Raw genomic sequence first — 57,671 nt, 5'->3', positions numbered from 1 at the left:
GGCCGCGAGCTCGTGGGTGACCTTCCAGTGTGTGGTCGCGCGCTTGCCGTCGAGCAGGCCGGCGGCGGCGAGGAGGAACGCTCCCGTGCAGATCGACGCGACGCGCCCGGCCCCGGCGGCCGGCACCCGCACCGCTTCCGCGAGGTCCCGGGGGATGGGTGTGCTCGGGTAGCGGTCGGCGCCGGGCACGAGGTAGGTGCCCGGCGCGGCCCCGGCGGACACGGCGCCGTCGACGGTGATCCGGAAGCCGAGGTTCGACCGGACGTCTCCGCCGGTCGGGGACAGCAGCAAAATCCGGTAGGCGGCGCCGAACCGGTTCGCCTCCTTGAACACCTCGGCCGGACCCGCGACGTCCAGCAGGGTCACTCCGTCGTAGACGAAGAAGGCGACGTCGTGGGGCACGGGCACTGCTCATTGGTAGCACGCCGTCACCGGGAACGCAGCTGGTCCGGATCCGAGGGGTTCCTGGCCGGACGAAGGCGGCACTGGGCGGGTTCCCGACGGCAGCATGGAAGACGGACACCCAGTCCGGCCACCACGAACGGAAAGCGGAAGTCATGTCAGAGTTCATCGCGGGGGTGGAGGTTCCCGGGACGGCGGCCGTCGCCGAAGCGACCCGGCTCCTCCAGGAGACGACCAGCCCCCTCATCTACCACCATTCCCGCCGGGTCTACTTCTTCAGCCGGCTCCACGCGCACCGCCTCGGCGTGGAACCGGATCCCGAACTGCTGTACCTGGTCGCGATGTTCCACGACGCCGGTCTCCTGACCCCCTTCTCCGACGTGGAGCAGCGGTTCGAGGTCGACGGCGCCGACCACGGCCGCAAGTTCCTGCTCGAGCACGGGTTCTCGAAGGCGGCCGCCGAGACCGTGTGGACGGCGATCGCGCTGCACACGACACCGGGAATTCCGGGCCGGATGGGCCCGGAGATCGCCACCACCCATTTCGGCGTGCTGACCGACGTCCTCGGTTTCGGCCTGGACCGGCTGGACTCCGCGCAGGTGGAAGAAGTCCTCGCCGTGCACCCGCGGGGGGATTTCAAGAACGAGTTCCTGCACGCCTACTTCGACGGGCTGAAGAACCGCCCGGAGACCACCAACGGGACCGTGAACTCCGACGTCCTCGAGCACTTCGTGCCCGGTTTCCGGCGCACCACCACGGTCGAGCGCATCGTCGGCTCGGCCTGGCCGAGCTGACGGCGCCCCGATGGACCAGCGGTTCGGCCGCGGTGCCGCCTTCGGCCTGCTCGTCGTGGTCACCGTGCTGCTGATGGCGTCGACGAGCGCGCCTTCGCCGATCTACCCGCTGTACCTGCGACGGTGGGGCTTCTCCGTGACGATGCTGACCGTGGTCTTCGCGGTCTACGTCGCCGGGCTGGTCGCCGCCCTGCTGACGGCGGGATCGCTGAGCGACCACCTCGGGCGCCGGCCGGTGCTGGCCGGTTCCCTGCTGGTGGCCGCGGCCGGCACGGCGGTCTTCTGGACGGCCGGCGGGGTCGGCTCGCTCGTGCTCGCCCGGGTCGTGCAGGGCCTCGCCACCGGGACGGCGACCGGCGCCCTGGCCGCCGGGCTGGTCGAGCTCTCCCCGGCGGACCGTCCGCACCGGGGACCGATGGCGACCGCCGTGGGCACGAGCTTCGGGCTGGCCGCCGGGGGCGGGGTGACCGGGGTGCTCGGCCAGGCCGGCCCGCGTCCCGACGCGGTGGTCTTCCCGGTGCTCACGGGCGCTTTTGTGGTGCTGGCCGCGCTGGTCCTGGTGATCCCGGAGACGGTGGTCCGGCGCGCCGTAACGCCGGCGGCGCTGCGCCCGAGGATCCGGGTTTCCCGCGAGACGCGGCCGGAGTTCTTCGCCGCCGTGCCCGCCATCGTCGCGGGGTGGTCGGTCACCGGCTTGTTCCTCGCCCTCGCACCGTCGCTGGTGCGTGACGTCCTGCACGTGCGGTTCGCCGCCGCCGGCGGCCTCTTCATCGCGGTCCTGTTCCTCGCCAACAGCGCGGGCGGGCTGTGGGCGGCGCGGCACCCGGCTCGCGTCGCCACCCTGCGCGGAGCGGCCCTGCTGACCCTCGGCGCGGCCGTGCTGGCCGCTGCCCTGGTGTTCGGCGCTCCGGCTGCCTTTCTCGGCGGATCGATCATCGCCGGGCTGGGTGTCGGCCTGACGTTCACCGGAACGCTGCGCGGCATCAGCGGCGCCACCACGGCGAGGACCCGGTCGGAAGTCTTCTCCGCCGCCTACGTCGTCAGCTACGCGGCGCTGAGCCTCCCGTCGCTCGCCGCCGGGCTGGCGGCTCCGTCGTGGGGGCTGGAAACCACGAGTTACGTCTACCTCGCCTTCGTCGGAGTGCTGTCGCTGAGCGCGGCCCTCCACGCGTCCCGGCGAACCACATCCGGAAAGGAACTGCCATGCGAGCCATCACCATCCAGGACCGCGCCGCCGGTATCGGCGGACTCACCCTGACCGACCTGCCCTACCCGCACGCCGCCGAGAACGACGTCATCGTGCGGGTCCACGCCGCCGGCTTCACCCCCGGGGAGCTCGACTGGCCCGCCACCTGGACCGACCGCACCGGCCGCGACCGCACGCCCAGCGTGCCCGGGCACGAGCTGTCCGGTGTGGTGGTCGAGCTCGGCTACGGCACCACGGGCCTCACCGTGGGCCAGCGGGTGTTCGGCCTCTCCGACTGGGCCCGCAACGGCTCGCTGGCCGAATACACCGCCGTGGAGGCGCGCAACCTCGCCCCGCTCGCGGCCGACATCGACCACACCGTCGCCGCCGCGCTGCCGATCTCCGGGCTGACGGCGTGGCAGGGACTGTTCGACCACGCGGGGCTCACCACCGGCCAGACCGTGCTGATCCACGGCGCCGCCGGTGGTGTCGGGTCGATCGCCGTCCAGCTCGCCCGGGAGGCCGGTGCCCAGGTCATCGGCACCGGCCGGGCCGGGGACCGCGACGTCGTGCTGGACCTCGGCGCGCAGTCGTTCCTGGACCTGGCCGCCGACCCGTGGGACGGCATCGGCGAGGTCGACGTGGTCCTCGACGTCGTCGGTGGTGACGTCCTCGAGCGGTCCACCGCGCTGGTGCGGCCGGGCGGCACCCTCGTGACGATCGCGGCGCCGCCTGCGGTGCAGCCGGCGAACGGGCGCGCCGTCTTCTTCGTGGTCGAACCCGACCGTGCGCGGCTGGCGGACCTGGCCCGGCGGGTGCGGGACGGCCGGCTGAAGCCCCTCGTGGGCGCGGTGCGCCCGCTCGCCGAGACGGCCGAGGCATTCACCCGTCGCCGGCGCGTCCCCGGCAAGACGATCATCCAGGTGCACGGCGCCGAGTGATGTTGAAACGTGACAATCCAGATCGGTCAAGAGAGGAGGCGGATCGACTCCGGGTTTTCCCACTTCGTTGACTTCGCCTTCCGTCGCATAGTAGCGTCACCGCGCTGAGGTTATGAAACCTTTCAATCCGGAGGTCGCGATGGTGCGGCACGCCGCGGGCGGGGCAGCCACCGAAGTCCGCCTGAGCGCGACGGGAGTGGTGGCGTGAAGGTCGCCGTGCTGGTCACCTGCATCAACGACGCGCTGTTCCCCGACACCGGCAAGTCGGTGTTCCGGCTGCTGCGCCGGCTCGGTGTCGAAGCGGACTTCCCGGCCGGGCAGACCTGCTGCGCGCAGCCGATGGTCAACACCGGCTACCTCGACGAAGCCGTGCCCGTGGTGCGGTCGTTCGTGGCCGCCTTCGAGGGGTACGACGCGATCGTCACGCCGTCCGGCTCGTGCGCGGGCTCCGTCCGTCACCAGCACTCCATCGTCGCGCGCCGGGCCGGGGATCCCCGGCTGGCCGAGGGCGCGCCGAAGGTCTACGAGCTGAGCGAGTTCCTCGTCGACGTGCTCGGCGTGACCGATGTGGACGCCTACTTCCCGCACCGCGCCACCTACCACCCGACCTGCCACTCCCTGCGGATGCTCGGGGTCGGCGACAAGCCGCTGCGGCTGCTGCGCAACGTCCGCGGGCTGGACCTCGTCGAGCTGCCCGCCGCCGAGGAGTGCTGCGGATTCGGCGGCACCTTCGCGGTGAAGAACGCCGAGACGTCGACGGCCATGGGTGCGGACAAGGCCCGGCACGTGCGTGACACCGGCGCCGAAGTGCTGGTGGCGGGGGACAACTCGTGCCTGCTGCACATCGGCGGCCTGCTCTCGCGGGAACGCAGCGGTGTGCGCGTGATGCACCTGGCCGACGTCCTCGCCTCGACCGAGGAGGACGCGTGACCGCCACGTTCGTCGGCATGCCCGCTTTTCCCGAGGCGGCCGGGAAAGCGCTTGCCGACACCCAGCTGCGCCGCAACCTCGCGCACGCCACCGGCACGATCCGCGCCAAGCGCGCGGCCGTCGTCGGCGAGGTCGACGAGTGGGAGGAGCTGCGGCTGGCCGGCGCGGCGATCAAGGACAACACCCTGCGCAGGCTCGACGAGCACCTGCTGCAGCTGGAGGAGTCGCTGCAGGCGCGCGGTGCGACCGTGCACTGGGCGCGCGACGCGGCGGAGGCGTGCGAGATCGTCGCGAAGATCGCGCACGCACACGGTGTTGACGAGGTCGTCAAGGTCAAGTCGATGGCCACGCAGGAGATCGGGCTCAACGAGGCACTCGCCGCGCACGGCGTCACGGCGTGGGAGACCGACCTCGCGGAGCTGATCGTGCAGCTCGGTGACGACCTGCCGAGCCACATCCTGGTGCCCGCGATCCACCGCAACCGCGCCGAAATCCGCGAGATCTTCCGCCGGAGCATGGGGGACGCGGGGCGTCCTGCGCCGCCGGGGCTGTCGGACGAGCCCGCCGAGCTGGCCGCCGCCGCGCGGCTGCACCTGCGCGAGAAGTTCCTGCGGGCGCGGATGGCCGTGTCCGGCGCGAACTTCGCCGTCGCCGACAGCGGCACGCTGGTGGTCGTCGAGTCCGAGGGCAACGGCCGGATGTGCCTGACGCTGCCGGAGGTGCTGGTCTCCGTCGTCGGCATCGAGAAGATCGTGCCGACGTGGTCCGATTTGGACGTCTTCCTGCAGCTGCTGCCGCGCTCCAGCACGGGGGAGCGGATGAACCCGTACACCTCGACGTGGTCCGGGGTCACCCCCGGCGACGGGCCGCAGGAGCTGCACGTGGTGCTGCTGGACAACGGCCGCACCCGCGCGCTGGCCGACGAGGTCGGGCGCCAGGCGCTGCGCTGCATCCGCTGCTCGGCGTGCCTCAACGTCTGCCCGGTGTACGAGCGGACCGGCGGCCACGCCTACGGCTCCGTCTACCCGGGACCGATCGGCGCGATCCTGAACCCGCTGCTGAAAGGCGTCGGTGTGGACGAGCAGACCGACTCGCTGCCGTACGCCTCCAGCCTGTGCGGCGCGTGTTTCGACGCCTGCCCGGTGCGCATCGACATCCCCGAGGTCCTCGTCCACCTGCGCGCCAAGGTGGTCGACGCGCACCGCGCAGGTGCGCCGAAACCCGAAGCGGTGGCGATGAAGTCCGCGGCTTGGCTGCTGTCGGACGCGCGACGTCTCGGGCTGGCCGAACGCGGCTTGGGGGCCGCCCATTCCGTCCTGACCCGCTTCGGCCGCCGGGTGCTGCCGGGTGGCCGCCGAGCACTGGGCCGGCTGCCCTGGCCGGGTTCATTGTGGACGAACGCCCGTGACCTGCCCGCGCCGCCGCGCGAGTCGTTCCGGGCGTGGTGGCGCAAGGGAGGCCGGCCGTGAGCGCGCGGGACGAGATCCTGGCCGCGGTGCGGGGAGCGCTGCGGGAAGCGGACCGGACGGAGGCGCCGGTGCCGCGGGGCTACCGGTCCGTCGCACCGCCGGACATCGTGGACCTGTTCGCCGAGCGGGTGGTCGACTACCGCGCGGCGCTGACGCGCTGCACGGCGGCCGAGCTTCCCGAAGTCATCCGGGAAGCCCTTGGCCCCGCGAGGAAAGTCCTGGTGCCGGAAGGCTTCCCGATCGAGGTTGAAGGAGCAGCCGACGCCGCCGATCTGGACTCCTTCGACGCGGTGGTCACCACGGCGGCGCTGGGCATCGCGACCACCGGCACGCTGGTGCTGGACCACGGCCCCGGCCAGGGGCGGCGCGCGCTGAGCCTGGTGCCGGACGTGCACGTCTGCGTGCTGCGGGAGGACCGGATCGTGCCGGGTGTGCCGCAGGCCGTGGCGGCGCTCGACCCGGCGCGGCCACAGACCTGGATCAGCGGTCCGAGCGCGACCAGCGACATCGAGCTGACCCGGGTGGAGGGCGTGCACGGGCCCAGAACCCTGCACGTCATCGTCGTCGCGGCATGAGGAGGGGCGGTGGGACCGGTGAACGCTCCGCTCGACCGCGAGGACCTCGACCTGCTCGCGCTGCTCGCCGAAGGGCTGTCGGTGGAGACCATCGCGCGGCGGCTGGACCTGTCCGACCGCACGGTCCGCCGTCGCCTGCGGTCCATTTGCGACCGGCTCGGTCTGGTGGCCCCCATTCAGGCCGTGGTGTGGGCCGCCCGCCGCGGGCTGGTCTGAGGCCACCGATGTCCGGTTCCGGACACTTTTCTTGTCCCCCAAGTGAAACCGACGTACCGTCGGCCGAGAATTGAAACGATTCATCGTCGAATCCAGGCCGTCCCCACCGGCCGCCCCAGGAGCTGCTGTGCGCCACAGACCCCGCTGTCTCGTCGCCCTCGTCTCACTGTTCCTCGCCGGCACCGCCGTCCCCGCCGCGGCTGAGACCGGAAGTCACCTCTTCGGCGCCACCGACCTCCGCGCGAACCACCTCGACCGTCCACTCGGGACGGACGACACCACGCCGGAGCTGAGCTGGCAGACCGTCGCCCGGGACCAGACGGCGTACGAAGTCCAGGCCGCCACCTCGGAAGCGCGGCTGGCTCGCCCGGACCTCTGGGACACCGGCCGCGTCCCCGGCGTCACGACCGAGCTCGACTACGCCGGCCGCGCGATCGGCAGTCGTCAGCGCGTGTACTGGCGGGTCCGCGTCTGGTCCGGCCGGACACCGTCGGCGTGGAGCCCGCCCACCTGGTTCGAAACCGGCCTCACGCAGCAAACGGACTGGTCCGCCGGCTGGGTGGCGAACCGCCAGTGGCAGCTCGGCGCCAAGCCCGCCCAGCCCGTGGTCGTCACGCTCCCGAAGCAGTCCGCGCAGTACGTGAAGCTCGACGTCACCAAGCTCGGCCTGCCGCTGGCCGAACAGCCCCTCGACAGCCAGAACCGCATGGTCACCACCGGCGACACCCGCCGCTTCCCCGACCTGACCCACCGGCTGCAGCTGGCCGAGCTGCAGGTGCGCGACTCGGTCGACCCGGGCGTGAACTTCGCCGGCGGACGCCAGAAGTTCGTCACCGCCTCGGAGACCCAGACCGTCCGCAAGGAGTGGGAGCCCGGCCTGATCGCCGACGGCCTGACCACGTCCAACCCCGAGGACGCGGGCAACGCCGGTTACCAGAGCGCCGCGCACACCAGCGCCGACGCCGACGTCTGGCTCACCGTCGACCTCGGCGCCGCGCACACCTTCGACCAGGTCGTGCTCTACCCGCGCACCGACACCCTGACCGCCGACGGCAAAACCGCGAACTTCCCGGTCGACTACACCGTGCAGACCGCCACCGACGCCGCCGGGCCGTTCACCGTCGCCAAGACCGTCACGAACCAGCCGGCCCCCGCGACCTGGCTGCCGCCCGCATTGCCGGTGTTCGCGAAGGACTTCTCCGTGCGCGGCCGCGTCGCCGGCGCCCGGCTGTACGTCAGCGGCCTCGGCGTTTACGTGCCCAGCCTCAACGGCGCTCGAGTGGGTGACGCTGTGCTGGAGCCCGGCAACAGCGACTACGCCGACCGCGTCACCTACGCCGCTTACGACGTGACGAACCAGGTGCGCAGCGGGGCGAACACGATCGGCATCACGGTCGGCAACGGCACCGCGGACGCCCTGCACACCTCCGGCCGCTACCGGAAGTTCGCGCGCACGGCAAGTGAGCCGCAAGTTGTCGCGCAGCTGGAGTTAACGCTAACAGACGGGTCCGTGCAGCGGATCGGCACCGATTCCAGCTGGCGCACGACGCTCGGCGCCACCACCGTGTCCCAGTGGTACGGCGGTGAGGACTACGACGCCCGCCGTGAGATCCCCGGCTGGGACCGGCCCGGCGCCGACCGCCGGACCTGGTCGCCGGTGGTGCCCGCGACGAGCACGGCGAAGCTGACCGCCCGCCAGACCGAACCCGTCCGGGTGGTGGAACAGCTGGCGGGCAAGGAGATCTCGCGGCCCGCGCCCGGCATCCGCGTCTACGACGTCGGCCGGAACATCGCCGGGCTCCCGCAGGTGACGCTCACCGCGCCGGCGGGCACGGCGCTCCGCGTGTACCCGGCGGAAGCGTTGCGGGACGGGCACGTGGACCAATCCATCAGCAACGTCGGCACGCCGATCTGGGACAGCTTCACCGGCAAGGGCGGCAAGCAGACCTGGCACCCCGACTTCACCTACCACGGCTTCCGCTACCTCGAGGTGGTCGGCGTGCCGGACAACGCCCAGCTGTCGGTCACCGGCCTGCGCACGATGGCGGACAACGCTTCCGCCGGCGACTTCGGCTCCTCGGACGCGACCCTCGACGGCATCCACCGGCTGACCCGGGCCGCCGTCGAGAACAACATGCAGAGCATCCTCACCGATTGCCCGAGCCGCGAGAAGCTCGGCTGGCTGGAGCAGGACCACCTCGCGTTCGACACGATCGCCCGCAACTACGACGTCGAGGCCTACCTCGGCAAGATCGTCCAGGACATGGCCGACGGCCAGGAGGCGAGCGGCCTGGTGCCCAGCACCGTGCCGGACTACGTGACCCTCGCCGGCTCATACCGCGACGACCCGAACTGGGGAGGCGCGGTGGTCCAGGTGCCGCTCAAGGCGTACCAGACCTACGGTGACCAGGAGCTGCTCAGCCGGTACTACCCGGCGATGCAGCGTTACCTCGGCTACCTGACGGGCCAGACGACGCGGTGGGTCGACGGCGTTTACGACTACGGCCTCGGCGACTGGATCACCACCGAGTCGCCGGTGATGCCGCGGGCGATCGTCAGCTCGTTCGGCGTCTGGGCGGTCGCCGACGGCCTCGCGAAGGTGGCGACGGCCCTCGGCCAGGACGCCACGCCTTACCGGGCCCAGGCCGACGCGCTGGCCAAGGCCGTCTGGACGAAGTACTTCAACCCCGCCAACGGGTTGTTCGGTGGCGGCGGTCAAGGCGCGACAGCTCTGGCCCTCGACATGGGCGCGGTGCCGGCCGAGCTGCGGGCCGGGCAGACCCAGCACCTGGTGGACATCATCGAGGCGGCGGGCTGGCACCTGGTGATGGGGGAGATCTCGTTCCCCTCGGTGCTGCGGGTGCTGTCGAACGCGGGCCGCGACGACGTCGTCTACCGGATCGCCACCCAGACCACCAGCCCCAGCCTGGGCCACCAGGTGCAGGCCGGGCTGACCGCGCTCGGCGAGACCTGGGACGGCGGCAGCGGCCAGTCGCAGGACCACTTCATACTCGGCGCGGTGGACGGCTGGCTGACCACCCGGCTGACCGGCATCGGGCAGGCCGCGGGCTCGGTGGGCTTCCGCAACCTGGTGATCGACCCGGCGGTGGTCGGCGACCTGAAGTCCGCGTCCGGCAGCTACGAAAGCCCGTACGGCCGGATCAGCACGTCGTGGACGAAGTCCGATCGTGAGTACCGGCTGTCCGTCACCGTCCCGCCCGGCAGCACGGCCGACGTGCACCTGCCGCAGGGCGACGCCGTCTTCCGCGTCGGCTCGGGCACGCACACCTTCCGGCAACCCATTCCGCGCGGCTGAAGGGGAATCCCATGCGCAGAACACTGACGTCCCTGGTGATCGCGGCGGCCACGGCGCTGAGCGTGGCCACTCCGGCCACCGCCGAGCACAACCGTGGCCCGGCCGCGACGACCAACCTCGCCCGCTTCGACCCGGCCGCCTTCGCGAACCCGCCGAAGGACAGCAGCCCGGCGATCTACTGGTACTGGAACAACACCATCACCAGCGAGATCACCGACAAGCAGATGGCCGAGATGCGCGCCAAGGGCGTGTACGAGGCGGTCATCTTCCCGCTCGGCGGCGACTCGATGAAACCGGTGTTCCTCAGCGAGGACTGGTTCACGCTCGTCGGGCACGTGCTGCGCGAGGCGCAGCGCACCGGTATGAAGATGTGGTTGTTCAACGACAACAACTTCCCGAGCGGCCGCGGTGCGAACTACGTCGTCAACGGCGGCACCCTCGGCACCCGTACCATCCCGGCTCGCCCGGACCTGCGGCTGAAGGGTCTGCTGCGCTCGACGCGGATCGTCGACGGGCCGTCGACGTTGCCGCTCGCCGAGACGTCGGGGCTCAGCGTGGACACCGGAAAGCTGGTGGTCGATCCGGCCACTCGGCCGGGCATGGCGCCGCTCACGCCGGGGGCCGGCTGGACCGACTACACCGTGAGTGGCAAGGTCACGCTGACCGCAGGCGGCGTCCAGCTGGCGGTGCGCTCGGACGGCACCCACGGTTACCTCGTGGACGTCGACGCCAAGGGCGCGGCCAGTGTGTACAAAGTGGACGGTGCGAACCGGACGCGGCTGACCACGGGCGTCAACACCCCGGGCTTCACCCCGACCCACGTGCAGACGATCAACGTCACGGTCTCCGGCACCACGATCACCCCGAAGATCAACAACACCGTGCAGCCCGCCGCGACCGATGCGAGCTTCCCGACGGGTGCGGCAGCGGTGTCGGCCGAGGGCACGCAGCGCTCGCTGTGGGACGACCTGACCGTCACCGCACCGGATGCCACCAAGCTGTGGACGTCGACCTTCGACAACGCCAACGCACTTGCGGACTTCCCGCAGAACCGGGTGAACCTCGCCGGCGTCACGGCTGCGGCAGCCCGACCGGTCGGCACGAACGCCGCGGTGGAACTGAAGGGCAGCACCTGGCAGGTGCCCGCGGGCCGGTGGCAGGTCGACGTCTACTCGCAGGTCCTGCTGCAGGACGACTCCAGCGGCTACACCCGCGGTTACCTCGACCTGCTCGACCCGAACGCAACGGACGCCTTCCTCAGCATCGCGCCCGAGGAGTACGCGCGCCGCTTCCCGTGGGCGATGGGCACGGTGGTACCGGGGTTCTGGGACGACGAGCCGTTCATCGCCTCCGCGCAGCCGCACCCGTTCAAGCGCCTGCCGTCGTCTCCCGGGCTCGCCGACGCCGTCCGTGCGGCCGGCGGCACTCCCGGCGTCGCCTACACCGCGGCGGCGGACGGCCTCGACACCGTCGCCGACCAGGCCGCCGGGACGTACTGGCGAGCCGTGGACAACCTGTTTTCCACCAGCTACTACAAGCGCGAAGCCGACTGGATGGCCAAGCACGGCCTGAAGCTGATCTCCAACCCGCTGCTCGACGAGCAGAGCCCGCAGCAGCGGATGAACTCGACCGGCGACCTGTCGAAGGACAACCAGTGGGCGCAGGTGCCCGGCAGTGACATGATCACCACCGACTACACCGCCGGCCAGCAGACCACCCTCGGTCGCAACGCTGCCTCCGCCGCGCACCAGAGCGGGGCGCCGCGGACACTGATGGAGACCTTCGGCAACGCGGGCTGGCAGGTGGCGCCGGACTACATGCACGCCACCGTCGGCGCGCTGGCCACCCGCGGTGTCAACCTCACCTTCCTGCACGCGATGTACACCGATGAGACGTCGGTGACGTTCGCGCCGCCGTTCGGGCCGCGCAGCACGTTCTGGGAGGACATGCCGGACGTCGACGCGTGGATCGGCCGGGTGATGGAGCTGGGCCGCGGGGAGAACCTCGCGAAGACCGCCCTGGTCCAGCCGCAGCGGGCCGCTGAGCAGACCCGGGTGGCCGACGCGTCGCACCAGCTCGACAAGGACTTCTCCGACACGGCGTACGCGCTGGAACGCGGCCAGGTCGACTTCGACCTGTTGAGCGACTCGTCGCTGTCCGGTGACCCGGCGGCGCGCTTCCAGGCCGTCTCGCGCGGCGGGATCTTGCAGGTCGGCCAGGCGGACTACCAGCTCGCGGTGCTGCCGCGCACGCCGGTGCTCGACCTCGCGACCGTGCGGTCGCTGGCGAAGTTCGTCCAGACCGGTGGACACGTCATCGCCGTCGGCGCACTGCCGACGCGGGAGGCGACCGGTCGCGACGCCGACCTGGCGCGAGAGCTGCGTTCGCTCTTCGGTGGTGCGGGCGCTTCGTGGGCCCGGCGTGGCGCCGGTGCGGTCGCTTTGGTGACCGACGTGAACACGATCGCGGGGCTGGCGCAGAACGCCGGGTACGGTGCGGCTCGGCTGCAGCCCGCGGCGGACGCGGTCCGGGTGCAGCGCACCGGCCGTGGTGCCGACACCGCGTTCCTGCTGAACAACGAAAGGGACGCGGTGGTCACCACCACGGTGACCTTCCCGGTCGACGGCACCCCCGAGATCTGGGACCCGCGCACCGGCACGGCCAAGGTCGCCACGGCATACACGAGCGGACGCAGCACCACCGGCGTTCCGGTCACGCTCCAGCCGTACGAGACCCTGGGTGTGGTGTTCCGCAAGGGCGTCCGCGACACCGCGCACCTGACCGACGGCACGCTGCCCGCGACCTCGGTCTCCGCTGCCGGGCGGGACATGCTGGCCGCGGTGACCGCGACGGCGCCCGGCAGCTACCCCCTCACCGGGCAGGCGAACGGCCGCACCTACCGGGGCACCGTTCGTGTCACCGATCCCTTGGCGCCGATCGCGCTGAACGGACCCTGGACGGTGCGGCTGGAGCAGGACGGCGCCGTCGCCACCGAACGCCCGCTCGGCTCGTGGACCACCTTCGCACCGACGTTCTCCGGCAGCGCCGTCTACACCACGACGGTGACACTCACGCCGGCCGACCTCGCGAAACGCAAGCTCGTGCTCGACCTCGGTGAGGTGCACGACCTCGCCACGGCAACGGTGAACGGCACCGAACTGCCCGTCGCGCTCTGGCATCCGTACACAGTGGACGCCACGAAGGCCCTGCACGCCGGTGTCAACACGATCAGCGTGCGTGTCACCAACACCCTGGCCAACTCGCGCAACAAGATCCTGGCGTCCGGCCTCGTCGGCCCGGTCGTGCTGCGCCCGCAGGCCGCCATTACCGCCCGGCTGGAGGCCACCCGATGACAGTCAGCAGACGCACGGTTCTCACGGTTGGCGCCGCCCTCGGCGTGGGCGCCACCCTCTCGTGGGCCCCGCCTGCCCTCGCCACGTCCGGGAAGCCGTTCCTGAAGCAGTTCGCGAAGCCGGACGCCTCGACGGCCGCCAAGTTCCGCTGGTGGTGGCCGCACGGCTTGGTCGACCTCGGCGAGATCGCCCGTGAGGTGGACCAGATCGCCGACGCCGGCTTCGGCGGTGTGGAGATCCAGGACGTCCACCACAGCGTCCAGACCGTGATGGATCCGGAGCACCACGGTTGGGGCACACCCGCGTGGCTCGCGGCGGTGGAAACGGCGTTGCGCCGGGCGAAGGCGCGCGGCCTGACCGTCGACCTCGCGATGGGCCCGTGCTGGCCGACCGCGGTCCCGACGATCACGCCCGACGATGTTGCGGCGAGCAAGGAGCTGGCCCACGGCGTTGTCACGGTCAACGGCAGTTACACCGGGCCGCCGCCGGCCGCGGTGGTGCCCGCCGAGGAGGGCGTGGGCAAGCAGGAGCTGATCGCGGTCCAGGCCGCGTTGGTGGTCGGTTCGCCCACCGCGGCCACGGTCACGCTGGACCCGGCGTCGGTGCGCACAGTGGACGTCCACAACGGACAGATCGACTGGACCGCGCCTTCGGGGACCTGGATGCTGTTCGCGTACTGGGCTCGCGGCTCGGCGCAGCAGCCGGAGGCGGGTCCGCACACGACGCCGCTCGCCTACGTCGTCGACCACTTCAGCGCGGCGGGCACTCGCGTCGTCCTGGACGAGTGGAACTCGACGATCCTCACCCGCGCGATCCGGAGCCTGCTCAAGGACGTCGGCGGTGACCTGTTCGAGGACTCCCTGGAGATCGAGACCGACGCGACCATCTGGACGCCGTCCTTCCTCGCCGAGTTCCGGCGGCGAGCGGGCTACGACCTGCTGCCGTACCTGCCGGTCGTGGTGCAACGCAAGGGCAAGTACCTGTTCGCGTTCGACTCCGACACCTCGAACCACGTGCGCGACGACTACAACCAGGTGCTTTCGGACCTCTACCACGAGAACCACCTGATCCCGGTCCGGGACTTCGCGCACCGGCTCGGCATGACGCTGCGCGTCCAGCCGTACGGCCTGCAGACCGACGCCATCCGCAGCGCGGCGCTGCTGGACGTGCCGGAGAGCGAGTCGCTCGGGTTCAAGAACCTCGACGACTACCGGGTCCTGGCCTCCGGCCGCGACATGGGCGGGCGGAAGCTGCTGTCGTGCGAGTCGGCGGCGTACGCGAACGGCGCGTACAACACCACCTGGGACAAGGTGCTGCAGACGATGGGCAGCGTGTTCGCGGGCGGTGTCAACCAGGCCGTGCTGCACGGGTTCGCCTACGCGATGGCGCCCGGCGCGCAGTGGCCCGGGTTCGCGGCTTTCTCGCCCTACAACGGCAACGGCATCGGGTACGCCGAGGCGTGGGGCCCACGCCAGCCGACGTGGGGGCACGTGCCGGACATCGCCGGCTGGTTCGCCCGGACGCAGCTGGTGCTGCGGACCGGGAAGCCGCAGGTCGACATTGCGTTCTTCCGCCAGAAAGGCTGGACGTCCACCGGCATCGGCGCGCCGTGGGCGACCAACGACGGCATCCCGGCCGGGTGGACGCACGGCTTCCTGAGCGAGGCCGTGCTGGATCTGCCCAGCGCGGTCGTCCGGCGTGGTCGGCTGGCGCCGGACGGCCCGGCGTACAAGGCGATGATCCTCGGTGGTGACCAGTTCCACGGCAGCGAGCACACGCTGTCCGTGCCCGCGGCTCAGCGTTTGGTGGACTTCGCGCGCGCGGGCCTGCCGACGATCGTCATCGGCACCTGGACCTCCGATGTCCACGCCGAGGGCATTGCGCAGCCGGGGGAGAACGACCGGCTTCGTGCTCTGATCGCGGAGCTGCTCGCGCAGTCTTCTGTCCGTGTTGTCGCCGACGCCACCGGCATTCCGGCCGCGCTCGCCGAGCTGGGTGTCACGCGCGACGTGGAGCACGACCCGTCGACCGTGATGAGCGTCCACCGCATCGACGGCGACACCGACTATTACTACCTCTGCAACGCCCGGCACGCGGAGAACCGCAAGATCACCGCCGTCACCCAGGATGTGTGGCTCACCGCCCAGAACCGTGATGCCCAGCCTTTTGTGCTCAATGCGTGGACCGGCGAAACCGAACGGCTCGGCGTGTTCACCCGCTCCGGTGCCAAGATCCGGGTGTCCGTGTCGCTGAACCCGGGGCAGTCGGTGATCATCGCGCTCGGCCGCGGTGACCGTGACCCGAGTGCGACTTCGACGGACGCGCCCGAGGTGCGTCACCTCGACGGCAAACTCGTGGTGCGTTCCTCGGTCGCGGGCACGTACTCGACGACGTTGTCGAACGGGCGGATCGCGCGAACTTCGATCGCGGCGCCGCCCGCGCCGATCGCTTTGTCCACTTGGGACCTGGAGGTCGAGGACTGGCAGCCGGGCGCAACACCGACGTCCACGATCAAGCCGAAGCGGCACTTCTCGTTGACCGCGCTCGCGGCGTGGCCGTCGATTCCCGGGTTGGAGGACGTCTCGGGGGTCGGCCACTACCGGACGATCGTCGACCTCGGCCGGTGGGATCGCGGGTTGGGCGCGTACCTGGATCTCGGGGAGGTGTTCGACACCTACCGGGTGCGGGTGAACGGCGCGGCGCTGCCGCCGTCGGACGTGCTGGACACGGTTGTCGACGTCGGGCCGTGGTTGCGGTCCGGGCGCAACACCCTCGAAGTGGAGATCGCCACCACGCTCAACAACCGGCTCCGCGTGAGCCGTCCCGAAGTGTTCGCGATCGCGGCGCGGCAGGCCTACGGGCTGGTCGGCCCGGTGCGCCTGCTGCCGTACCGCCAGGAGGAGATCCGATGAACGTCACCCGGCGCACCGCGCTCAGTCTCGGGGCCGCGCTCGGCCTGGCTGCGGTGGTCCCTTGGGAGGCTTCGGCTGCTACGACGACGCCGGTGCGGCCCATCGCGCTCGGCGGCGTCCGGCTGCTGGAGAGCCGGTACCTGGCGAACATGCGCCGGACCGTGGCGTACCTGAAGTTCGTCGACCTGGACCGGCTGCTGCACACGTTCCGGCTGACCGCCGGCCTGCCGACGTCGGCCGAGCCGTGCGGTGGCTGGGAGGCCCCCGACATCCAGCTGCGCGGGCACACCACCGGCCACCTGCTGTCCGGCCTGGCCCTGGCGGCCGCGAACGCGGGCGATGCCGAGCTGGCCGCGAAGGGCGCCCGGCTGGTGGCCGAGCTGGCGAAGTGCCAGGCGCCGTCCGGCTACCTGTCCGCGTTCCCGGAGTCGGACTTCGTCAACCTCGAAGCCGGGAAGTCGGTATGGGCGCCGTACTACACGATCCACAAGATCCTCGCCGGTCTCCTGGACCAGCACCGGCTGCTGGGCACCGCGGGTGCGCTCGACGTCGCTCGTGGCATCGCCCGCTGGATCGACGGGCGCACGGCACCGCTGTCGCACGACGCCATGCAGAAGGTCCTGCACACCGAGTTCGGCGGGATGAACGAAGCCCTGGCGAACCTCTACGCGATCACCAAGGACCCGCTGCACCTCACGTTGGCCCGCCGCTTCGACCACGACGAGATCTTCACCCCGCTCGCCGCCCGCCAGGACACCCTCGCCGGACGGCACGCCAACACCGACATCGCGAAGATCGTCGGGGCCGCGGCGGAGTACGACGTCACGGGTGAGCAGCGCTACCGCACGATCTCGACGTACTTCTGGGACCAGGTTGTGCACCACCACAGCTACGTCATCGGCGGCAACGCCAACGCGGAGTTCTTCGGCCCGCCGGACCAGATCGTCAGCCAGCTCGGCGAGAACACCTGCGAGAACTGCAACAGCTACAACATGCTCAAGCTCGGCCGCCTGCTGTTCCTGCAGGACCCGAGCCGCACCGAGTACCTCGACCACTACGAGTGGACGCTGCTCAACCAGCTGCTCGGCGAGCAGGACCCGGACTCGGCGCACGGGTTCGTCACCTACTACACCGGCCTGACGCCGGGCACCGAGCGCAAGCCCAAGGAGGGGGTGACCTCCGACCCCGGCACGTACAGCAGCGACTACGGCAACTTCACCTGCGACCACGGGACCGGCCTGGAAACGCACGTCAAGTACGCCGAGAACATCTACTTCACCTCCGGCGACACGCTGTACGTCAACCTGTTCATTCCGTCCACAGTGGACTTCCACGGCGCACGGGTGCGGCTGGAGACCGAGTACCCGTATGACGAGACGGTCCGGCTGCGCGTCGACGGCTCCGGCGAGTTCGCACTGCGCGTCCGGATCCCGTCGTGGGTTTCCCATCCCCGCCTGTCCGTCAACCGCGAGCCGGTGGCCGCGACGGCGGGACGGTTCGCGACGATCCGGCGGCGGTGGCGCAAGGGTGACGTTGTCGAGCTGCACCTGCCGATGACCGCGAAGTGGCTGCCCGCACCGGACAACCCCGCGGTGCGCGCACTCACCTACGGCCCGCTGGTGCTGGCCGCCCGGCACGGCTCGGACGTCCCGCCGGTCATCCCGACGGTGGACCCGCGCACGCTGCGGCGTGAGCCCGGCCGGGCGGAGTTCAGCGTGCGGGCGGGTTCCGAGCGAGTGCGGCTCAGCCCGTTCCTCGACGTGCAGCACGAGCACTACAGCGTCTACTTCGCCGCACCCCCGGACCGCCCGGCGCCGAAGACCGTGGCGGTGTACCCGCTCGGCGCGAGCCTGGCGGAGTCGGCCCATCGCTGGCCGGACGCGGTCCTCGCCGGCGGCGCGACCCCGGGGAAGCGGGGCATCGAGCTGGACGGTGTCACCGGGCACGTGCGGCTGGCCCCGGGCCTGCCGGCGAACCTGACCGAGCTGACGGTGTCGATGTGGGTGCGCCCGGACACGATCGTCAACTCGGCGCGGGTGTTCGACCTCGGGTTCAACCCGCAGTCGTACCTGTTCCTGACCCCGCGCACGGGTCTGGGTGTCGCCCGCTGCGCGATGAAGCTCGGCGGGATGGCGACGGAGGACTTCGTGGACGCCGCCATCCCGCTCCCGGCGGGTGTGTGGACCCATGTCGCGGTCACCGCGGGAGCCGGGTTGCGGGTGTACTTCGACGGTGAGCTCAGCGGCGTGAACCCGGCGCCGTTGATGAGCCCGCTCCTGCTGGGCGCAACCCAGCTGAACTACCTGGGCCGCTCGCAGAACGTGAAGCACCCGTACTTGAAGGGCGCGGTTGCGGACTTCCGGCTGTACGGCCGGGCCCTGGGCGACGCGGAGGTGCGCGCACTGGCGGCGGGGCCGCGGTGAGGGTGGCCGGCTCGCCACCGTATTTCTCGCAGTGGGAATCCCCGGACCTGGTCGGCGCCATCATCCGCGGTGAGGTGCGAGCGGAGGACGATCCCCGGTGGCGTGAGTCCGGCGCCGAGTCACGCGCCGAGTACGCGTTCTGGAGCTGGCGGGCCTGTGGAATGGCTTGCCTCCGCACGGTCCTCGCCGCCCGCCGGGGTACGTCCGCCACCACGATGGGGCTGGGCAAGGAAGTCCTGGCGGCGGGCGGACACCGCTGGCGGCCGGACGGTCTCGACGGCCTGATCTACGCACCGTTCGCCGGCTACCTCCGCGAACGCTGGGACATCGCGGCCGAAGTACGCGCGGACCTGCGCATCGACGAGGTCTGCGACCTCGTCTCCCGAGGCGACTGGGTCATGGCGTCGGTGAACCCGAAGATCCGGCGCCCGGCCGACCACCCGGAGCGCCGGGGCGGGCACCTCGTGCTGGTCCACGGCCTGGCGGGGGACGAACTGGTGCTGCACAACCCTTCGGGCGACGGCGAAGAGAGCCAGGCCGGCGCTCGCGTCGGCAAGAAGGACTTCGCCCGCTTCTACGCCGATCGGGGCGTGGTCTTCCCGCACGGCGAGCAGCGGCTCAGCTCTTGACGGCGTCGTGCTCCAGCAGGCTGTGCGCGCAGTCCAGGACGGTCGTCCGCGCCGGGCGTGGGGACCAGCCGAGCACCTTGCGCGCCTTCTCGGTGCGGTGGCGGTTGCGGCGGCCCAAGCCGGGGAGGATTTCGCGCAGGGAACGGTCGAACAGTGCCGCCGCGCGGACCGCGATGTCCGGTAGCTGCCGGGTCGGGACCTTGCGGCCCGCGTCGCCGAGGCCTTCGCGCAACGTGACGGCGATGTCGTGCATCCAGAGGAACTCGCCGGTCGCGAGGAACCGCTGGCCGGCCGCCTCGGGCGCGGTCATCGCGCGGAGGTGGACGTCGGCCAGGTCGCGGACGTCGACCACCTCGAGGCCGATGCGCGGGGTGCCGGGCACGGCGCCGGTGACGAGCCGGGTGATGATCTGCACCGAGCCGAGGTTGTCCGTGGTCAGGACCGGGCCGAACACCGCGCCGGGCAGGACCGTGGTGAGGGTCATCGGGCCGTCGTAGGTCGCCATGAAGTCCCAGGCGGCGCGCTCGGCGGCGGCCTTCGAGCGGCGGTACGCGGGCAGGCCGGGGGCGGCCGGGTCCGTCCACAGTGTCTCGTCGGTGACACCGTCGGTGGTGTAGGACGCGGGGCTCGCGGCGTTGGCCGCGGAGGTCGTCACGACACGCCGGACCCCGGCCGCGGCGGCGGCCCGCAGGACCCGCAGGGTGCCGTCGCGGGCCGGGACGAGCGGGTCCTTGCCACCCAGCGGCGAGGCGACGTGCAGGACGTACGTGCACCCCGCGACGGCTTCCGCCCAGCCGGCGTCGGACGTCAGGTCCGCCACCGCGAACTCCAAGCTGTCGGCTCGCGGCGACACGGAGGCCACGGCCTGCCGCACGCCGTCGGCCCGGCTCCGGTCGCGCACCGTGGTGCGCACGGTGTACCCCTCGTCCAGCAACCTCGTGATGCACCAGCCGGCCACGTACCCCGTGCCGCCGGTGACCAGGACCGTGTCCGGCATACCGTCACCTCATTCGTTAGCCGGTCGGCTAATGAAACCACGGTAGCATGTCTCCATGGCAACCCGGGCGGCCCAAGCCGAGAAGACGAGGCAGACGGTGCTCGACACCGCCCGGAAGCTGTTCGTAGAGCACGGTTTCGACGCCACGTCGCTGCAGCAGATCGCCGATGCGATGGGCGTCACGAAGGCGAACGTCTACTACTACTTCCGCACCAAGATCGCGATCCTCGAAGCGCTGCTGGAGCCGACGGTCGCGGCGCTCACCGCGCGTCTCGACGACGCCGAGCGCATCACCGACCGGGAGGAGCGGATCGACCACCTGATCACGACGTGGGTCGACCAGGTGGTGGTCGCCTACCGCACGATCGCGCCGATGAGCCGGCACGACCCCATCGCCCGCCGGCACGAGAAGATCGCCCGCGAGCTGGACGAGCTCGCCCAGCGCGGCCTGCACCTGATGTTCGGCCCGGCGCCGACGGTCGACGAGCGGGCCGCCTACTGGCTGATCAGCGACCTGGGTGTGGTGAACCGGCGGCTCGACCACCTCGGCGACGACGAGCTGCGCGCGACGCTCGTCCGCCTCTGCCGGGGCGTGGTCAGGGAAGCCGGCAGGGCCCGAAGTACAAGCACTCGATGACCGCCCTCGGGTCGAGCGCCCGCGCCCGAGGCTCCAGGGTGTCCAGCAGGGGAGCGATCCGGTCGAAGTCGACCTTCCCGGCCGCGGTGAACGGGAAGAACTGCTCCCCGGTGTCGTGCTCCGGGCAGCCGCTGCCGCGCAGGTTGCCCGCCGCCACCAGGCAGAACACCTCGTCACCTTCGCCATCGAACGTGAAGTAGCTCTGCAGCCGGACCGGCGTCGTGTCGGAGACCGCGTTCATCCGCTGCCCGCCGAAACTGCCGGGGTAGTGCCAGCCGGCGCGCGGATCGTCGGCGAACCACGTCTCGGCGGGATCGTCGGCGCCGTCGAGGAGCCAGCCGCGCGCGGTGAGGAACTCGTGCACACTCCGCTGGCGGGCGAGCGGCAGGTCGGTCGACGACGTGGTCATCGGGGTCCCTTCGAGCGAGGCGGTCGGCCCACCCAGTGTCGCCCCCGCCCGGTCCCCACGATCGGGTGACCTTCGGCGGAGAACCGAGACGCGCACCGGCGCCGAGTCTCGGAACCCGGACGTAGCGTCGGACCATGCGGATGCAGCTGGAACCGGCCACGCCGTCCGCCGGCCGCCGCGCGTGGACGGTCGGCGTGATGTGCACCGCCGTCGGCCTTGTGATCGCCATGGTGACGATCGTGAACGCGGCGCTGCCCGCGCTCGCCGCCGACACCGGGGCCAGCCAGGCCGAGCAGACCTGGATCGTCGACGTCTACACGCTTGTGCTGGCCGCCCTGGTGCTGCCGGCCGGCGCGCTCGGTGACCGGCACGGCCGCCGCGGGGTGCTGGTCGCCGGGCTGGTGGTGTTCGCCTTCGGGTGCGCCGCGCCCGTGTTCTTCGGGACGTCGACGTGGCTGATCGTCGCGCGGGCGGTCACCGGGCTCGGTGCGGCGATGATCATGCCGGCGACACTGTCGATCATCAACGCGAGCTTCCCGCCGGAGCGGCGCGGCCGGGCCATCGGGATCTGGGCGGCCGTGGCCGGCATCGGCGGGCTGGGTGGGCTCGTGCTCGCCGGTGTGCTCCTGGAGCACTTCTCGTGGCATTCAGTGTTCCTCGCGCCGGCGGTGCTGTCGGTGGTCCTCGTGGCCGCGAGCCTGACCGTGCCGACCTCCCGCGACCGCCACCCGCACGCGTTCGACACCGCCGGCGCGATGCTCAGCGCCCTCGCGATCGGCGCGGTGGTGTTCGGCATCCTGCGGGTCGCCGACCTCGGCTGGGGCCACGGCCTGGTGCTGGGGTCCATCGCGGCGGGCCTGGTGCTGGGCGGGTTGTTCGTGGTGTTCGAACTGCGCTCCGCCGCCCCGCTGCTGGACGTGCGGCTCTTCGGCAACGCGGCGTTCGCGACCGGCTCGGTGTCGGTGACCGTGCAGTTCACCGCGGCGTTCGGCATGTTCTTCGCGCTGGCGCAGTACCTGCAGCTGGTCCAGGGTTACTCGGCGCTCGATTCAGGGCTGGCGCTGTGGCCCGTGGCCGTGACGCTGTTCCCGTTGTCGCTGGTGTCGTCGCCGCTGGTCCGCCGGTTCGGGCTGCGGGTGGTGACCTGCGGCGGGCTCGCGGTCGTCGTCGCCGGGATGGTGCTGATCGGCCGGCTCGGCGCGGACAGCGGGTACCTCGCACTTGCGGTCGCCGTGTGCGTGCTGGGCGCCGGGATCGGCGTGACGGCCCCGGCCGCGACGAGCGCGATCCTGGACAACGTGGCGCCGTCGCAGTACGGCGTGGCTTCGGCGGTCAACGACGCAACGCGCGAAGTCGGTGCGGCACTGGGCATCGCGCTCGTCGGCAGTGTGCTTTCGGCCGCCTACACCGGTTCCGTCGCCTCGGCCACGGTGCTGCTCGCGCCGGCCGCGCGCGAGGCCGCCGACGGCTCGCTCGCGGGTGCGCTCGCCGTGGCCGCCGGTTCGGGCCCGGCGGGTGCTCAGCTGGCGGCGGCCGCACGAGACGCCTTCACCCGCGGCATGGGGATCAGCATGCTGGCACTGGCCGCGGTCGTGGTGGCCGGCACCCTCGCCGCCGCCGCGCTGGGCCGCCGGAAACGCCGTCCCTGACTGACAAATAGTTGTCTGGACCAAAAACCGGTGATCTGTTGACTTCCGGCCGGATCCGGAGTCACCCTGAAAACCGTCCCCCGCCGGGCCCGGGCGGTCCCCTCTCCACCGAGGAGATCTTCCATGCCCAGAAAAGGTTTTGCGGTTGTGCTCGCCATTCTGCTCGGTCTTGCCGGCAGCGCGACACCCGCCGACGCCGAGCCGGCGGCCGCACTCGCCACCATCTGCAACAAGTACTGCGACGGCGCGGATCCGGCCGGTTCGCCGGGTGACCGCCGCCCGGTCTCGGCGACGGTGTTCGGCCGGTCGATCGGGCTGCACTTCGACGACAGCGACGCGATGGGCTGGGCGTCGATCGAGACCGGCAGCCCGGGGGACGAGGTGTGGCTCGACCGCTCCTTCGACGGCGGCCGGTCGTGGGCTTCGGGCAGCCGGCTCGGGGCCACGAAGATCCCGGCGGGCAACGGTGGCTGGCGCACCCTGATGTACAACGTGGACGACTGGAACAACACCGGTGTCGGTGCGCTGCGGGCGTGCGGGAAAGCCGGTGACCGCGCGGACATCGCGTGCACGGCGTGGGCGCGCACGACGTGGAACGCGGGGGAGCGGCGGACGGCCGCGGCCACCGCGCAGATGATGTTCTACAACAACACGACCGGCCTGTTCGACACCACCGGCTGGTGGAACTCGGCCAACGCGCTCACGGCGGTGATCCGCAACGTCCAGGTCACCGGGATGCCCAGCTACCGCTACGCCATCGCGCGCACCTACGACAAGAACATCAACGGCGCGCTGGGCCAGTTCCGCAACGACTACATCGACGACACCGGCTGGTGGGGGCTCGCCTGGGTGCTGGCCTACGACGTCACCGGCGACAGCCGGTACCTGAACACCGCCCGCGCCGACGCCGACCACATGGCGGCCTACTGGGACGGCACGTGCGGCGGCGGGGTCTGGTGGAGCACCGCGCGGACGTACAAGAACGCCATCGCCAACTCCCTCTACATCCAGCTCAACGCGGCGCTGCACAACCGGATCGGCGGCGACAGCGTTTACCTCAACCGCGCGAAGAGCGGGTGGACCTGGTTCCAGGGCACCGGGATGGTGAACGGCTCGTCGCTCGTCAACGACGGCGTCAACCTCGGCACCTGCCGCAACAACGGGGACACCGTCTGGTCGTACAACCAGGGGGTGCTGATCAACGCGCTGACCGAGCTGAACCGGGCAACCGGCGACGCCGGCCTCCTGACCACTGCCCGGCGGCTCGGCGACGCCAACGTCACGTCGTCGTCGCTCAACACCGGCGACGGCATCCTGCGCGACCCGTGCGAGAGCGGCGACTGCGGCGGCGACGGCCCGTCCTTCAAGGGCGCCGACGTCCGCGGGCTGGCCGCGCTCAACGCGGCACTGGCCGACCATCCGTACACGACGTACCTGCGCAGGCAGGCGGACCGGGCGTACTCGGCCGACCGGAATGCCCTTGACCAGTACGGCCTTCGGTGGTCCGGGCCGCTGGACAAGATCGACGCCGCTCGTCAGCAGAGCGCGCTGGACATGGTGAACGCGGCTTCCTAGGGATGTGCCGGTGCGGCCCCCGAGCCGGGGCCGCACCGGCCTTCGCCAACACTCCGGGCACCCGGCGGAAGCCTCGTTCGGGCGTAGTGGCCCGCTCCCGCAAGCGCTACGGTGAGCTGTTCGGGCAACGCTCTCCGTGACAGGCTGTGGAGTGGGGATGGCGGGTCGGCGTCCGGGCCGGACGTGGTCCGCCTTTGCGGTGCGCGAGTTCCGCGTGGTGTGGCTGGCGGGCCTGCTTTCGGTGGCCGGGGACCAGCTGGCGCGCGTCGCGCTGGCGATCCTGGTGTACCAGCGCACGGGTTCGGCGGCGCTCAGCGCGGCGACGTACGCGTTGTCGATGCTGCCCGCGCTCGTGTCCGGGGCACTGCTGTCGTGGCTGGCCGACCGGTACCCGCGCCGGCAGGTGATGGTCGTGTGCGACGCGGCCCGGGCCGTGCTCGTGGCCGTGATGGCGCTGCCCGCGACGCCGCTGCCGGTGATGGCCGCGCTGCTGGTGCTCGTGCAGCTGATCGAGGCGCCGTTCTCCGCAGCGCAGGGCGCGGTCCTGCCGGACATGCTGGGCGCCCGATACGAAGCGGGCCAAGCGGTGCAGCAGGTCACCGGGCAGCTGTGCCTCGTAGTGGGATTCGCCGCGGCCGCGGTGGTGGTCGCCGGGGTCGGGGCGCACCCGGCGTTGGCGATCGACGCGGCCACTTTCGCCGTCTCCGCCGTGCTGATCCGGGCGGGCTTGAGTAGTTATCCGCCGTTCCACGCCGAAGTCGCAGCGGCGTCTTGGTGGCGACGCTCGTGGCGTCAGATCGCGGCGGGCGCGGTGGTCGTGCGCCGCGATCGCACCCTCTGGACGCTGGTGTGGCTCGGCTGGCTGGCGCTGTTCACCGTGGTCCCGGAAGGGCTTGCCGTGCCGTTCGCCCGGCAGGTGGGTGTCGGCGGCGCGTGGATCGGCGTGCTCCTCGCGGCCGAACCGGCCGGCGCGGTCGCCGGGGCACTGCTGTTGCGGCTGGTCGCCCGGCCGGTGCGGATGCGCGCGCTGGGCGTGCTCGCGGTCGGGACGTCGGCGCCGTTGATGGCCTACTGGGCCCGGCCCGCTCTGGGCACGGCGCTGGTCCTGCTGTTCGTGTCCGGGGTGTGCTCGGCCTACCAGGTCACCGCGGGGGCGACCTTCGTCCAGCTCTCCCCGCCCCGGGTGCGGGGGCGGACGCTCGGGTTCGCGCGGACCGGGATGATCGCCGGCCAGGGGCTCGGGATCGTTTTTGGTGGCGTGCTCGCGCAACTGGTCGGCCCGGCGACGGCGATCGCCTGGGCGGGAACCGCGGGAGCGCTCGTTGCGCTCGCCGCGGCCGTCGTCTGGTCGCGCCGCCGTCCCGACACGATCTCCGCCGGTCTTCCCGCCGAAGTCTGACTCCTGGTTTCACCAGCCCTTGTCGCTCATCGCGGGCTCCTTTCGTGCGGTTCGTCCGGTGGCGGACACCAAAAATGGTCTCAGCCGTCCGGTCGAGTGGCAGCGCGGGGAAAGGGCTGACATCCGGCGGGCACCCGGCTACCGTTGGCGAGCACGTGGTCACGGCGCAGAGCGGGGGGCACTGCGATGGGCGGACGTGAGACCACCGGCGGGGGCTGGGCGCCACCGCGGTGGAAACTCTGGCAGTTACCCGGACGCGTGCGAGCGTTCGTCCTCGGTGTCGACCTGGCGGCGCTGGTCGTGCTGGTGTTCGCGGTCCGGGCCGGGCCGGACGCCCGGGAATGGGCGGCGGCGGGCTGGCTCGCCGCCGCGGCGATCCTGCACCTGCACGCGTCCCACGCCATCGAACGCCGTCGCCGCGACCGGTCGGGTTCGCCGTACGTGGACCTCTGCAGCGTCTGGATCTTCGCCGGCGTGGTCGTGCTGCCGCTGGTGCTCGAACTGGCGCTGGTGGCCGTGATCTACGGGCACCGGTGGGTGCTGGTCAACCGGTTCGACCCGTTCCGGCCGCCGCACCGCACGGTGTTCACCGCCGCGACGCTCGCGCTGGCCGCGTCGGCGGCGTTCGCGGTGCTGCAGCTGACCGGCGCCCACCTGAGCTCCGGCGCGCGGCCGGGCTGGGCCGACCTGGCGGCCGTGGTCGCGGCCGCCGGGGTGCAGTGGGCGGTCAACACCGCACTCGTCGGCACGGTCATCGCCTGGACCGTTCCCATCGAGCACCGGCGGCAGGTGCTGGGCAGCGCGTCGGACAACCTGCTGGAGGTCAGCCAGCTGGCGCTCGGCGTGTTCATGGCGCTCGCGCTGCTGTGGTGGCCGCCCGTCGCGCTGCTGATGATCATCCCGACGTTCGCGCTGCACCAGTGTGTCCAGCTCGACCAGTTCAAGATCGCCGCCCGCACCGACCAGCGCACCGGGCTGCTCAACGCGATCGCGTGGCACGACCAGGCCGAGCACGCGCTCGACCGCGCCCGCGCCACCGGCGGCCGGGTCGGGGTGCTGATGATCGACCTCGACTGGTTCAAGCGCATCAACGACACCCACGGCCACCTCGTCGGCGACGACGTCCTCGCGGAGGTGGCGGCGGTGCTCGCGAAGACGGTCCGCCGCGGTGACGCCGTCGGCCGTTACGGCGGTGAGGAGTTCGCGGTCCTGCTCCCGGGGGTCGACCAGGACGAAACCCGCACCATCGCCGAGCGCATCCGCGGCCGCATCCGGGCCCTGCGCATCACGGCCCCGTCGGGCGAGCTGGTGGAGCTGTCGGCGACCATCGGCGCGGCGCTGTACCCGGCGCTGCCGGAGTCCGGTTTGGACGATCTGATCCGGGCCGCGGACAACGCGCTCTACGCGGGCAAGGAAGCGGGCCGGGACCTCGTGGTGCTGGCGGCGCGGTGAGTCACGCTTTTGGTGCGGTGGCAGCGATGTGCGGGTCGTCGGCGGGCAGCCACGCTTCGCCGGAGTCGAGGTCGAGCCGCCCGACGTCGCGGGTGAGCACCTCGATCGTCGCCCGGACGGCGGTGCGCGTCTCGTCGCGGCGCGCCACCAGCGACCACGTCCAGAACGGCGCCGGATCCACCACCGGCCGGCGCGCCAGGTCCGGCGGTGTCGGGGCCGTCTGGCCCTTCGGGTTGTTGAGCACCGGGCGCCGCAGCTTCCGGATGTAGTCGAAGAACGCCGGGCCGGTGGCGGTGCCTTCCGGGGCCTGGACGACCGTCGCGCCGGTGGCCGCGGCGAACTCCTCCGCGTAGACGTTCCAGGACGCCCAGCTCGTCGTGTCGGGGTCCACGAGCACCACGACGTCCTTCGCCGCCACCTCGGCGGCGGTGCCGGCGCCGATCGCGTACAGCCGGTCCGCGCCGATCAGCCGGCCGGTCAGGTCGTGCTCGGCCAGGTCCGCCGCACGCACCCAGCAGATCGCCAGGTCGATGCTGCCGTCGGCGACCCGGCGTGCCTGGGCGTGCGACGGCAGCACCCACGGGTCGACGTGCAGCTGCGCCACCCCGGCCACCCGGTCGAGCAGGTCGGCGGGGCGCCAGCTGACGTAACCGAGCCGCACCGGCTCGCTCGCGGCCAGCCCCGCCGCCGACCGGCGCAGCTCGTCCGCCTGCTCGAGGAGGGCGCGGATCCGGGGCAGCAGTGCCTCGCCGCACTCGGTGAGCGTGACCGAACGGCGGTCGCGGTCGAAGAGGCGGACACCCAGGTCGCGTTCCAGCGCCTTGATCTGCTGGGACAGCGAAGGCCCGGCGATGCGCAGCCGCTCGGCGGCCCGGCCGAAGTGCAGTTCTGTGGCGACGGACACGAAGTACCGAAGCTGGCGTAGCTCCATACCCGGAGCTTAGTGCGCTGGGAGGGCGGGCCTCCCAGCTGAGAGCGAACCGGTCGTGGCGGCGGCCCGCGCCCCGGCACACCATCGGCTCAGGAAGAGCAAAACCCCTCAAGGAGGTCCACAGTCATGAGCACTCAGAAGGTCGCGGTGGTCACCGGCGCTTCGCAGGGCATCGGCGCTGCGCTGGTCGAATCGTATCGCAAGCTCGGGTACGCCGTGGTCGCGAACTCGCGGTCCATCACCCCGTCCGGTGACGCCGGGATCCTGACCGTCGCGGGCGACATCGCCGACCCCGCGGTCGGCGCCCGGGTGATCGAGCGGGCGCTGGCCACCTTCGGCCGCGTCGACACGCTCGTCAACAACGCCGGCCTCTTCGTCGCGAAGCCGTTCACGGAGTACACCGCCGCCGACTTCGAGCTGGTGACCGGCGTGAACCTGCGCGGCTTCTTCGAGATCACCCAGCACGCGCTGGCGGCGATGCTCAAGACCGGCGGCGGCCACATCGTCAACGTCACGACCAGCCTGACCGACCACGCGAACAGCGCCGTGCCGTCGGCGCTGGCGTCACTGACCAAGGGCGGCCTGAACGCGGTCACGAAGTCGCTCGCGATCGAGTACGCCACGCGGGGCGTCCGCGTGAACGCCGTGTCACCCGGGATCATCCGCACCCCGATGCACCCGGCCGAAACCCACAACGCGCTCGCGAGCCTGCACCCGGTCGGGCGGATGGGCGACATCGCCGACATCGTCGACGCGGTCGCCTACCTGGAAGGCGCACCGTTCGTCACGGGGGAGATCCTGCACGTCGACGGCGGCCAGAGTGCCGGGCACTGAAACCCTTCCACAGCAAAGGAAAACCGGCATGAGCACCGAAATCCTCACGGCCGTGCTGGACGGCTGGAAGTCGGCGGTCGACGCGCACGACCCCGGGCGCGTCGCGACGTACTTCACCGAGGACGCGATCTTCCAGGGCCTGCACCCGTACAGCGTCGGCCGCGAAGGTGTGGCGGAGTACTACGACTCCCAGCCTCCGGGCATGACCGCGGACTACACGATCGTGGAAACCCGCCGCCCCGCCGAGGACGTCGTCTTCGGTTACGCGAGCGTCGTCTTCGGCTTCACGGACCGGCCGGCGATCACGGTCCACCTGGGTGTCCTCCTCCGCCGCACCGGCGACGGCTGGCTCATCGGCCACTACCAGGTCTCCCGGCTCTGAGGGGCGGGGTTTCCCGGGCGCGGTTACAGTCCCGGCCATGGGTCTGAGCATCCGCAACCAGCTCGCCGGGACGGTCTCCGCCGTCACGCCGGGCGAGGTGATGGCGACGGTCAAGACACGCCTGTCCGGCGGGCAGGAGGTGACGGCCGCCGTCACCCGGGAAGCCGTCGAGGACCTCGGTCTCGCCGAAGGATCGGCCGTGCGCGTGCTGGTCAAGTCGACCGAGGTCTCGCTGGCGACGGGCCCGGTGCGCGGCATCAGCATCCGCAACCAGCTGCCGGGCGAGGTCACCGCCGTCGCGACCGGCGGGGCGATGGCGACGGTGAAGGTGGCCGTCGAGGGCGGCGAGCTGACCGCTTCGATCACCCGGGAAGCCGTCACCGAGCTGGGTCTCGAGGCCGGCTCGAAGGTGGTCGCGCTGGTCAAGTCGACGGAGATCTCCCTGGCAACCGCCTGATCGCGGGGTGGATGCGCGTCGCGGCTGATCGACGTCGGTGAGCTGCGGGACCGTTCGCAGGTCCGGCTCGACGTCGACCACGTGACCTGCCGCAAGCGGGAGCGGCACGAGGTGCTGGGTGTGCACCGGTACGACGTGCTGCGGGAAGGTCCGCTCCCGCTGGACCTCGAAGCACAAGATGTCCGGTCTGACCGTGGTCGTCCTGGCGGTGTCCGAAGACGGGTTCCAGGTGGTGCTGTCCCTGGCGGAGATCGACCCGGAGTTCGGCCACTGCGCGGCCCTGCCGGCGACCCGGTACAACCGCGAGGTCCTGTCGAGGCCGACGCTCGTCATGCCCGGTGACCTGAGGGCGAGCCGCTATGTCCGCGGGCCGGCCGGGCGCTGAGTGTTGCGGCCACCCCGCCCGGCCCCCATACTGGTGCAGCAATGCAACCAGTTGTGAGGTGGAAGCGGTGCGGAAGGATTCGCGATCGGCTTGCCCGATCAACCTGTCGCTGGAGATCTTCGGTGACCGGTGGACCCTGCTCGTGCTGCGGGACGTCGTGTTCGGCGGGGCGCGGCACTTCCGCGAGCTGCTCGGCGGGGAAGAGCGGATCTCGTCGAACATCCTCGCCGACCGGCTCGGCGTGCTCGTCGAGCACGAGCTGCTCACCAGGGCGGGCGATCCTTCGCACAAGCAGAAGGTCACCTACAGCCTCACTGAGCGGGCCATCGAGCTGGTGCCGGTCCTGGCGCAGCTCAGCGCCTGGGGCGTCCGGCACCTGCCGGTGGCCGACGCGTACGCCGCGCGCGCCGAAGTGCTGACCGCCGGTGGCCCGCCGCTGTGGGAAGCCTTCATGGACGAACTGCGCGAAACCCACCTCGGACCCGCGGCTCGCCGCGGGAAGGCGCCGGACGGCCCGACCGTCGCGGCACGCCTGGACGCGGCCTATGCCGCGGCCGTAGAAAACCGACGATCGGAGTGATCATGCAGACCCGGCTCGACGAACGGTTCAGCGATCCCGGCACCGAAGCCACCGGCTGGTCCGAAACGGTGAAGGTGCTCGAAACGGCGCAGATCAGCTGGCTCACGACGGTGCGCGCCGACGGCCGGCCGCACGTCACGCCGCTGGTCGCGGTGTGGCTCGACGGCGCCGTCCACTTCAGCACCGGCGCCACCGAGCAGAAGTACCTCAACCTCACCGCCAACCCGGCCGTCGTGCTGACGACCGGGTGCAACACCTGGGACGACGGGCTCGACGTCGTGGTGGAAGGTGTGGCGCGCCGCGTCACCGACCGGCCGGTCCTCGAACGGCTCGCCGATGCCTGGCTGTCCAAATGGGACGGCAGCTGGCGCTACGACGTGACCGGCGAGGGGTTCAGCCAGGCCGGTCACGACTCCGCGGTGTTCGCGGTCGTGCCGGAGAAAGTCCTGGCCTTCGGGCGGAACCGGACGAACGGGACGTCCGGGGACTCGATGCTGTCGACCGTCGAGTTCACCCACACCAGCCACCGGCCGTAGCGCCCTACCTTCAGGCGTTTACCAGGGTTTCGCCCGGCGTTAGCCTCGGGCCCGGCAACGGTTCTCGATCAGCGACCCATACTGGCCCGGCTTCCCACCACGACACCCCCGGAGTCCCCATGACGGACGTCAACCGCCGACGTTTCCTGCAGCTGGCCGGCGGCACCGCTGCCCTTTCCGCGCTGTCCACCAGCATCGCCCGCGCGGCGGAGATCCCCGCTCTCCGCCGCACCGGGACGCTGCGGGACATCGAGCACGTCGTGGTCCTCATGCAGGAGAACCGGTCGTTCGACCACTACTTCGGCACGCTGCGCGGGGTGCGCGGCTTCGGTGACCCGCGGCCGGCGGCTCTGGCCTCCGGCAAGCCCGTCTGGGCGCAGTCGGACGGGACGCGCGACATCCTGCCCTTCCGTCCCGAAGCGGACAACCTGGGCCTGCAGTTCATCCAGGACCTCCCGCACGGCTGGAACGACACGCACGCGGCGTGGAACCAGGGCCGGTACGACAAGTGGGTGCCCGCTAAGGGCTCGACCACCATGGCGTACCTGACCCGCGAAGACATCCCGTTCCACTACGCGCTGGCCGACACGTTCACCATCTGCGACGCCTACCACTGCTCGTTCATGGGTTCGACCGACCCGAACCGCTACTACATGTGGACCGGCTACACGGGCAACGACGGCTCCGGCGGGGGACCGGTCCTCGGCAACGACGAGAAGGGCTACTCCTGGACGACCTACCCCGAGCGGCTCGAGCAGGCCGGGGTGTCGTGGAAGGTCTACCAGGACGTCGGTGACGGCCTCGACGCCGCCGGGGGCTGGGGCTGGATCGACGACGCCTACCGCGGCAACTACGGCGACAACTCGCTGCTGTACTTCAACTCCTACCGCAACGCCAAGCCGGGCGACCCGCTGTACGACAAGGCCCGCACCGGCACGAACGCGAAGGCCGGCGACGGCTACTTCGACCACCTCCGCGCCGACGTCAAGGCCGGGAAGCTGCCGCAGGTGTCGTGGATCGCGGCGCCGGAGGCGTTCTGCGAGCACCCGAACTGGCCGGTGAACTACGGCGCCTGGTACATCGCACAGGTGCTCGACGCGCTGACGGCGAACCCGGAGGTGTGGAGCAAGACCGCGCTGTTCATCACCTACGACGAGAACGACGGCTTCTTCGACCACGTGCTCCCGCCGTACGCCTCGGCCGGTCAGTCCACTGTGGACACCACCGGGGAGATCTACACCGGCTCGGCGCAGCAGCCCGGCCCGTACGGGCTCGGCCAGCGTGTCCCGATGCTGGTGGTCTCGCCGTGGAGCAAGGGCGGCTGGGTGTGCTCGGAGACCTTCGACCACACCTCGATCATCCGGTTCGTCGAGCGGCGCTTCGGGGTGCACGAGCCGAACATCTCGGCGTGGCGGCGGTCGGTGTGCGGTGACCTGACCTCGGCGTTCGACTTCGCGCACACCGACACGAAGGTCCCCGCCCTGCCGGACACCGCCGGGTACGCCCCGCCGGACCGCGTGCGGCACCCGGACTACGTGCCGCAGGTTCCGGCCCACGGCGTGCTGCCGAAGCAGGAGCGCGGGCTGCGGCCGGCGCGGGCGCTGCCGTACGACCTGGCGGCCGACGCCCGGGTGGCCGGCGGGAACCTGACGGTGACGTTCGCCAACCACGGCCGCGCGGGCGCGACCTTCAACCTCACCTCACCCTCGGCTGACCCGCGGACCTACACCGCGGGCGCCGGGCGCTCGCTGTCCGCCACGCTGCCCGCCGCCGGTGGTTACGACTGCACCGCGCACGGGCCGAACGGCTTCGTACGGCAGTTCCGCGGCACCACGGCCGGGCCCGAGGTGGGCGTGCGCTGCGACGGCGACGACCTCACGCTGGTGCTGACCAACGGCGGCACCACCCCGGTGCGGCTGACGCTGAAGGACGCCTACGGCCGGCGTTCGGCGACCCGGCTGCTGCGGCCGGGGGCGCGGGTCGTCGAGCACGTGGACACCCGGCGCAGCAACCACTGGTACGACGTCTCGGTGGTGTCGGACCACGACCCGAAGTTCCTGCGCCGGCTGGCCGGGCACGTGGAGACGGGCCGGCCGAGCACCAGCGACCCCGCCACCCTCACCGACTGACCGTTTTTCACGCTCGCGGCGCCGGCCCCTCCGGGGGACCGGCGCCGCAGTGCGTCGGCGACCTCTTGCCGATCATATCGGAAACCATATACGATCCGGGCCACGATCCACGGGCACAAAGGAGTGGTCATGGCGCGCCTGTTCGGAAGCATCAACCGTGAGCACCGCCGCGTGGTGCTCGCCGCGATGGCCGGGACGACGATCGAGTGGTACGACTTCTTCGTCTACGCGATCTCTGCGGGGCTGGTCTTCGCGACGCAGTACTTTTCCGCGCTGGGCAAGGACGCGCTCATCCTGTCGTTCGCCACGGTCGGGATCAGCTTCTTCTTCCGGCCGATCGGCGCGGTGATCGCCGGCCACCTCGGCGACCGGCTCGGCCGGCGCGCGATGCTCATCGCGACACTGCTGCTGATGGGCGTCTCCACGGTGCTGATCGGCCTGGTGCCCGGCACCGCGAGCATCGGCGTGGCGGCGCCGATCCTGCTGGTGGTGCTGCGGATCGTGCAGGGCTTGTCCGCGGGCGGCGAATGGGGCGGCGCGGCGCTGCTGGCCGTCGAACACGCTCCGGCCGGCCGCCGCGGGCTGTACGGCGCGTTCCCGCAGATCGGCGTCCCGCTGGGGTTGCTGCTGGCCAACGGCGCCCTCGCGCTGGCCGCGGCGGTCACCACCCCGGCGCAGTTCCTCGCGTGGGGCTGGCGGATCCCGTTCCTGCTGAGCTTTGTGCTCATCGTCGTCGGCTTCGCGATCCGCAGCCGCGTCGCGGAGAGCCCGGTGTTCGAGGAGGTCCGCCGGACCCGCAGCCGGTCGAGCCTGCCGCTGGTCCCGCTGGTCCGCCACCACGGGCCGCTGGTCCTGCTGGGCGCGGTGCTGTTCGCGGCGAACAACGCGGTCGGCTACATGACGACCGGCGGGTACGTGCAGTCGTACGCGGTGAAGACGCTGCACCTGGACCGGTCCACGGTGCTGGCTGCGGTCATGGTGTCGGCGGTGGCGTGGCTGGTGAGCACCCTGATCGGCGGCCACCTCGCCGACCGGATCGGGCGGATCGTGGTGTACCGCATCGGTTTTGCCGTCCAGCTGGTGTGGATGGTCCCGTTCTTCGCGCTGCTCGACACCGCGAACGTGGGCCTGCTGGTGCTCGCGCTGGTGCTGTTCTCCGTCGGCCTCGGGTTCACCTACGGCCCCCAGGCGGCGCTGTACGCGGAGATGTACCCGACGCACGTCCGCTACAGCGGCGCGGCGATCTCGTACGCGATCGGCGCCGTCCTGGGTGGCGCGTTCGCCCCGACGATCGCCGAAGCCCTGCAGTCGAGCACCGGCACCGTTTATTCGGTGTGCGCGTACCTGGCGGGCATGACCGTGCTCGGGCTCGTCGCGAGCTTCTTCATCCGCGACCGGCGGGATGTTCCGCTGAGCGACACGGAACCGGCGGGCGGCCCGGTCGTGGCCGGCGACGCCGTGCCGTGACCCCGCCGCCGGCCCGCTTGCCTGTCATAGGGTGGTGAGCGGCGGCTGCGGGGAGGAGCGGTGCGGTGCTGCGTGTGCTGGGGGAGGTCGGCGCGTCCGCCGACGGCGCGGCCGTGGATCTCGGGCATCCCAAGCAGCGCTGCGTGCTGGCCGCGCTGGTCGTCGACCGGGACCGGGCGGTGCCGGTCGACCTGCTCGTCGAACGGGTCTGGGGTGCCGCCGCGCCGCGCCGCGGGCGGGAGACCGTGCACAGCTACGTTTCGCGGCTGCGGCGGGCGTTGGCCGTGACCGGAGAGGTGACGATCACCCGGCGGGCCGGCGGTTACGTCCTGGAGACCGGTGCGGCCGAGGTCGACCTGCACCTCTTCGAGGACCTGCGGGCAAAGGCCAATGCCGACTCCAGCGACGAGCGTGCCGCGTCCCGGCTGACCGAGGCGCTGTCGCTGTGGCGCGGGCCGGCGCTGGCCGGTCTCGCCGGCGAATGGGCGGAGTCCGAACGCGAACGCCTCGGCGGCGAGCGGCTGGCGGCCCGGCTCGAGCTGGTCGAGGTGCGGCTCCGGTTGGGGGAGGGCGCACGGCTGGTCACGGAGCTCGCGACGCTGGCCGCCGCGCACCCCTACGACGAGCGGATCGCCCGCCAGTACCTGACGGCCCTGCACCGGGCCGGCCGGACGGCCGACGCGCTCGAGCACTACCGGCGGGTCCGCACCCGCCTCGCCGACGACCTGGGTGTGGATCCCGCCGCGCCGCTGGAAGAACTGCACCGGCAGCTCCTCGGCACGCACCGGCCGGCGGCGGCTCCCGCGCCGCTCGTGCCGCGGCAGCTCCCGCCGGCGATCCGCGACTTCACCGGCCGCGAAGATCACCTCGCCGAGCTCGATGCGCTGCTGCCGCCCGAGGACGGCCAGGCCGCCGGGCAGGCGGTGGTGATCTCCGCGCTCGACGGCTCGGCGGGCATCGGCAAGACGACGCTCGCCGTGCACTGGGCGCACCGCGTCCAGCACCGGTTCCCCGACGGCACGCTGCACACCAACCTCCGGGGTTACGGTCCCGGCCGCCCCGCGTCGCCGGACGAAGCCCTCGACGACTTCCTGGTCACGCTCGGCGTGCCCGCGGCGGCCGTCCCGGCGGGCACCGGCGCGCGGTCCGGGCTGCTGCGCACGCTGCTCGCCGGCCGGCGGATGCTGCTGGTGCTCGACAACGCCAACAGCGCCGAGCAGGTGCGGCCGCTGCTGCCGGGCTCGCCGGGCAGCATGGTCCTGGTCACCAGCCGCGACAGCCTCACCGGTCTCGTGATCACCGAAGCCGCCCACCGGCTCACCCTCGACGTGCTCTCCTTCGACGAAGCACTGCACCTGGTCGACGGCATCGTCGGCGCCGGCCGGGCCGCGGCGGAGCCCGAGGCCCTGCGGGAACTGGTCGGGCTGTGCGCCCGGCTGCCGCTGGCGCTGCGGATCGCGGCCGGCCGGGTGGCCGCGCACCGGCACGTGTCCGTCGCCGACGTCGTGGCCGAACTCGCCGGCGACGACCGCTCCCGGCTCGACGCGCTGGCGTGGGGACAGGATCCGTACGCCGCCGTCCGCACCGTGCTGGACTGGTCCTACGAACGACTGCCCGCGCCGCAGGCGCTGCTGTTCCGGCGGCTCGGCCTGCACCCCGGCCCCGACGTCTCCCTGCCCGCGGCCGCGGCCCTCGTGGGCCTGCCGCCGCGGGAGACCCGTGAGCTGCTCGCCGCCCTGGTGCACGCCAACCTCATCACGCTCGTCGCGCGGGACCGCTACCGCTTCCACGACCTCCTGCGTGCGTACGCGGCCGAGCAGGCGCGCGAACTGGACGGCCCGGACGACCGGCGCCACGCCGTCGACGCGGTGCTGACCTGGTACGGCCACACCGCCCACCGCGCCGACCGGTTGCTCTACCCGGCCAGCACCCGGCTCGTGACCGCCCCGCCCGAACCTCCGCACGAGCACACTCTCGCCGACCGCGACGACGCCTGGTCCTGGTTCGCCGCGGAGCGCGCGAACCTCGTCGCCGCCCTGCACCACGCCGTCGACGCGGAACTGGACCGGCACGCCGTGGGGCTGGTCGACGCCTTCGGGTTCCTCATCCTGATGGGCGGCTGGGAAGAGCGGATCGCGACCGCGGACGCGGGCCTGGTCGCGGCGCGGCGGGCCGGGGACCACGCGCACGAGGCGAACGTCCTGCTCGCCCGCGGTGAAGCCCTGCTCCACCTCAACCGGCCCGAGGCCGAAGCCGACCTGGCCCGCGCCGCCGAGCTGGCCCGGGAAGCCGGCCACCCGCCCATCCGCATCGCCGCCCTCAACGACCTCGGCCGGCTGATGCTCGGCCAAGGACGGCACACGGAAGCGTTGCAGCGCCTCGAAAGCGCCCTCACGCTGAGCCGGGGCGTCGACACCGGCCGCTGGGAAGCGGTCGTCGACGGCGTGCTCGCTTCGGTGCATGCCGACCTCGGCAACCACGACAAGGCGATCGAGCACAGCGAACGCAGCGCGAGCCTGCGCCGCCGGATCGGCGACTCCGACGGTGAAGCGTGCGCGCTCACGGCACTCGCCAAGGCGTGGCAGGGCCTGGGCGACCACGACCGGGCCATGGCCCACTGCCGCCGGGCGATCAGCCTGGGCCGGGCTTCGCTCGGCAGCCAGGACGAGACACTGGCGCCGCCCCTGGCGGTTCTGGCGGGCTCGCTGCACCACGTGGGCCGGGCGGACGAAGCGCTCGCGTGCTGGCGGGAAGCGGCCGCGATCTACGCCGAGCGCGGCTTGGACAGCGACGTCACGGCGATCCACGAGCGCATGCGGACCGCCGCCTCCACGGGCTCGGCGCGCTGAACCCGCGGACGGACCGCCGTCCCGGTGCGGCCGGGACGGCGGCCCGCGTGGTCAGCGCGCGACGACCGTGTAGCCGTAGGCCAGCAGGTTGCCGGTGTGGCTGCTGAACTTGTCCGACCGCGCGCGGAAGGTGTAGCTGCCGCTGACACCGTTCACCTTCGGCGTCCAGCACCGGGTCTGCCCCGGCGCGACACGGCCGTTGCCGCCGGCGGTGTCGCACGTGACATCGCTGACCCAGGATCCGTCCCGGTAGGTCTGCAGGTAGACCTGCGCGTACTCGCTGACCGTCATCGGGCTGCTGTAGATCACGAAGCCCCAGTAGTTGTACGCGCTGTCGCGGCACAGTTCGACGGTCGCGACCCGGGTCCCGCCGGTCAGCGCCGTCACCGGCGCGGTCTTCACGATGGTTCCGTAACCGCTCTTGTGCTGGCAGTCCGGGGCGGCCTGCGCCTGCGCCGAAGCGGGCACGGCCACGCCCAGCACGGCCGCGGCCGCCACCCCCAGCGTCGCGATGACTCTCCTGATCATGAACCCCTCCACATCTCCGTGCGGCGATCGCCGCGCCGGCCCACCATGCGGAGTCCGTCGTGCGGTTTCCTTGAGGAAAACCGCAAGGCGCTGGTCGCCGGCGGCTACCAGTCGAGGTCGACCGCCAGGAACGGCTCGGTCTCCGGAGCCGCCTTCCGGGCCCGCAACATCCGTTCCGCCGGGGCGCCGACCGCCACGCGCAGCGGCGGCGCCGGATTCTCGATCGTGTCGGCCACCGAGGCAGCGACCTCCTCCGGGGTGACGGCTTCCCCGCGCAGAGCACCGAGTTGCCGGTACAACGGCGCGTACGGGCCGTCGTCCGCCAGGAACGTCGGGGCGCGCTCGGCGCCGCCCGACGACACGGCGCCCGGCTGCACGATGCTCACCTTGACACCGAAGTGGCCCGTTTCGATGGCGAGTGTCTCGGCCAGCGCCTCGAGCGCCCATTTGCTGGCGCCGTACGGGCCGATCATCGGCAGCACGAGCCGGCCCTGGACGCTGGACACGAACACGAGGTGACCCGAGCCGCGCGCCCGCATCGCGGGGAGCACCCCCTGCGCCACCCGCAGCGCGCCCACGGTGTTGAGCCGGAAGAGCCGTTCGACCTCCGCCAACGGAACGCTTTCCAGTGGCGCGCGGACGGTCTCGCCGGCGTTGCTGACCAGGACGTCGATGTCCCCCGCGGCGTGGATGGCCTGCCGGACACTGTTGTCGTCGGTGACGTCGAGGCGCAGGCGCTGGTCGACCGGAAGATCGTCCAGGGCTTCGGGACGGCGCGCGGTGGCGACCACCCGGTGGCCCCGGCCGGCGAGCTCGACGGCGATGGCGCGGCCGATGCCCTTGGACGCGCCGGTGATGAGCACGGATGACATGGGTGTTCTCCTCACGGGGCAGGGACGAAGTTGGGGCCGCTCGTCTCGAAGTCGGCCTTGCGCTCGACGACGAACCGCTCGACGGACAGTGGTGCCCGGCCGCCGACCTGCTCGACGACGTCGTTCGTGCCGGCGAACACGCCGTTCCGGTAGTCGACGGCGACGTTGCTCAGGTGCTGCACGGGGTGCGCGGCCATCCCGCGCCGCCTCATCGCCGAGGCGAACTCCTCAACGCTGATCGGCTCGTAGTGCACCGGGATGCCGAGCACACCGGAGATCGTGCGGGCGATGTCGTGGTGGTCCAGCTCGACCGGGCCGTGCAGCGAATAGCCGGCGCGGTCGTGCGGCTCGGGGTCGGCGAGCACCGCGGCGATCACGCGGGCCTGGTCGGTCGCGGCGATCGGCGCGTGCCGGCCCTCGCCGAACGGGAGCCGGAGGAAGCCTTCGCCGCCGCGCCGTTCCCACCACGTCGTGAGCCACTCGGCGAAGAACGTGGGACGCAGGTGTGTGGTGCGCAGGCCGGTCCGGTCCAGCAGGCGTTCGGCGAGCCAGTGCTGCCGCGCGGCGAGGCTGCCGGCCGCCCGGCGGGCGGAGATCTGCGACATGTCCACAACGGACCGGACGCCCGCTTCCGTGGCCGCCTGGGCGAAGTTGACGGTCGCCTCGAGCAGCCCGTCGCGGATCGGGTAGCACAGGTAGGCGCCGCTGACGCCCTGCACGGCCGCGGTCACGTCGTCGAGGTCCAGCAAATCGGCTTGGACCACTTCGGCCCCGGCCGCGGCGAGCGCGCGCGACCGTTCGTCGTCCCGGTGCACCATGGCCCGGACGCGGTGCCCGCCCGCCAGCAGCAGCTCGGCCGTGGCGCGCCCGGTCTTGCCGGTGGCGCCGGTGATCAGGAAGAGCCGGTCGTCTGTCATCGAGAAACCCCTCGCCGGTTAGTTCGGTCATTGAACTACCGCACCGTAGCACGGGGCAGTTCAATGAGTGAACTAGCAGGAGTACGCTGGGGGCATGGTTCTCCCCAGCACCTACGCGGACCGCAACTGCTCACTGGCGCGCTCCCTCGAGATCGTCGGGGAGCGGTGGACGCTGCTCATCGTGCGCGACGCGTTCTTCGGCGTCCGCCGGTTCGGGGACTTCGCCGACCGGCTCGGGATCCCGCGCGCGGTCCTGACCACCCGGCTGAAGTCGCTGGTGCAGGAGGGCGTGCTGACCCGTGAGGACACCGGCGGGGGTGCCGTCGAGTACCACCTCACCGGCAAGGGCCTCGAACTCTGGCCGATCCTGCGCGCGATGATGGCCTGGGGTGACGACTTCTATTCGCCGGCGGGCGCGAAGCGCGTCTTCCGCCATGACGAGGACGGCGGTCTGCTCGACCGCGACGGCCGGTGCGAAGAGTGCGGCGCGGTGGTCCCGGTGCCCGCGATCCGCCTGGAGCGCGGCCCCGGCTTCGAGCCGGCGGGCGCCGGCCCCACGCCGCGACGGCTGCTCGAGCCGGTCGGGAAGGCGTCCGACGGCTGAGCCGCCCGCCGCGGAAACCGCGGTGAAACCGTCCTGAAGCCCGTCCCTCGCATCCTTTCCTCGTCGCGGCCGTCCGGGCCGTGGTGACCAAAGGAGGCGCATGGACAGCGCTGCATCCGCGATCGCGGTGACCGGGCTGCGCAAGGCGTTCGGCGACCGGGTCGTGCTCGACGATTTCACCGTGGACGTGCCCGCCGGGACGACCTTCGCCCTGCTGGGGCCGAACGGGGCCGGCAAGACCACCGCGGTGCGGATCCTCTCCACGCTGATCCGCGCGGACGGCGGGCAGGCCCGGATCGCGGGGCACGACCTGGCCACGGACCCGGACGCGGTGCGGGCCGCGATCGGGGTCACCGGCCAGTTCTCGGCCGTGGACGACCTGCTGACCGGCACCGAGAACCTGGTCCTGATGGCCGACCTGCACCACCTCGGCCGGGCCGAGGGCCGGCGGCGGGCCACCGAACTGCTCGACCGGTTCGACCTCGCCGAGGCGTCCGCGCGGCTCGCGTCGACCTACTCCGGGGGCATGCGCCGCCGCCTCGACCTGGCGATGACGCTGGTGGGCGAACCGCGCGTGATCTTCCTCGACGAGCCGACCGCCGGGCTCGACCCGCGCAGCCGCCACACGCTGTGGGAGATCATCCGGGACCTGGTCGCCGGCGGTGTCACGATCTTCCTGACCACCCAGTACCTGGCCGAGGCCGACGAGCTGGCCGACCGGATCGCGGTCCTCGACCGCGGCGAGATCGTCGCGATGGGGACCGCGAAGGAGCTGAAGCGCAGCGTCCCCGGCGGCCACGTGCGCCTCCAGTTCCGCGACGCCGCCGAGCTCGACGCGGCGGCTCGCGCGTTCGGAGAAGGGCGACGGGACGACGAAGCCGTCACCCTCGAAGTGCCCGGCGACGGCGGCGTCCGCGCTCTGCGGTCGGTGCTGGACCGCCTGGACCGTGCCGGGATCGAGGCCGGCGAGCTGACCGTGCACACTCCCGACCTCGACGACGTCTTCTTCGCCCTCACCGGCCACCCGACCACCCCGAAGGAGCCGGTCCGATGAGCGACACGACGACCATGGTGCGGCGCAACTTCCGCCACACGCTGCGCAACCCGAGCGCGATGGTCATGACCATCGCGCTGCCGGTGGTCCTCCTGCTGCTGTTCGTCGGTGTGTTCGGCGGCGCGCTGACCACCGGCCTCGGCCCAGCGGCGCAGGGGCGTGGTTACCTCGACTACCTCGTTGCCGGGATCCTCCTGATGACCGTGGGCTACGGGGCGACCACCACGGCGATGGCGGTCAACCGGGACATGACCGCGGGCATCATCGCCCGGTTCCGCACGATGGCGATCTCCCGCGCGTCGGTGCTGACCGGGCACGTCGTCGGCTCGGTCGTCCGCACGCTGGTCAGTGCGTGCCTGGTGGTCGTGGTCGCGCTGCTGCTGGGCTTCCGCCCGGGCGGGGACCCGCTCCGGTGGCTCGGCGCCTTCGGCCTGCTCGCCCTGCTGACGCTCGCCCTGACCTGGCTCGGCGTCGCCGTCGGGCTGGCCGCCAAGACCGCCGAGGGCACCGCGCCGTTCACGTTCGCCGTCCAGGTGCTGCCGTTCCTCAGCAGCGCGTTCGTGTCCCCGGACGCGATGTCCGGGGCGGTCCGCTGGTTCGCCGCGCACGAGCCGTTCACCCCGATCATCGACGCGCTGCGCGGGCTGCTGCTGGGCACCCCGGTGGCCGGGCACGGCCTGGTCGCCGTCGGCTGGTGTCTGGGTCTCGCGCTGGCGGGCTACTTCTGGGCGCGGGCGCTGTTCGGCCGCGATCCGAGCTGACCCCGGGAGCGCAGCGCCGCCACCGCCGCGGCGCGGAGGCCGTCGTGGTCCAGGCCGGCGTACGTCGAGACAGCTTCGGCGTACGCCGAGGGGTCGGCTTGGACGGCAACGTCCCGCAGCCGCGTGAGCGACATGGCCGGCTGGAACGACCGCTGCAGCCCGAACCGCTCGGCGAGGGCGATCAGGCGGACGCCCTCGGCCGTGGCGCCACGGCCGACGTCGGTGACGCCGAGGGCCACCAGAAGTGAGCCGCAGGCCGGGAACTCCACCACCGGCACCGAAGTGACCATTGTGGACAGTGGGCCGGGCAGGGCCGCGGTCAGGCCGTCGACGAGGTCCAGCCGGCCGTGCCGGGCGTGGGTGACCACGGCGACGGCCTGGACCTCCCACTGCCAGAGCCCGGCGCCGGTGGTGGCCCGCAGCTGGTCGGCGGCGTCGCGCCACAGGCGCAGCCCGCCGTCGACGTCCCCGCGGCTGAGCAGGATTTCGGCGCGGGAGCAGACGTCGAACATCGGCAGCTCGAGCGTCTCGTCTTCGCCCGCGCCCGGCTGCAGGCCCTGCTCGGCTTCGTCGAACGCGCCGCGCTGGAGGTTGGCCAGCACCTTCGCCCAGCGGGCGCGGGTGGAGGTGGATCGCGCGCCGAGCTCTTCGAGGAGCTTCAACGCGACATCGATGTGGCGCAGAGCCTCCTCCCCGGGCTCGACCTGGAGGCACAGCTCGCCGACGCGGGCGTGGGCGAGGGCCCGGGGGAGCGGGGTGCCTTCGTCGTCGAGCCGGTCGAGCATCCGGCGGGCCGCCCGCAGCGCGCCGTCGAGGTCGTTGGCGCTTTCCCGTTCGTAGCTGGCGACGTAGCCGGCCATGCCCGCGAGCATCGGCCGGTCGTCGTTGCACAGTCGGTGCAGCGCTTGGGGGTCCGGGGCGCACAACGCGGCCTGGATGGCGCGGACGGGGTCGTCCGGTGGTGCGGCGGGCAGCCGGCGGAGGGTGACCAGGGTGCGCCGGGCTTCCGCGGTGCGCATGAGGAGGCTGATCAGCGCGCCCAGCACGGCCGCGGTGCGGGTGGCTTCGAGGAAGGCGGGAGCCGGGCGGTAGTGCGACAGCAGCCAGGCGGTTTCCCGGGCCAGCGCGGTGAGCCGCGTGAAGTTCGACTCGGTGACCCACAGGCTGCCCAGGACGGCGGCGATCGCGGCGACGGCGGCCCCGTCGTCCCGGGCGAGCCCGTGGTGCAGGGCCAGCGCCAGGTTGTCCTCTTCGACCCGGATCCGGCCGGCGGCCTGGACGAGGTCGGGCCCGACGACCGAATCGTGGTGCGCCGTGCCGAAGTCCCGCGCCCAGGCGAGGAAACCGTCGAGGACACGGGCGGTTTCGCCGTCGACCTCCGCCCGGCGCGCCGCGCTGAACTCGCGCACCGTCTCCAGCATCCGGAACCGGGTGCCCGCGGTGTTGTCGACGGGTTCCAGCAGCGACTGGTCGACCAGCCGCTCGAGCACGGTGTCGTCGCCGAGCACGTGACGCGCGGCGTCGGCCGTGAAACCGCCGGGGAACACCGAAAGCGTGCGCATGGCGGCCCGGCCGGCGTCGTCGAGCAGGTGCCAGCTCCAGTCGATGACGGCGTGCAGCGTCCGGTGCCGGCCGGGCGCGTCCCGCGCGGTGCCGCGCAACAGGGCGAACCGGTCCGCCAGCCGATCGGTGATCTCGGCGACGGACAGCACCCGGACCCGCGCCGCGGCCAGCTCCACGGCGAGCGGCAGCCCCTCCAGCCGGGCACAGAGCTGCCGGACGGCCTCGGCGGGGAGGTCGGCGCCGGGCCGGACCGCGCGGGCCCGCTGGGTGAACAGCTCGGCGGCCACCGAGAGCGTGAGCACGGGCAAGGGGTAGACGGATTCGGACGACACGCCGAGCGGCGCCCGGCTGGTGGTGAGCACCCGCAGGCCGGCGCTCAGCGACACCAGGCCGTGGACGAGGTCCGCCGCGCCGCCGACCACGTGCTCGCAGTTGTCCAGCACCAGCAGCACCGGCCCGGTGCCGAGCGCTTCGGCGATCCCGGCGACGGTGCCACCGACCCCGAACCCGGCCGCGACCGCCGCCGCGACGTCCCCGTCCGCGGGCAGCCCGGCCAGCTCGACGAAGTGCACCACCCGCTGGTCGGCCCGCCGCCCGACGGCGTGCGCGAGCCGGGTCTTCCCGAGGCCGCCGGGACCGACGATCGACACGACCCGCGACGTCCGCAGCAGCGCGGTCACCGCGGTGAGGTCCTCGTCCCGGCCCAGCAGCGGGTTCGGCTCGTGCCGGAGGCCGTGCCGCTGCACCGGGGTGTCCGCGAGCAGCAGTTCACGGTGCAGTTCCCGCAAGGCGGGCCCGGGGTCGCTGCCCAGTTCGTCGCGCAGTGTCCGCCGGTGGTTCTCGTAGCGGGCCAGTGCGGTGGCCGGGCCGGCGATCGCGGCCTCGCAGCGCAGCAGCTCCAGCAGGATTTCCTCGTCGCGGGGCCGTTCCCGGGCCAGCTCGCCGAGGGGGCCGGCGGCTTCGGCGTGCCGGCCGAGTCTCGCCAGCGCGAGTGCGCGGGCGAGGCTGAGTGTCCGGTGCGTCGCGCTGCGGGCGGCCCGCAGAGCGGACAGCGGGTCGTCGCCGGTGGTGTCCTCACGCCCGTCGTACAACGCGAGCCCGGCTTCGGCGTGGTGGAGGGCCGCCGCGTGGTCACCCGTCCGGGCGGACTGCTCGCTCAGGGCCGCGTGCCGCACGACGGCCGACGTGTCGACCTGGTCTTCGGCCAACGCGAGGCGGTAGCCGGTCGGGGTGGTCACGATGACGTCGGGACCCAGGCGCGCCCGGGTGCGCGACACCAGGATCTGCAGCGCCTTGGCCGGGTGCTCGGGCCGGTCGTCCGGCCAGAGCCCGGCCACGAGCCGGTCCGCGCTGCAGCCGGTGCGCAGGTCCCCGGCGAGCAGCGCCAGCAGCGAGCCCGGCCGGGCGCCGGTGATCTCCCGGCCGCGGAAGGAGACCCGGGACAGCAGGGCCAGCTCGACGGTCACGAACCTCAGGCTATCCGGGCCGCGGGGCCGACACCGCGCGTGACCGCATCGAGGCGCGCCACACCCCGCGCCACGGCGACCAGCCCTGGTCGCCGTACTGGCCGGATGCCGGTGTTCGCCGGGGCGGGTGTGCCGGTCCGATGTGGATCGGGCATTGTTGTCGGCCGGGAGTGCAGCACGCCGTCGATCGGGGAGTCGAAGCTTGAGCACCACACCTGAATTCGCGATCCCGGACGTCGTCGACAGTCCCGTGACGGCGAAGCCGCCGTCCGGTTCGGCGGTGCGGTGGCTGCTGGCGCAACGGGTCGCCCCCGCGGGGCCGGAATCCGCCGAGGACCACGGGAAGCCGCAGTCGTGGTGGAAGGTCATGTGCCTCACCGGTGTCGACTACTTCTCAACTTTGTCCTATTTGCCGGGAATCGCCGCGCTCGCGGCCGGCGCGCTGTCGCCGTTGGCCACCCTGCTGATCGTCGCGCTGACGCTGCTGGGCATGCTGCCGATGTACCGGCGGGTCGCCCGCGAAAGCCCGCGCGGCCAGGGGTCGGTGGCGATGCTGGAGGACCTGCTGCCGTTCTGGCGCGGCAAGATCTTCGTGCTGGTGCTGCTGGGGTTCGTCGCGACGTCGTGGATCATCACGATCACGCTGTCGTCGGCGGACGCGTCCGTGCACCTGCTGGAGAACCCATACCTGCCCGGCTTCCTGCACGGGCACGCGGTGCTGATCACGGTCGTGCTGCTGCTGATCCTCGGCGGCGTCTTCCTGCTGGGCTTCAGCGAGGCGGTCGGCGTCGCCATCCCGCTCGTCGCGATCTTCCTGCTGCTCAACGCCGCCGTGGTGGTCGTGAGCGGCATCGACCTGTTCTCCGACGGCGCGGCGCTGTCCCGCTGGACGGACGCGCTCACCTCGGGCGGCGGCGGGTTCACCGGCATCGTCGGGCCGGCCGTGATCGCGTTCCCGGCGCTGGTGCTGGGGATGTCCGGGTTCGAGACCGGCGTCAGCATGATGCCGTTGGTCGCGGCCGAGGGCAAGACGGACGAGGAGCGCCTCGAGTCGCGCATCCGCAACACCCGCAAGCTGCTGACCCTCGCCGCGCTGATCATGTCGGTGTACCTGATCGCGACGAGCTTCATCACCACCGTCCTGATCCCCGCCGAGAAGTTCAAGGAAGGCGGCGAGGCGAACGGGCGGGCCATGGCCTACCTCGCGCACCAGGAGCTCGGTGAAGCCTTCGGCACGGTCTACGACGTCAGCAGCGTGCTGATCCTGTGGTTCGCCGGGGCGTCGGCGATGGCCGGGCTGATCAACATCGTGCCGCGGTACCTGCCCTCGTACGGGATGGCGCCGGAGTGGGGCCGCGCGGTCCGGCCGGTCGTCCTGGTCTACACGGTGATCAGCGTCCTGATCACGGTCGCGTTCGGCGCGGACGTCAACGCCCAGGCCGGCGCCTACGCGACCGGGATCCTCGCCATGATGGTCTCCGGCGCGGTCGCCGTCACGATCTCGTCGATCCGCCGCAAGCAGCACGCCGGCACCATCGGGTTCGCCGTGTTGACGCTGGTGCTGCTCTACGCGCTGGTCGAGAACGTCATCGAGAAGCCGGACGGCCTGGCCATCTCGGCGTTGTTCATCCTCGGCATCATCGTCGTGTCGCTGGTTTCGCGAGTGTCCCGGACGACGGAACTGCGCGCGGAGCGGATCGAGTTCGACGAGACGGCCCGCCGGTTCGTCACCGACTCGCTCGCCAACGACGGCGCGCTGCACATCATCGCCAACCGCCGCCAGGGTGGCGACCTCGCGGAGTATTCGGCGAAGGAAGCCGAGCAGCGGAGCATGAACCCGCTGCCCGGCACGGCGGACGTGCTCTTCCTCGAGATCGACGTCGTCGACCCGTCGGAGTTCAGCAACGTGCTCCAGGTGCGCGGTGTGGAGGTCGACGGTTACCGCATCCTGCGCGCCCAGAGCCCGGCGGCCCCGAACGCGATCGCGGCGGTCCTCCTGGCCCTGCGCGACGCGAGGGACGTGCTGCCGCAGTGCCACTTCGAGTGGTCGGAAGGCAACCCGCTCGGGCACTTGTTCCGGTACCTGATCCTCGGCCGCGGCGACACGGCGCCGGTGGTCCGCGAGATCCTGCGCACGACCGAGACCGACCCGGCCCGCCGCCCCGGCATTCACGTGGGCGGCTGACCGGGCCGGGCCGCCGTCAGTTCAGCTTGCGTGTGTCGGCGGGCAGGCCGCCGCCGGCGTAGACGTCTTCGGCCAGCTTCGCCAGGGCCGTCAGCGCGACGTTCTGGCTCCACGGCCCGTACGACACCCGCGAGACACCCAGTTCCTGTGCCCGGGCCAGCGGGATCGAGCCGGGGATGCCGATCAGGTTGACCTTGCGTTCGCCCAGCGCCTCGACGAGCTGCGTGACCTGGGCTTCGTCCAAGCGCCCCGGCACGAAGAAGTTGGACGCGCCCGCGTCGAGGTACGCGCGGCCGCGGGTGAGGGCCTCTTTCAGCGCCTCTTCGGGGTCGCCGACCTTGATGAACGCGTCAGTGCGGGCGTTGAGGACGAAGTCGACACCCGCCGACTGCGCGGCCGCGACGGCGGCTTCGACCGCCTTCACGGCTTCGTCCAGCGGCTTCATCTGGTCTTCGAGGTTCGCGCCGACGGCGCCGGCCTCGATCGCGCGGGTGATGGTGCCGCCCGGGTCGCCGTAGCCGGCTTCGAGGTCCGCGGTCACCGGCAGGTCGCCGGCGGTCCGGACGATCAGGGCGACCTCGGCGATCATCTCGTCGCGCGGGATCTTTTCGCCGTCCGGGTAGCCGCGCGAGGCGGCGATGCCGTGGCTGGGTGTCGCGAGCGCCTTCGTGCCCGGCGTTTCGGCGACGACCTTGGCGGTGATCGCGTCCCAGACGTTGACGACGAGCAGCAGCTCGGGCGCGGCGTGCAGCTCCTGCAGGAGGGTCGCCTTCTCGGCGGTGGAGGTCATGCCGCCAATCTAGGGGCCCGGCGCCGCCGGGACCCGACTTAAGTTCCGTCGGCCGGGTGAACTCTGGACCGCACCCGCCGGGTGCTGGTAGTCCTCTGCGCGTGACCATGGACACGATCGCCCTGCACAGTGTCAACCCGTGGGAAGTCTCCTTCCTCCGCGAGGAGGTCGGCGGCTACTTCGCCCACGGCGTCGAGCTCGCGCCCGGGGCGACCGTGCTCGACGTCGGCGCCAACGTCGGCGTCTTCTCCGCCGCCGTCTACGAGCGGCTCGACGGCGACGTGCGGATCTTCGCGTTCGAACCGCTGCCGCCCCTCTACGAGACCTTGGCCCGCAACGGCCGTGACTTCTTCGACGGCCGGCTGACCGCACTGCCGTTCGGCCTGGCCGCGGCCGAAGACGAGCTGGACTTCAGCTACTTCCCGGCCGCGACGATCTTTTCGTCCTCCCTGCGGGACGCCGGGAACGTCGAAGCCGAAAAGAAGCGGGTCACCGCCAGCATCGTCGAGATGATCCGCCAGGGCAGCCCGGCCGCCCGCCGCCTGCCCGGTCCGGTGCTGCGCGGCATCGTCGGCCGCAAGCTGCGGGTGATGCGGGAGCTCGAGACGCACCGGGTCCGCGTCCGGCCGCTGTCCCCGGTGCTCGACGAGCACCGTGTCGACCGGATCGACCTGCTCAAGGTCGACGTCGAAGGGGCCGAGCTTGACGTGCTGCGGGGCATCGAAGACCGGCACTGGCCGCTGGTGCGCCAGGCCGTCGTCGAGGTCGAAGGCTGGGAGCGCAACCGCGACCGCGTCCGCGAGGTGTTCACCGCGCACGGCTTCACCGTCGACGCGCAGCAGGACCAGGTCCAGCGGGCCGCCGACATCGGGATGGTGTTCGCCCTCCGGTGACCGTCACCAGCCCTCGGTCAGCACGCGGTCGAGGGCGTCGGCTCAGATGGGGTTCTGACGCTCACCGGGTGGTGTGGGCGCCGCCGTTGACGTGCAGGGTCTGCCCGGTGATGTGGCGCGCACCCGCGGAGGCCAGGAAGTACGTGGTTTCCGCGATGTCGCCGGGCTGTCCGGCGCGCCCGTTGTGGGTCGCATCGATCAGGGTCGTCCGCCGCTGGTCGCTGAGCCTCCCGCGGAAGAAGTCCGTCTCGGCGATGTAGCCGGGGGAAATCAGGTTCGCGGTCAGGCCCTTCGGGCCCACTTCGGACGACAGCCCGGCGGTCCACGCCGCGAGGGCGGCTTTTGCTGCGCCGTAAGAGGTTGCGGCGTACTCGGCGCCGATGGAACCGACGTTGACGATCGAGCCGCCCGGGCGCAGCTTGCCGAGCACGGCGGTGGTGGTGAGCACGGCGCTGAGCAGGTTGGCGTCCAGGTTCGCCCGCCACGCCTGCAGGACCTGCTCCAGGCCGGTTCCTTCCGTGGTGTCGAAGTCGGTGTTGCCGCCCGCCATGTTGACCACGACGTCGAGGTCCGGGCCCAGCTCGTCCGCCAGCCGCGCGACCTGCGCCGGGTCGGTGCCGTCGCAGGGGATCGGCCGGACGTCGAGTTCGGCGGCCGTGCGGGTGAGGCGCCCGGTGTCGCGCCCGGTGACGACCACGGTGTCGCCGTCCGCGCGGAACCGGGCGGCCACCGCCTTGCCGAGCCCGTTGCTCCCGCCGGTGACCAGCACGATTCGTGTCACGAGATGTCCTCCTCTGCTATGTTTAGCTCTAAACGTAGCAACGAGGGGACGAGGATGTCCAACGATCCCGGGGCCGACGGCTACCCGCTGGAGGCGATCCTGCGGTGGCCCGCCGCCGACATCGCCGCGTCGTGGCAGCGTGAACTCCCCGGCGTGCGCACCGGGTCGATCGAGATCATCACGCCGGTCTGGCGCATCGCGAAGCTCCTCGCCGACGACCGGCGGCGCACCCTGGCCGAACTGGGGATCGATCCGTCCACTTTGGACCTGCTGAGCGTGATCCGGCGGGCCGGGCCGCCGTACGAGCTCACCACCCGGGAGATCACCCGCCGGACGCTGGTCACCGCGGGGGCGATTTCGCAGCGCATCACCCGGGCCGAGCAGGCCGGGCTCGTCGAACGGTCGCCGTCACCGGTGTCGCGGCGCGCGGTCGCCGTCCGGCTCACCGAAGCCGGTCACGAGCTGATCGAAAGCACCGTGCGTCAGTTGCTCGAGCACGAAGCGGACCTGATCGCCGCGCTCACGGCCGCCGAGCACGACGCCCTGACCGGCTTGCTCGCCAAGCTAGAGGCGACGCTGAGCGGTCCCGACGTGGCATCATGACGCTGGCTTCGATCGGTGAGCCGAACGGAGGACCGGCAAAATGTACGCTTTACCGAACGGCAGGCAGAACGTGGCAGAAGACGGCGGGCCGTCCATCCGGGACATGCTGGCGGTGAACCTGCGGGCCGCGCGGGCGACGCGCGGGCTCTCGCTGTCGGAGCTGTCGCGCCGCTCGGGGATCGGCAAGGCGACGCTGTCGCAGCTCGAGGCGGGCACCGGCAACCCGACCATCGAGACCGTGTTCAGCCTGTCCCGGGCCCTCGAGGTGGCGATCTCCGACCTGCTCGACCACCGGCCGCGCGGCGGTCTGACCGTGGTGCGCGCCGCCGACGTCGAGGTGCTCCGCGGCGAGGGTGTCGACCTGCGGCCGCTGCGCCGGATCGAGGCCGAGAACAGCGTGTTCGAGGTGTACGACCAGCTGGTCCGCGGGGACGCGCCGCAGCGTTCGCAGGGGCATGTCGGGGTTGAGCACACCGTCGTGCAGACCGGCGAGCTGCGGGTCGAGGTGGCCGGCCGGACCGTGGACCTCGGTCCCGGGGACTACGTCGCGTTCGACGCCCGCGAGCCGCACAGCTACACCGCCGTTTCGGCGCCGGTGCATTCGGTGCTCCTGCTGCAGTACCGCGCGGACGAGCGGCTCGACGGCCGGCCGCACCCGGTGCTGCAGGATTGACACCCTTCCCGGCCGAGATCTACGCTCCGATCGTTCGCTTTACCGAACGCTGGAGGGTCGATGAACCGAACGCGGGTGGTGGTGATCGGCGCCGGGGTCGTCGGCGCGGCGTGCGCCCGTGAGCTGAGCCTGGCCGGCTTCGACGTCCTGGTCGTCGACCGCGGCCGTCCCGCGGGTGGCACCACCTCGCACGGTGAAGGCAACCTGCTCGTCTCGGACAAGGAGCCCGGGCCGGAACTCTCCCTGGCGCAGCTGTCGAACCGCCTGTGGCCGGAAATCGCGGCCGACCTGGGCGACGCGTGCGAGTTCGACCCGAAGGGCGGCATCGTTGTCGCCACCACCGAAGCCGGGGCTGGTGTTCTGACGGCGTTCGCCGCGGCACAGGCAGCGGCCGGGGTGCTGACCGAGCCACTGTCGGCGGCAGAACTCGCGGCGGCCGAACCGGCCCTGACACGCGAGGTGACGGCCGCCATCCGCTACCCGGAAGACGCGCAGGTCCAGCCGGCCGGCGCCACTCTGGCCCTGCTGCGCGCGGCCCCCGGTGTCCGATTGCGGGTGGACACCGAAGTGATCGGAGCTGTGGTGACCGGCGGCCGGATCACCGGAGTCCGCGTGCCGGGCGAGGTGCTCGATGCGGACGTCGTGGTGAACGCGGCGGGCCCGTGGTCGGGACTGGTCTCGGGCGTGTTGGGCGCGCCGATCGCGGTCCGCCCCCGGCGCGGCGAGGTGCTGGTGACCACCCCGATGCCGGGAGTGGTCCGCCACAAGGTCTACGACGCGGACTACGTCGGCGCGGTCGGCACGGACTCCGGCGGCTTGCAGACCTCGGCGGTGGTCGAGTCGACCCGGGGCGGGACCGTGCTGATCGGCTCGTCGCGCCGTCGGGTGGGTTTTGATGACAGCTTGAGCCCGCACGTGCTGAGCGTGATCGCGGCCAAGGCGCTGCGGCTGTTCCCGAGCCTGGCGGACGCGGCGGTGATGCGCGCGTACGGCGGGTTCCGGCCCTATTTGGACGATCACCTGCCGGTGCTGGGGGAGGACCCGCGGGTGGGAGGTCTCTGGCATGCGACGGGCCATGAGGGTGCGGGGATCGGCTTGAGTGTGGGGACGGCTCGGTTGTTGCGGGAGTTGCTGACGGGGGCGGAGCCTTCGATGCCGGTCGGGGAGTTCACTGTGGACCGTCCGGCGGTGCTGGCGGAGGTGGCGGCATGAGCGGCTACCTCCTGCCTCGCGACCGCGACCCCATCGGCCGCACCGACACCCCGATCCAGATCACCGTCGATGGCACTCCGGTCCCCGGCATCGCGGGCCAGACCGTCGCCGGCATCCTCCTCGCCGCCGGCCGGACCTCCTGGCGCACCACCCGCTCCGGCGCCCCGCGCGGGGTCTTTTGCGGCATCGGCGCCTGCTTCGACTGCCTCCTCACCGTGAACGGCGTCCCCGACGTCCGGGCCTGCCGCCGCCGGGCCGCCGACGGGGATGAAATCCGGACCCAGTCCCGGCAGGAGGGCGCATGACCCAGGTCCTGATCATCGGTGCCGGGCCCGCCGGGCTCGCCGCCGCCGAACATGCCCTTGAAGCCGGCGCTGAAGTCACCGTTCTCGACCAGGCCGACGCTCCCGGCGGGCAGTATCACCGGATGCCGCCCGAGACCTACGCGACGCGGCATCCCCGCCGCTGGGCCGAGCTGCTCGGCCGCTGCACCTGGTGGCCCGAAAGCACCGTCTGGGCGCTCGAAAACAGAAAAGTGCACGTCCTGCGTGGACAACCCGACGGAACCGGACGCCGGAAGCACACGATCGAACCCGACGCGCTTGTCCTCGCCACCGGCGCGCACGACCGCACCCTGCCGTTCCCCGGCTGGCAGCTCCCCGGCGTCTTCACCGCGGGCGCCGCGCAGGCACTGGCCAAGGGGGAGCGCGTCGCCGTCGGGCGGCGGGTGCTCGTCGCCGGGGCCGGGCCCTTCCTGCTGCCGGTTGCCGAGTCGCTTCTCCAGGTCGAGGCCGACGTCGTGGCCGTGATGGAAGCCAACCCCGCGACCACCGTCCTCAAAGGATGGGGATTCCCCACTGCCAAAGCCGGCGAACTGGCCCGCTACGCCCTCACGCTCGCCCGCCACCGCGTCCCGTACCACTTCGGCCGCGTGGTTGTCGAAGCGCGCGGTGACGACCGGGTCCGCGAAGTTGTCACCGCCCGCGTCCGCGCGGACTGGTCGGTGGTGCCCGGCACCGAACGGACCTACGAGGTCGACGCCGTCTGTGTCGGGCACGGCTTCACGCCGCAACCCGAACTCGCCGTCGCGGCCGGGTGCCTGCTCGACAACGGGTTCGTCCGCGTCGGTGACGACCAGCGCACCACGGTCACCGACGTTTTCGCCGCCGGGGAGATCACCGGAATCGGAGGCGCGGAAGCCGCCGCCGCTGAAGGCGCGGTCGCCGGGTGTGCTGCCGCCGGTGGCACACTGAGCCGTGAACTGCGAAACCGGCGTGATCGAGCACGCGCGTTCGCGAAACGGCTCGCCCGAGCCCATCCGATCGGCGCCGCCTGGCCCGGGTGGCTGCACGACAACACGATCATCTGCCGCTGCGAGGAAACCACCTACGGCGCCCTGAAGGACGCAATCGGGTCCGGCCCGCACGCGCTCAAGCTCGGCACCCGGGCCGGGCTCGGCCCCTGCCAAGGCCGGATCTGCGGCCCCACCGTCGCCGAACTCTGCGGGGGCGCCGAGCGCCACCACCGTCCGATCGCCCAGCCGATCCGCCTGGGCGAGCTCGCCGATCCGAAGGAGACCCACCCATGAGCACCCGCGACCTCGGGGGCGTGGTCGTCGCCGCCGCGTTGCCCTACCGGCCCGACGACGCGGCCCCGGCCGGGCTGGCCGTCGACTACGACGCCTACGCCGAGCACTGCCGCTGGCTCGTCGAGAACGGCTGCCGCGGGGTCGGCCCGAACGGCTCCCTCGGGGAGTACTCCTCGCTCACCGACGTCGAACGCCGCCGTGTCGCCCGCACCGCGATCGAAGCCGTCGGGTCCGACGGGATCGTGGTGGTCGGCGTCCACGGCCCCGGCGCGCACCAGGCCAGGTACTGGGCCGAAGCCGCCGCCGAAGACGGCGCGCACGGTGTGCTCTGCCTCCCGCCGACGCTCTACCGCGCCAACCACGGCGAAGTGCTCGCCCACTTCGAGGCGGTGGCGTCGGCCGGGCTGCCCGTGATGGTCTACAACAACCCCTTCGACACCAAGGTCGACCTCACGCCCGGCCTGCTGGCCGAGATCGCGCAGATCGACAACGTCGTCGCCGTCAAGGAGTTCTCCGGTGACGTCCGGCGAGTGCTGGAGATCCGCGAGCGGGCGCCGGAGCTGGCCGTGATCAGCGGCGCCGACGACGTTGTCCTGGAAAGCCTCCTGATGGGCGCGACCGGCTGGTTCGCCGGCTTTCCCAACGTGTTCCCGGCCGAGTCGGCGCGCCTGTTCGAGCTCGCCACCGCCGGCAAGCTCGACGAGGCCCGGGCGCTGTACGAGCCGCTGGTGGCCGCGTTCCGCTGGGACTCGCGCACCGAGTTCGTCCAGGCCATCAAACTCGGGATGGACATGGTCGGCCGCTACGGCGGGCCCTGCCGCCCACCGCGCGGCCCGCTGTCGGCGGCGCAGGACGAGCAGGTCCGCGCCGACATGGGCCGCGCGCTGACCGCGCTGGGGGTGGGGTAGGTGCGGTCCTCACGCGCGATCACGGCGGTCGACTCGCACACCGAAGGCATGCCGACCCGGGTGGTGACCGGCGGGGTCGGCACGATCCCCGGCGACACGATGGCCGAGCGCCGCCGGTACTTCATGGCGCACCTGGACCACATCCGGCAGTTCCTGATGCACGAGCCGCGCGGCCACTCGGCGATGAGCGGCGCGATCCTGCAGCCGCCCTGCCGCGACGACGCCGACTGGGGTGTTGTCTACATCGAGGTCTCCGGCTGCCTGCCGATGTGCGGCCACGGCACCATCGGCGTCGCGACCGTGCTGGTGGAGACCGGCATGGTCGAGGTGACCGAGCCGAAGACCGTGGTGCGCCTGGACACCCCGGCCGGGCTGGTGCACGCCGAGGTCGACGTCCGCGACGGCCGCGCCGAGCGGGTCAAGCTCCGCAACGTCCCGTCGTTCCTCGCCGAGCGGGACGCCGTGGTGGAAGTACCTGGCCTCGGCGAGGTGCGTTACGATCTCGCCTACGGCGGCAACTTCTACGCCATCCTCGAACTGTCCCAAGTGGACATCCCGTTCGACCGGTCCGAAAAGGACCGGATCCTCGGCGCCGGCCTGGCGATCATGGGCGCGATCAACGAGCAGCGGCCGCCGAAGCACCCGGCCGACCCGCTGATCGGCGGCTGCAAGCACGTCCAGTTCCTCGCCCCGGGCTCGGACGCGAGGGCGTCCCGGAACGCCATGGCGATCCACCCCGGCTGGTTCGACCGGTCACCGTGCGGCACCGGCACGTCCGCCCGGATGGCCCAGCTGCACGCTCGCGGTGAACTGCCGCTGCACACACCGTTCGAGAACAGTTCCTTCATCGGGACGACATTCACCGGCGAGCTGGTCGGCGAAACGACGGTCGGGGATGTTCCGGCGGTGATCCCGGAGTTCTCGGGCCGGGCCTGGATCACCGGGACTGCCACCTACCTGCTTGATCCCGATGACCCGTTCCCGGCCGGCTTCGTCCTCTAGGTGGTTGAGCCGCCACTACCGGTCCAGGACGTGGGTGTAGGCCCGTAGCCGGTTGGCTGCGGGCCTTTCCCCTGTTCAGTTGTTCACGCCGCGAACGGCAGGGGTTGGTGGAGGTTGTTGCGCCGAGGTTTTCGGCGCTTATCCAGGAACACCGGGGGCAAGAACTCCGGTAGGCCGTCAGTGGCGATGCGGACTTCCCAGCCGGAGCGATGCAGGAGCCGGTGGTGGTGGGCGCACATCAGCACCAGATTGCCCAGATCCGTGGGGCCGCCATCGGCCCAGTGGTGAATGTGGTGACCCTGACAGTGCCGCGGAGGGCGATGACAGCCAGGGAAAGCGCACCCGCGGTCCCGCAGGTAGAGGGCGCGGCGAAGGCTGGTCGGGACCGAGCGGCGCGAGCGGCCGAGATCAAGCAGTTCGCTCTTGTCGCCTAACACCGCCGGGATGAGTTTGCAGTCGCAGGCGTGGATCCGGGCTTCGGCCGCCGAGATGCGGCCGGTGTCGCCGAGAGTTGCCCGGCCGATGCCGGACCGAAGGTCTTCCAGGGAGACCGCGACCATGACGTGGGCTCGTTCACCTGCCTGCGTCGGCAGGTCCGGAGTATTTAAGGCGAGGTTGATGGCGTCGGAGAAGGCGTCGCCGTAGCGTTCCTGCGGGGAACGGAAGTCGCCGCCGTCGTCGGCGGTGCGGCGCTGGGCGAGCACGTCAAGCAGGGCGCTGGCGCGAGCGCCGGTCTCATCGTCGAACCGGCCGTTGAGCTCCCACACCCCGGATCTCTTCCGGCGCAGGGAAAGCTCTCGGGTGGGCACAGACGGTTCGGTCTCAACCGGCTCAGCACCGTCGGGATCGAGGTGAGCCACGATCCGCGCCCCCAGCGCTGCAACCTGCTTGTGCCCGGCGTCGGAAGCGAAGGACAGCAAGTCTCGTTCTGCATCGTCGCGATGTTCGGGCGGAACTTGCGTCAGGGCACCGACAATGGTGTCGATCATCGGGTTGCTCAATCGACCGTCCAGGGCGGCGACCCCGGTGGCGGGAGCAACAGCGGGCACCGGGCTGCCATCGAGGGCACACCCAGGATTGACCGCCCGCGCTCGTTTCACGACGCGTTCGGCAGCAGCCTTGGGAACATCGGCGAGATGCTCGAACAACCGGGCAACAGACCGATACCCGAACAACTCCATCACACCACGGGACTCGATTTCCACCAGCAGCGAACCGATCTCAGCCTCAGCAGACCGCACCACGGTGAGCAGCGCGGAGACACGGTCGGCCAGAGCCACCGCATCTGCTTGCCACACCGTTTCGCTGTCCACACAACAAGATTACCGACGATCGAACGAATGTTCATCACTCGATCAGGTGGAAGCGGCGGCCCGGCAGGGACACCGTTGCGTGGGGAATCGGCGCTCCCGCACCGAGCAGGAAGCAACCACGAGGAAGCGCCGATTTCCCACGCA

49 protein-coding genes (1 of these 49 only partly in view) are annotated in these 57,671 nt (G+C 71.9%); 38 read left to right on the top strand and 11 right to left on the bottom strand.

Annotated elements, in window-relative coordinates; all coding sequences use genetic code 11:
- Window positions 1-408 carry the 5' end (the start) of a GlxA family transcriptional regulator gene (locus ACIA5G_RS13840; RefSeq protein ID WP_395923179.1) on the bottom strand. The gene continues 564 nt to the left of window position 1, outside the view, so only the first 408 of its 972 coding nucleotides appear in the window; its start codon is at window positions 406-408; its stop codon lies beyond the left edge, outside the window.
- A gap of 149 nt (window positions 409-557) precedes the next feature.
- Here ACIA5G_RS13840 and ACIA5G_RS13835 point away from each other — a divergent pair, with 149 nt between their 5' ends.
- The 12 genes from ACIA5G_RS13835 (at window position 558) to ACIA5G_RS13780 (ending at window position 19,146) form a co-directional block, all read left to right on the top strand.
- Window positions 558-1,196, top strand: a complete 639-nt coding sequence (locus ACIA5G_RS13835; protein WP_395923177.1) for an HD domain-containing protein — start codon at window positions 558-560, stop codon at window positions 1,194-1,196.
- A gap of 10 nt (window positions 1,197-1,206) precedes the next feature.
- Window positions 1,207-2,454 carry an MFS transporter gene (locus tag ACIA5G_RS13830; protein ID WP_395923175.1) on the top strand — a complete coding sequence of 416 codons (1,248 nt, stop codon included), beginning with the start codon at window positions 1,207-1,209 and terminating at the stop codon, window positions 2,452-2,454.
- A complete protein-coding gene (locus ACIA5G_RS13825; RefSeq protein ID WP_395923173.1) occupies window positions 2,400-3,323 on the top strand; it encodes an NADP-dependent oxidoreductase in 924 nt (307 codons plus the stop codon). The genes ACIA5G_RS13830 and ACIA5G_RS13825 overlap by 55 nt, the downstream gene beginning before the upstream one ends.
- 204 nt (window positions 3,324-3,527) lie before the next feature.
- Window positions 3,528-4,253, top strand: coding sequence for a (Fe-S)-binding protein (locus ACIA5G_RS13820; protein ID WP_395923171.1), 726 nt, complete (start codon window positions 3,528-3,530; stop codon window positions 4,251-4,253).
- Between the two features lie 17 nt (window positions 4,254-4,270).
- Window positions 4,271-5,722, top strand: coding sequence for a lactate utilization protein B (locus ACIA5G_RS13815; RefSeq protein WP_395923520.1), 1,452 nt, complete (start codon window positions 4,271-4,273; stop codon window positions 5,720-5,722).
- Window positions 5,719-6,297 carry a lactate utilization protein C gene (locus ACIA5G_RS13810; protein ID WP_395923170.1) on the top strand — a complete coding sequence of 193 codons (579 nt, stop codon included), beginning with the start codon at window positions 5,719-5,721 and terminating at the stop codon, window positions 6,295-6,297. Before ACIA5G_RS13815 ends, ACIA5G_RS13810 begins: the two co-directional genes overlap by 4 nt.
- 18 nt (window positions 6,298-6,315) lie before the next feature.
- Window positions 6,316-6,513: a LuxR C-terminal-related transcriptional regulator gene (locus ACIA5G_RS13805; protein WP_395923519.1), complete on the top strand. Its 198-nt coding sequence runs from the start codon at window positions 6,316-6,318 to the stop codon at window positions 6,511-6,513.
- Between the two features lie 127 nt (window positions 6,514-6,640).
- On the top strand, window positions 6,641-9,829 hold the full coding sequence (locus tag ACIA5G_RS13800) for a family 78 glycoside hydrolase catalytic domain (RefSeq protein ID WP_395923169.1): 3,189 nt from the start codon (window positions 6,641-6,643) through the stop codon (window positions 9,827-9,829).
- Between the two features lie 11 nt (window positions 9,830-9,840).
- Window positions 9,841-13,182, top strand: coding sequence for a glycosylhydrolase-like jelly roll fold domain-containing protein (locus ACIA5G_RS13795; RefSeq protein ID WP_395923168.1), 3,342 nt, complete (start codon window positions 9,841-9,843; stop codon window positions 13,180-13,182).
- Window positions 13,179-16,094: a glycosyl hydrolase gene (locus ACIA5G_RS13790; protein ID WP_395923167.1), complete on the top strand. Its 2,916-nt coding sequence runs from the start codon at window positions 13,179-13,181 to the stop codon at window positions 16,092-16,094. Before ACIA5G_RS13795 ends, ACIA5G_RS13790 begins: the two co-directional genes overlap by 4 nt.
- Entirely contained in the window at window positions 16,091-18,517 is a 2,427-nt protein-coding gene (locus tag ACIA5G_RS13785; RefSeq protein WP_395923165.1) for a beta-L-arabinofuranosidase domain-containing protein, read from the top strand. Before ACIA5G_RS13790 ends, ACIA5G_RS13785 begins: the two co-directional genes overlap by 4 nt.
- Window positions 18,514-19,146 (top strand): hypothetical protein, encoded by a 633-nt coding sequence (locus tag ACIA5G_RS13780; protein ID WP_395923164.1) that lies wholly within the window; start codon window positions 18,514-18,516, stop codon window positions 19,144-19,146. Before ACIA5G_RS13785 ends, ACIA5G_RS13780 begins: the two co-directional genes overlap by 4 nt.
- Here the strand turns inward: ACIA5G_RS13780 and ACIA5G_RS13775 are convergent.
- Window positions 19,136-20,143, bottom strand: a complete 1,008-nt coding sequence (locus ACIA5G_RS13775) for an NAD-dependent epimerase/dehydratase family protein (RefSeq protein ID WP_395923162.1) — start codon at window positions 20,141-20,143, stop codon at window positions 19,136-19,138. The two genes, ACIA5G_RS13780 and ACIA5G_RS13775, sit on opposite strands and share 11 nt — an antisense overlap.
- 55 nt (window positions 20,144-20,198) lie before the next feature.
- Between ACIA5G_RS13775 and ACIA5G_RS13770 the strand changes: the two genes are divergently transcribed.
- Window positions 20,199-20,780, top strand: a complete 582-nt coding sequence (locus tag ACIA5G_RS13770; protein ID WP_395923161.1) for a TetR/AcrR family transcriptional regulator — start codon at window positions 20,199-20,201, stop codon at window positions 20,778-20,780.
- Here ACIA5G_RS13770 and ACIA5G_RS13765 read toward each other — a convergent pair.
- Window positions 20,740-21,189, bottom strand: a complete 450-nt coding sequence (locus ACIA5G_RS13765) for a hypothetical protein (protein ID WP_395923160.1) — start codon at window positions 21,187-21,189, stop codon at window positions 20,740-20,742. The genes ACIA5G_RS13770 and ACIA5G_RS13765 overlap by 41 nt on opposite strands.
- Before the next feature lie 134 nt (window positions 21,190-21,323).
- On the opposite strand from ACIA5G_RS13765, the gene ACIA5G_RS13760 reads away from it, so the two are divergent.
- The 4 genes from ACIA5G_RS13760 to ACIA5G_RS13745 all read left to right on the top strand — a co-directional run bounded on the left by ACIA5G_RS13760 (window position 21,324) and on the right by ACIA5G_RS13745 (window position 27,264).
- Complete coding sequence (locus ACIA5G_RS13760) at window positions 21,324-22,838, top strand: MFS transporter (RefSeq protein WP_395923159.1); 1,515 nt, start codon at window positions 21,324-21,326, stop codon at window positions 22,836-22,838.
- A 123-nt stretch (window positions 22,839-22,961) separates the two neighbouring features.
- Window positions 22,962-24,413 (top strand): glycoside hydrolase family 76 protein, encoded by a 1,452-nt coding sequence (locus ACIA5G_RS13755; RefSeq protein WP_395923158.1) that lies wholly within the window; start codon window positions 22,962-22,964, stop codon window positions 24,411-24,413.
- 157 nt (window positions 24,414-24,570) lie between these two features.
- Window positions 24,571-25,812 carry an MFS transporter gene (locus ACIA5G_RS13750; protein ID WP_395923157.1) on the top strand — a complete coding sequence of 414 codons (1,242 nt, stop codon included), beginning with the start codon at window positions 24,571-24,573 and terminating at the stop codon, window positions 25,810-25,812.
- Between the two features lie 258 nt (window positions 25,813-26,070).
- Window positions 26,071-27,264, top strand: coding sequence for a GGDEF domain-containing protein (locus tag ACIA5G_RS13745; protein WP_395923155.1), 1,194 nt, complete (start codon window positions 26,071-26,073; stop codon window positions 27,262-27,264).
- Between the two features lies 1 nt (window position 27,265).
- Here ACIA5G_RS13745 and ACIA5G_RS13740 read toward each other — a convergent pair whose 3' ends face one another.
- A complete protein-coding gene (locus ACIA5G_RS13740) occupies window positions 27,266-28,195 on the bottom strand; it encodes a LysR family transcriptional regulator (protein ID WP_395923153.1) in 930 nt (309 codons plus the stop codon).
- 126 nt (window positions 28,196-28,321) lie between these two features.
- On the opposite strand from ACIA5G_RS13740, the gene ACIA5G_RS13735 reads away from it, so the two are divergent.
- From ACIA5G_RS13735 to ACIA5G_RS13695, 9 genes are all read left to right on the top strand, one after another.
- Window positions 28,322-29,029, top strand: a complete 708-nt coding sequence (locus tag ACIA5G_RS13735; RefSeq protein ID WP_395923152.1) for an SDR family NAD(P)-dependent oxidoreductase — start codon at window positions 28,322-28,324, stop codon at window positions 29,027-29,029.
- 28 nt (window positions 29,030-29,057) lie between these two features.
- The gene (locus ACIA5G_RS13730; RefSeq protein WP_395923151.1) at window positions 29,058-29,411 is read left to right on the top strand and encodes a YybH family protein; all 354 of its coding nucleotides are present in this window, start codon (window positions 29,058-29,060) and stop codon (window positions 29,409-29,411) included.
- A gap of 37 nt (window positions 29,412-29,448) precedes the next feature.
- Window positions 29,449-29,868 carry a molybdopterin-binding protein gene (locus ACIA5G_RS13725; protein ID WP_395923150.1) on the top strand — a complete coding sequence of 140 codons (420 nt, stop codon included), beginning with the start codon at window positions 29,449-29,451 and terminating at the stop codon, window positions 29,866-29,868.
- A 178-nt stretch (window positions 29,869-30,046) separates the two neighbouring features.
- On the top strand, window positions 30,047-30,253 hold the full coding sequence (locus ACIA5G_RS13720; protein ID WP_395923149.1) for a hypothetical protein: 207 nt from the start codon (window positions 30,047-30,049) through the stop codon (window positions 30,251-30,253).
- A 67-nt stretch (window positions 30,254-30,320) separates the two neighbouring features.
- Window positions 30,321-30,833 (top strand): winged helix-turn-helix transcriptional regulator, encoded by a 513-nt coding sequence (locus ACIA5G_RS13715; protein WP_395923148.1) that lies wholly within the window; start codon window positions 30,321-30,323, stop codon window positions 30,831-30,833.
- Window positions 30,834-30,835: 2 nt separating this feature from the next.
- Window positions 30,836-31,369, top strand: coding sequence for a pyridoxamine 5'-phosphate oxidase family protein (locus ACIA5G_RS13710; protein WP_395923147.1), 534 nt, complete (start codon window positions 30,836-30,838; stop codon window positions 31,367-31,369).
- A 119-nt stretch (window positions 31,370-31,488) separates the two neighbouring features.
- On the top strand, window positions 31,489-33,498 hold the full coding sequence (locus ACIA5G_RS13705; protein ID WP_395923146.1) for a phosphocholine-specific phospholipase C: 2,010 nt from the start codon (window positions 31,489-31,491) through the stop codon (window positions 33,496-33,498).
- 129 nt (window positions 33,499-33,627) lie between these two features.
- Window positions 33,628-34,965, top strand: a complete 1,338-nt coding sequence (locus ACIA5G_RS13700; protein ID WP_395923145.1) for an MFS transporter — start codon at window positions 33,628-33,630, stop codon at window positions 34,963-34,965.
- 65 nt (window positions 34,966-35,030) lie between these two features.
- A complete protein-coding gene (locus ACIA5G_RS13695) occupies window positions 35,031-37,814 on the top strand; it encodes a BTAD domain-containing putative transcriptional regulator (RefSeq protein ID WP_395923144.1) in 2,784 nt (927 codons plus the stop codon).
- Between the two features lie 51 nt (window positions 37,815-37,865).
- Here ACIA5G_RS13695 and ACIA5G_RS13690 read toward each other — a convergent pair whose 3' ends face one another.
- The 3 genes from ACIA5G_RS13690 to ACIA5G_RS13680 form a co-directional block, all read right to left on the bottom strand.
- Complete coding sequence (locus tag ACIA5G_RS13690; protein WP_395923142.1) at window positions 37,866-38,342, bottom strand: hypothetical protein; 477 nt, start codon at window positions 38,340-38,342, stop codon at window positions 37,866-37,868.
- 104 nt (window positions 38,343-38,446) lie between these two features.
- Complete coding sequence (locus tag ACIA5G_RS13685; protein WP_395923141.1) at window positions 38,447-39,214, bottom strand: SDR family oxidoreductase; 768 nt, start codon at window positions 39,212-39,214, stop codon at window positions 38,447-38,449.
- An 11-nt stretch (window positions 39,215-39,225) separates the two neighbouring features.
- On the bottom strand, window positions 39,226-40,131 hold the full coding sequence (locus ACIA5G_RS13680) for an NAD(P)H-binding protein (protein ID WP_395923140.1): 906 nt from the start codon (window positions 40,129-40,131) through the stop codon (window positions 39,226-39,228).
- A 94-nt stretch (window positions 40,132-40,225) separates the two neighbouring features.
- Between ACIA5G_RS13680 and ACIA5G_RS13675 the strand changes: the two genes are divergently transcribed.
- The 3 genes from ACIA5G_RS13675 (at window position 40,226) to ACIA5G_RS13665 (ending at window position 42,550) form a co-directional block, all read left to right on the top strand.
- Window positions 40,226-40,735 (top strand): winged helix-turn-helix transcriptional regulator, encoded by a 510-nt coding sequence (locus ACIA5G_RS13675; protein ID WP_395923139.1) that lies wholly within the window; start codon window positions 40,226-40,228, stop codon window positions 40,733-40,735.
- 100 nt (window positions 40,736-40,835) lie between these two features.
- Complete coding sequence (locus ACIA5G_RS13670; RefSeq protein ID WP_395923138.1) at window positions 40,836-41,789, top strand: ATP-binding cassette domain-containing protein; 954 nt, start codon at window positions 40,836-40,838, stop codon at window positions 41,787-41,789.
- The gene (locus ACIA5G_RS13665; RefSeq protein ID WP_395923137.1) at window positions 41,786-42,550 is read left to right on the top strand and encodes an ABC transporter permease; all 765 of its coding nucleotides are present in this window, start codon (window positions 41,786-41,788) and stop codon (window positions 42,548-42,550) included. The genes ACIA5G_RS13670 and ACIA5G_RS13665 overlap by 4 nt, the downstream gene beginning before the upstream one ends.
- Here the strand turns inward: ACIA5G_RS13665 and ACIA5G_RS13660 are convergent.
- Window positions 42,508-45,579 (bottom strand): ATP-binding protein, encoded by a 3,072-nt coding sequence (locus ACIA5G_RS13660; RefSeq protein WP_395923136.1) that lies wholly within the window; start codon window positions 45,577-45,579, stop codon window positions 42,508-42,510. The two genes, ACIA5G_RS13665 and ACIA5G_RS13660, sit on opposite strands and share 43 nt — an antisense overlap.
- Window positions 45,580-45,781: 202 nt before the next feature.
- Between ACIA5G_RS13660 and ACIA5G_RS13655 the strand changes: the two genes are divergently transcribed.
- The gene (locus ACIA5G_RS13655) at window positions 45,782-47,764 is read left to right on the top strand and encodes an amino acid transporter (RefSeq protein WP_395923135.1); all 1,983 of its coding nucleotides are present in this window, start codon (window positions 45,782-45,784) and stop codon (window positions 47,762-47,764) included.
- A 16-nt stretch (window positions 47,765-47,780) separates the two neighbouring features.
- Here ACIA5G_RS13655 and ACIA5G_RS13650 read toward each other — a convergent pair whose 3' ends face one another.
- Window positions 47,781-48,554, bottom strand: coding sequence for an isocitrate lyase/phosphoenolpyruvate mutase family protein (locus ACIA5G_RS13650; RefSeq protein WP_395923134.1), 774 nt, complete (start codon window positions 48,552-48,554; stop codon window positions 47,781-47,783).
- A gap of 107 nt (window positions 48,555-48,661) precedes the next feature.
- Between ACIA5G_RS13650 and ACIA5G_RS13645 the strand changes: the two genes are divergently transcribed.
- Entirely contained in the window at window positions 48,662-49,447 is a 786-nt protein-coding gene (locus tag ACIA5G_RS13645) for an FkbM family methyltransferase (RefSeq protein WP_395923518.1), read from the top strand.
- 61 nt (window positions 49,448-49,508) lie between these two features.
- On the opposite strand, the gene ACIA5G_RS13640 is transcribed toward ACIA5G_RS13645, so the two are convergent.
- Complete coding sequence (locus ACIA5G_RS13640) at window positions 49,509-50,228, bottom strand: SDR family NAD(P)-dependent oxidoreductase (protein WP_395923132.1); 720 nt, start codon at window positions 50,226-50,228, stop codon at window positions 49,509-49,511.
- Between the two features lie 54 nt (window positions 50,229-50,282).
- On the opposite strand from ACIA5G_RS13640, the gene ACIA5G_RS13635 reads away from it, so the two are divergent.
- The 7 genes from ACIA5G_RS13635 to ACIA5G_RS13605 are packed head-to-tail and all read left to right on the top strand — an operon-like array spanning window position 50,283 to window position 56,214.
- Window positions 50,283-50,831 (top strand): MarR family winged helix-turn-helix transcriptional regulator, encoded by a 549-nt coding sequence (locus ACIA5G_RS13635; RefSeq protein ID WP_395923131.1) that lies wholly within the window; start codon window positions 50,283-50,285, stop codon window positions 50,829-50,831.
- 40 nt (window positions 50,832-50,871) lie between these two features.
- Complete coding sequence (locus ACIA5G_RS13630; protein WP_395923129.1) at window positions 50,872-51,504, top strand: helix-turn-helix domain-containing protein; 633 nt, start codon at window positions 50,872-50,874, stop codon at window positions 51,502-51,504.
- A gap of 60 nt (window positions 51,505-51,564) precedes the next feature.
- Entirely contained in the window at window positions 51,565-52,716 is a 1,152-nt protein-coding gene (locus ACIA5G_RS13625; protein WP_395923128.1) for an NAD(P)/FAD-dependent oxidoreductase, read from the top strand.
- On the top strand, window positions 52,713-53,021 hold the full coding sequence (locus tag ACIA5G_RS13620) for a (2Fe-2S)-binding protein (protein WP_395923127.1): 309 nt from the start codon (window positions 52,713-52,715) through the stop codon (window positions 53,019-53,021). Before ACIA5G_RS13625 ends, ACIA5G_RS13620 begins: the two co-directional genes overlap by 4 nt.
- Window positions 53,018-54,304, top strand: coding sequence for an NAD(P)/FAD-dependent oxidoreductase (locus ACIA5G_RS13615; RefSeq protein WP_395923126.1), 1,287 nt, complete (start codon window positions 53,018-53,020; stop codon window positions 54,302-54,304). The genes ACIA5G_RS13620 and ACIA5G_RS13615 overlap by 4 nt, the downstream gene beginning before the upstream one ends.
- Window positions 54,301-55,212, top strand: coding sequence for a dihydrodipicolinate synthase family protein (locus tag ACIA5G_RS13610; RefSeq protein WP_395923125.1), 912 nt, complete (start codon window positions 54,301-54,303; stop codon window positions 55,210-55,212). Before ACIA5G_RS13615 ends, ACIA5G_RS13610 begins: the two co-directional genes overlap by 4 nt.
- Window positions 55,213-56,214 carry a proline racemase family protein gene (locus ACIA5G_RS13605; protein WP_395923123.1) on the top strand — a complete coding sequence of 334 codons (1,002 nt, stop codon included), beginning with the start codon at window positions 55,213-55,215 and terminating at the stop codon, window positions 56,212-56,214.
- Between the two features lie 83 nt (window positions 56,215-56,297).
- On the opposite strand, the gene ACIA5G_RS13600 is transcribed toward ACIA5G_RS13605, so the two are convergent.
- A complete protein-coding gene (locus ACIA5G_RS13600; RefSeq protein WP_395923122.1) occupies window positions 56,298-57,527 on the bottom strand; it encodes a DUF222 domain-containing protein in 1,230 nt (409 codons plus the stop codon).
- Window positions 57,528-57,671 lie beyond the last annotated feature (144 nt).

The organism is Amycolatopsis sp. NPDC051758 (assembly GCF_044453095.1).
Lineage (GTDB): Bacteria > Actinomycetota > Actinomycetes > Mycobacteriales > Pseudonocardiaceae > Amycolatopsis.
Note: the sequence above shows the minus strand (reverse complement) of the source record. Positions and strands in the feature narration are given on the sequence as shown.

Coding starts and splice junctions, on each gene's coding strand:
- ACIA5G_RS13670 (WP_395923138.1), top strand. CDS start 40,836: ATGGACAGCGCTGCATCCGCGATCGCGGTGACCGGGCTGCGCAAGGCG.
- ACIA5G_RS13625 (WP_395923128.1), top strand. CDS start 51,565: ATGAACCGAACGCGGGTGGTGGTGATCGGCGCCGGGGTCGTCGGCGCG.
- ACIA5G_RS13710 (WP_395923147.1), top strand. CDS start 30,836: ATGCAGACCCGGCTCGACGAACGGTTCAGCGATCCCGGCACCGAAGCC.
- ACIA5G_RS13825 (WP_395923173.1), top strand. CDS start 2,400: ATGCGAGCCATCACCATCCAGGACCGCGCCGCCGGTATCGGCGGACTC.
- ACIA5G_RS13680 (WP_395923140.1), bottom strand. CDS start 40,131: ATGACAGACGACCGGCTCTTCCTGATCACCGGCGCCACCGGCAAGACC.
- ACIA5G_RS13790 (WP_395923167.1), top strand. CDS start 13,179: ATGACAGTCAGCAGACGCACGGTTCTCACGGTTGGCGCCGCCCTCGGC.
- ACIA5G_RS13675 (WP_395923139.1), top strand. CDS start 40,226: ATGGTTCTCCCCAGCACCTACGCGGACCGCAACTGCTCACTGGCGCGC.
- ACIA5G_RS13615 (WP_395923126.1), top strand. CDS start 53,018: ATGACCCAGGTCCTGATCATCGGTGCCGGGCCCGCCGGGCTCGCCGCC.
- ACIA5G_RS13720 (WP_395923149.1), top strand. CDS start 30,047: ATGTCCGGTCTGACCGTGGTCGTCCTGGCGGTGTCCGAAGACGGGTTC.
- ACIA5G_RS13665 (WP_395923137.1), top strand. CDS start 41,786: ATGAGCGACACGACGACCATGGTGCGGCGCAACTTCCGCCACACGCTG.
- ACIA5G_RS13725 (WP_395923150.1), top strand. CDS start 29,449: ATGGGTCTGAGCATCCGCAACCAGCTCGCCGGGACGGTCTCCGCCGTC.
- ACIA5G_RS13740 (WP_395923153.1), bottom strand. CDS start 28,195: ATGGAGCTACGCCAGCTTCGGTACTTCGTGTCCGTCGCCACAGAACTG.
- ACIA5G_RS13760 (WP_395923159.1), top strand. CDS start 21,324: ATGCGGATGCAGCTGGAACCGGCCACGCCGTCCGCCGGCCGCCGCGCG.
- ACIA5G_RS13835 (WP_395923177.1), top strand. CDS start 558: ATGTCAGAGTTCATCGCGGGGGTGGAGGTTCCCGGGACGGCGGCCGTC.
- ACIA5G_RS13630 (WP_395923129.1), top strand. CDS start 50,872: ATGTACGCTTTACCGAACGGCAGGCAGAACGTGGCAGAAGACGGCGGG.
- ACIA5G_RS13735 (WP_395923152.1), top strand. CDS start 28,322: ATGAGCACTCAGAAGGTCGCGGTGGTCACCGGCGCTTCGCAGGGCATC.
- ACIA5G_RS13830 (WP_395923175.1), top strand. CDS start 1,207: ATGGACCAGCGGTTCGGCCGCGGTGCCGCCTTCGGCCTGCTCGTCGTG.
- ACIA5G_RS13815 (WP_395923520.1), top strand. CDS start 4,271: ATGCCCGCTTTTCCCGAGGCGGCCGGGAAAGCGCTTGCCGACACCCAG.
- ACIA5G_RS13750 (WP_395923157.1), top strand. CDS start 24,571: ATGGCGGGTCGGCGTCCGGGCCGGACGTGGTCCGCCTTTGCGGTGCGC.
- ACIA5G_RS13785 (WP_395923165.1), top strand. CDS start 16,091: ATGAACGTCACCCGGCGCACCGCGCTCAGTCTCGGGGCCGCGCTCGGC.
- ACIA5G_RS13705 (WP_395923146.1), top strand. CDS start 31,489: ATGACGGACGTCAACCGCCGACGTTTCCTGCAGCTGGCCGGCGGCACC.
- ACIA5G_RS13650 (WP_395923134.1), bottom strand. CDS start 48,554: ATGACCTCCACCGCCGAGAAGGCGACCCTCCTGCAGGAGCTGCACGCC.
- ACIA5G_RS13700 (WP_395923145.1), top strand. CDS start 33,628: ATGGCGCGCCTGTTCGGAAGCATCAACCGTGAGCACCGCCGCGTGGTG.
- ACIA5G_RS13610 (WP_395923125.1), top strand. CDS start 54,301: ATGAGCACCCGCGACCTCGGGGGCGTGGTCGTCGCCGCCGCGTTGCCC.
- ACIA5G_RS13635 (WP_395923131.1), top strand. CDS start 50,283: ATGTCCAACGATCCCGGGGCCGACGGCTACCCGCTGGAGGCGATCCTG.
- ACIA5G_RS13765 (WP_395923160.1), bottom strand. CDS start 21,189: ATGACCACGTCGTCGACCGACCTGCCGCTCGCCCGCCAGCGGAGTGTG.
- ACIA5G_RS13620 (WP_395923127.1), top strand. CDS start 52,713: ATGAGCGGCTACCTCCTGCCTCGCGACCGCGACCCCATCGGCCGCACC.
- ACIA5G_RS13795 (WP_395923168.1), top strand. CDS start 9,841: ATGCGCAGAACACTGACGTCCCTGGTGATCGCGGCGGCCACGGCGCTG.
- ACIA5G_RS13755 (WP_395923158.1), top strand. CDS start 22,962: ATGCCCAGAAAAGGTTTTGCGGTTGTGCTCGCCATTCTGCTCGGTCTT.
- ACIA5G_RS13775 (WP_395923162.1), bottom strand. CDS start 20,143: ATGCCGGACACGGTCCTGGTCACCGGCGGCACGGGGTACGTGGCCGGC.
- ACIA5G_RS13685 (WP_395923141.1), bottom strand. CDS start 39,214: ATGTCATCCGTGCTCATCACCGGCGCGTCCAAGGGCATCGGCCGCGCC.
- ACIA5G_RS13770 (WP_395923161.1), top strand. CDS start 20,199: ATGGCAACCCGGGCGGCCCAAGCCGAGAAGACGAGGCAGACGGTGCTC.
- ACIA5G_RS13730 (WP_395923151.1), top strand. CDS start 29,058: ATGAGCACCGAAATCCTCACGGCCGTGCTGGACGGCTGGAAGTCGGCG.
- ACIA5G_RS13690 (WP_395923142.1), bottom strand. CDS start 38,342: ATGATCAGGAGAGTCATCGCGACGCTGGGGGTGGCGGCCGCGGCCGTG.
- ACIA5G_RS13645 (WP_395923518.1), top strand. CDS start 48,662: ATGGACACGATCGCCCTGCACAGTGTCAACCCGTGGGAAGTCTCCTTC.